General features: G+C 73.6%; 51 protein-coding genes and 3 pseudogenes (1 of these 54 running past the window's edge). 22 read left to right on the forward strand and 32 right to left on the reverse strand.

Annotated elements, in window-relative coordinates; all coding sequences use genetic code 11:
* Positions 1-231 precede the first annotated feature (231 nt).
* Both ABZ117_RS21840 and ABZ117_RS21845 read left to right on the forward strand, forming a co-directional pair.
* The gene (locus tag ABZ117_RS21840; RefSeq protein ID WP_356823138.1) at positions 232-1,341 is read left to right on the forward strand and encodes a pectinesterase family protein; all 1,110 of its coding nucleotides are present in this window, start codon (positions 232-234) and stop codon (positions 1,339-1,341) included.
* 294 nt (positions 1,342-1,635) lie between these two features.
* Entirely contained in the window at positions 1,636-2,586 is a 951-nt protein-coding gene (locus tag ABZ117_RS21845; RefSeq protein WP_356823140.1) for a M28 family metallopeptidase, read from the forward strand.
* Positions 2,587-2,651: 65 nt separating this feature from the next.
* On the opposite strand, the gene ABZ117_RS21850 is transcribed toward ABZ117_RS21845, so the two are convergent.
* The 7 genes from ABZ117_RS21850 to ABZ117_RS21880 are packed head-to-tail and all read right to left on the reverse strand — an operon-like array spanning position 2,652 to position 13,096.
* Positions 2,652-4,991 (reverse strand): amino acid adenylation domain-containing protein, encoded by a 2,340-nt coding sequence (locus ABZ117_RS21850; RefSeq protein WP_356823142.1) that lies wholly within the window; start codon positions 4,989-4,991, stop codon positions 2,652-2,654.
* A gap of 44 nt (positions 4,992-5,035) precedes the next feature.
* Positions 5,036-5,464, reverse strand: a complete 429-nt coding sequence (locus tag ABZ117_RS21855) for a nuclear transport factor 2 family protein (RefSeq protein WP_356823144.1) — start codon at positions 5,462-5,464, stop codon at positions 5,036-5,038.
* A gap of 41 nt (positions 5,465-5,505) precedes the next feature.
* Positions 5,506-6,747 carry a polyketide synthase gene (locus ABZ117_RS21860; RefSeq protein ID WP_356823146.1) on the reverse strand — a complete coding sequence of 414 codons (1,242 nt, stop codon included), beginning with the start codon at positions 6,745-6,747 and terminating at the stop codon, positions 5,506-5,508.
* 11 nt (positions 6,748-6,758) lie between these two features.
* Entirely contained in the window at positions 6,759-7,772 is a 1,014-nt protein-coding gene (locus ABZ117_RS21865; RefSeq protein WP_356823147.1) for a zinc-binding dehydrogenase, read from the reverse strand.
* Positions 7,773-7,794: 22 nt separating this feature from the next.
* Positions 7,795-11,853 carry an amino acid adenylation domain-containing protein gene (locus tag ABZ117_RS21870; protein WP_356823149.1) on the reverse strand — a complete coding sequence of 1,353 codons (4,059 nt, stop codon included), beginning with the start codon at positions 11,851-11,853 and terminating at the stop codon, positions 7,795-7,797.
* A complete protein-coding gene (locus ABZ117_RS21875) occupies positions 11,850-12,158 on the reverse strand; it encodes a phosphopantetheine-binding protein (RefSeq protein ID WP_356823151.1) in 309 nt (102 codons plus the stop codon). Before ABZ117_RS21875 ends, ABZ117_RS21870 begins: the two co-directional genes overlap by 4 nt.
* Positions 12,155-13,096 carry a 2-dehydropantoate 2-reductase N-terminal domain-containing protein gene (locus ABZ117_RS21880; protein ID WP_356823153.1) on the reverse strand — a complete coding sequence of 314 codons (942 nt, stop codon included), beginning with the start codon at positions 13,094-13,096 and terminating at the stop codon, positions 12,155-12,157. Before ABZ117_RS21880 ends, ABZ117_RS21875 begins: the two co-directional genes overlap by 4 nt.
* Before the next feature lie 772 nt (positions 13,097-13,868).
* On the opposite strand from ABZ117_RS21880, the gene ABZ117_RS21885 reads away from it, so the two are divergent.
* The 6 genes from ABZ117_RS21885 (at position 13,869) to ABZ117_RS21910 (ending at position 18,746) form a co-directional block, all read left to right on the forward strand.
* The gene (locus ABZ117_RS21885) at positions 13,869-14,117 is read left to right on the forward strand and encodes an acyl carrier protein (protein WP_356823154.1); all 249 of its coding nucleotides are present in this window, start codon (positions 13,869-13,871) and stop codon (positions 14,115-14,117) included.
* 122 nt (positions 14,118-14,239) lie between these two features.
* Positions 14,240-15,313 carry an SAM-dependent methyltransferase gene (locus ABZ117_RS21890; protein WP_356823156.1) on the forward strand — a complete coding sequence of 358 codons (1,074 nt, stop codon included), beginning with the start codon at positions 14,240-14,242 and terminating at the stop codon, positions 15,311-15,313.
* A complete protein-coding gene (locus ABZ117_RS21895) occupies positions 15,313-15,699 on the forward strand; it encodes a cupin domain-containing protein (protein WP_356823158.1) in 387 nt (128 codons plus the stop codon). Before ABZ117_RS21890 ends, ABZ117_RS21895 begins: the two co-directional genes overlap by 1 nt.
* A complete protein-coding gene (locus tag ABZ117_RS21900) occupies positions 15,696-16,784 on the forward strand; it encodes a histidinol-phosphate transaminase (protein WP_356823160.1) in 1,089 nt (362 codons plus the stop codon). The genes ABZ117_RS21895 and ABZ117_RS21900 overlap by 4 nt, the downstream gene beginning before the upstream one ends.
* Before the next feature lie 67 nt (positions 16,785-16,851).
* Positions 16,852-17,895 carry a methyltransferase gene (locus ABZ117_RS21905; protein ID WP_356823162.1) on the forward strand — a complete coding sequence of 348 codons (1,044 nt, stop codon included), beginning with the start codon at positions 16,852-16,854 and terminating at the stop codon, positions 17,893-17,895.
* Positions 17,892-18,746 carry a hypothetical protein gene (locus ABZ117_RS21910; RefSeq protein ID WP_356823163.1) on the forward strand — a complete coding sequence of 285 codons (855 nt, stop codon included), beginning with the start codon at positions 17,892-17,894 and terminating at the stop codon, positions 18,744-18,746. Before ABZ117_RS21905 ends, ABZ117_RS21910 begins: the two co-directional genes overlap by 4 nt.
* Positions 18,747-18,929: 183 nt before the next feature.
* Here the strand turns inward: ABZ117_RS21910 and ABZ117_RS21915 are convergent, their stop codons facing one another.
* From ABZ117_RS21915 to ABZ117_RS21930, 4 genes are read right to left on the reverse strand one after another with little or no spacing between them, the layout of a single operon-like run.
* Positions 18,930-19,607: an alpha/beta fold hydrolase gene (locus tag ABZ117_RS21915; protein ID WP_356823165.1), complete on the reverse strand. Its 678-nt coding sequence runs from the start codon at positions 19,605-19,607 to the stop codon at positions 18,930-18,932.
* 29 nt (positions 19,608-19,636) lie between these two features.
* Positions 19,637-21,028 carry a class I adenylate-forming enzyme family protein gene (locus tag ABZ117_RS21920; RefSeq protein ID WP_356823167.1) on the reverse strand — a complete coding sequence of 464 codons (1,392 nt, stop codon included), beginning with the start codon at positions 21,026-21,028 and terminating at the stop codon, positions 19,637-19,639.
* Positions 21,025-21,573, reverse strand: coding sequence for a polyketide synthase (locus ABZ117_RS21925; RefSeq protein ID WP_356823169.1), 549 nt, complete (start codon positions 21,571-21,573; stop codon positions 21,025-21,027). Before ABZ117_RS21925 ends, ABZ117_RS21920 begins: the two co-directional genes overlap by 4 nt.
* Positions 21,570-22,724: a beta-ketoacyl synthase N-terminal-like domain-containing protein gene (locus ABZ117_RS21930; RefSeq protein ID WP_356823171.1), complete on the reverse strand. Its 1,155-nt coding sequence runs from the start codon at positions 22,722-22,724 to the stop codon at positions 21,570-21,572. The genes ABZ117_RS21925 and ABZ117_RS21930 overlap by 4 nt, the downstream gene beginning before the upstream one ends.
* A gap of 269 nt (positions 22,725-22,993) precedes the next feature.
* Between ABZ117_RS21930 and ABZ117_RS21935 the strand changes: the two genes are divergently transcribed.
* Entirely contained in the window at positions 22,994-23,791 is a 798-nt protein-coding gene (locus ABZ117_RS21935; RefSeq protein ID WP_356823172.1) for an HAD family acid phosphatase, read from the forward strand.
* A gap of 34 nt (positions 23,792-23,825) precedes the next feature.
* Here ABZ117_RS21935 and ABZ117_RS21940 read toward each other — a convergent pair.
* The 6 genes and pseudogenes from ABZ117_RS21940 to ABZ117_RS21965 all read right to left on the reverse strand — a co-directional run.
* A pseudogene (locus ABZ117_RS21940) lies at positions 23,826-24,851 on the reverse strand (glycoside hydrolase family 43 protein); the annotation flags it as partial.
* Positions 24,852-24,984: 133 nt separating this feature from the next.
* The gene (locus tag ABZ117_RS21945; RefSeq protein WP_356823173.1) at positions 24,985-25,827 is read right to left on the reverse strand and encodes a hypothetical protein; all 843 of its coding nucleotides are present in this window, start codon (positions 25,825-25,827) and stop codon (positions 24,985-24,987) included.
* Positions 25,824-26,393 (reverse strand): SigE family RNA polymerase sigma factor, encoded by a 570-nt coding sequence (locus tag ABZ117_RS21950; protein ID WP_356823175.1) that lies wholly within the window; start codon positions 26,391-26,393, stop codon positions 25,824-25,826. The genes ABZ117_RS21945 and ABZ117_RS21950 overlap by 4 nt, the downstream gene beginning before the upstream one ends.
* Before the next feature lie 206 nt (positions 26,394-26,599).
* Positions 26,600-28,054, reverse strand: a complete 1,455-nt coding sequence (locus ABZ117_RS21955) for a penicillin-binding transpeptidase domain-containing protein (RefSeq protein ID WP_356823177.1) — start codon at positions 28,052-28,054, stop codon at positions 26,600-26,602.
* 119 nt (positions 28,055-28,173) lie between these two features.
* Positions 28,174-28,644 (reverse strand): GNAT family N-acetyltransferase, encoded by a 471-nt coding sequence (locus ABZ117_RS21960; RefSeq protein ID WP_356823178.1) that lies wholly within the window; start codon positions 28,642-28,644, stop codon positions 28,174-28,176.
* 77 nt (positions 28,645-28,721) lie between these two features.
* Positions 28,722-29,492 (reverse strand): IclR family transcriptional regulator, encoded by a 771-nt coding sequence (locus ABZ117_RS21965; protein WP_356823180.1) that lies wholly within the window; start codon positions 29,490-29,492, stop codon positions 28,722-28,724.
* Between the two features lie 131 nt (positions 29,493-29,623).
* Between ABZ117_RS21965 and ABZ117_RS21970 the strand changes: the two genes are divergently transcribed.
* Positions 29,624-31,153 (forward strand): aldehyde dehydrogenase (NADP(+)), encoded by a 1,530-nt coding sequence (locus ABZ117_RS21970; protein ID WP_356823181.1) that lies wholly within the window; start codon positions 29,624-29,626, stop codon positions 31,151-31,153.
* Between the two features lie 42 nt (positions 31,154-31,195).
* Here ABZ117_RS21970 and ABZ117_RS21975 read toward each other — a convergent pair.
* A pseudogene (locus ABZ117_RS21975) lies at positions 31,196-31,402 on the reverse strand (MFS transporter); the annotation flags it as partial.
* Between ABZ117_RS21975 and ABZ117_RS21980 the strand changes: the two are divergent.
* The 6 genes and pseudogenes from ABZ117_RS21980 to ABZ117_RS22005 form a co-directional block, all read left to right on the forward strand.
* Positions 31,395-31,520 (forward strand): annotated as a pseudogene (locus tag ABZ117_RS21980) (AraC family transcriptional regulator); the annotation flags it as partial. The pseudogenes ABZ117_RS21975 and ABZ117_RS21980 overlap by 8 nt on opposite strands.
* The gene (locus ABZ117_RS21985) at positions 31,517-32,023 is read left to right on the forward strand and encodes a GNAT family N-acetyltransferase (protein ID WP_356823183.1); all 507 of its coding nucleotides are present in this window, start codon (positions 31,517-31,519) and stop codon (positions 32,021-32,023) included. The pseudogene ABZ117_RS21980 and the gene ABZ117_RS21985, both read left to right, overlap by 4 nt.
* A 633-nt stretch (positions 32,024-32,656) precedes the next feature.
* Positions 32,657-33,982 (forward strand): cytochrome ubiquinol oxidase subunit I, encoded by a 1,326-nt coding sequence (locus tag ABZ117_RS21990; RefSeq protein ID WP_356823185.1) that lies wholly within the window; start codon positions 32,657-32,659, stop codon positions 33,980-33,982.
* A gap of 53 nt (positions 33,983-34,035) precedes the next feature.
* On the forward strand, positions 34,036-35,055 hold the full coding sequence (locus ABZ117_RS21995) for a cytochrome d ubiquinol oxidase subunit II (protein ID WP_356823186.1): 1,020 nt from the start codon (positions 34,036-34,038) through the stop codon (positions 35,053-35,055).
* 192 nt (positions 35,056-35,247) lie between these two features.
* Entirely contained in the window at positions 35,248-35,967 is a 720-nt protein-coding gene (locus ABZ117_RS22000) for a DsbA family oxidoreductase (protein ID WP_356823188.1), read from the forward strand.
* A 97-nt stretch (positions 35,968-36,064) separates the two neighbouring features.
* On the forward strand, positions 36,065-37,126 hold the full coding sequence (locus tag ABZ117_RS22005; protein WP_356823189.1) for an aminotransferase class V-fold PLP-dependent enzyme: 1,062 nt from the start codon (positions 36,065-36,067) through the stop codon (positions 37,124-37,126).
* 63 nt (positions 37,127-37,189) lie between these two features.
* Here ABZ117_RS22005 and thpD read toward each other — a convergent pair whose 3' ends face one another.
* From thpD to ABZ117_RS22030, 5 genes are all read right to left on the reverse strand, one after another.
* Complete coding sequence (gene thpD, locus ABZ117_RS22010; protein ID WP_356823191.1) at positions 37,190-38,083, reverse strand: ectoine hydroxylase; 894 nt, start codon at positions 38,081-38,083, stop codon at positions 37,190-37,192.
* A 6-nt stretch (positions 38,084-38,089) separates the two neighbouring features.
* A complete protein-coding gene (locus ABZ117_RS22015) occupies positions 38,090-38,524 on the reverse strand; it encodes an ectoine synthase (RefSeq protein ID WP_356823193.1) in 435 nt (144 codons plus the stop codon).
* Between the two features lie 23 nt (positions 38,525-38,547).
* Positions 38,548-39,819: a diaminobutyrate--2-oxoglutarate transaminase gene (gene ectB, locus ABZ117_RS22020; protein ID WP_356823195.1), complete on the reverse strand. Its 1,272-nt coding sequence runs from the start codon at positions 39,817-39,819 to the stop codon at positions 38,548-38,550.
* A gap of 13 nt (positions 39,820-39,832) precedes the next feature.
* Entirely contained in the window at positions 39,833-40,351 is a 519-nt protein-coding gene (gene ectA, locus ABZ117_RS22025) for a diaminobutyrate acetyltransferase (protein ID WP_356823197.1), read from the reverse strand.
* Between the two features lie 308 nt (positions 40,352-40,659).
* Complete coding sequence (locus ABZ117_RS22030; protein ID WP_356823329.1) at positions 40,660-41,760, reverse strand: aminotransferase class V-fold PLP-dependent enzyme; 1,101 nt, start codon at positions 41,758-41,760, stop codon at positions 40,660-40,662.
* 197 nt (positions 41,761-41,957) lie between these two features.
* Here ABZ117_RS22030 and ABZ117_RS22035 point away from each other — a divergent pair, with 197 nt between their 5' ends.
* From ABZ117_RS22035 to ABZ117_RS22055, 5 genes are all read left to right on the forward strand, one after another.
* Positions 41,958-42,809: a transporter substrate-binding domain-containing protein gene (locus tag ABZ117_RS22035; RefSeq protein WP_356823199.1), complete on the forward strand. Its 852-nt coding sequence runs from the start codon at positions 41,958-41,960 to the stop codon at positions 42,807-42,809.
* Entirely contained in the window at positions 42,806-43,639 is an 834-nt protein-coding gene (locus ABZ117_RS22040) for an amino acid ABC transporter permease (protein ID WP_356823201.1), read from the forward strand. Before ABZ117_RS22035 ends, ABZ117_RS22040 begins: the two co-directional genes overlap by 4 nt.
* The gene (locus ABZ117_RS22045) at positions 43,636-44,430 is read left to right on the forward strand and encodes an amino acid ABC transporter ATP-binding protein (protein WP_356823203.1); all 795 of its coding nucleotides are present in this window, start codon (positions 43,636-43,638) and stop codon (positions 44,428-44,430) included. The genes ABZ117_RS22040 and ABZ117_RS22045 overlap by 4 nt, the downstream gene beginning before the upstream one ends.
* Positions 44,431-44,448: 18 nt before the next feature.
* The gene (locus tag ABZ117_RS22050; RefSeq protein ID WP_356823205.1) at positions 44,449-45,540 is read left to right on the forward strand and encodes an amidohydrolase family protein; all 1,092 of its coding nucleotides are present in this window, start codon (positions 44,449-44,451) and stop codon (positions 45,538-45,540) included.
* Between the two features lie 135 nt (positions 45,541-45,675).
* Complete coding sequence (locus ABZ117_RS22055) at positions 45,676-46,608, forward strand: SCO1860 family LAETG-anchored protein (protein ID WP_356823206.1); 933 nt, start codon at positions 45,676-45,678, stop codon at positions 46,606-46,608.
* 755 nt (positions 46,609-47,363) lie between these two features.
* Here ABZ117_RS22055 and cobC read toward each other — a convergent pair.
* Genes cobC through cobM form a run of 6 tightly spaced genes read right to left on the reverse strand, consistent with a single transcriptional unit; the run spans position 47,364 to position 53,687 of the window.
* Positions 47,364-48,434, reverse strand: a complete 1,071-nt coding sequence (cobC, locus tag ABZ117_RS22060; RefSeq protein ID WP_356823208.1) for an Rv2231c family pyridoxal phosphate-dependent protein CobC — start codon at positions 48,432-48,434, stop codon at positions 47,364-47,366.
* Complete coding sequence (locus tag ABZ117_RS22065) at positions 48,424-49,356, reverse strand: sirohydrochlorin chelatase (RefSeq protein WP_356823210.1); 933 nt, start codon at positions 49,354-49,356, stop codon at positions 48,424-48,426. The genes cobC and ABZ117_RS22065 overlap by 11 nt, the downstream gene beginning before the upstream one ends.
* Complete coding sequence (locus ABZ117_RS22070; RefSeq protein WP_356823212.1) at positions 49,353-49,940, reverse strand: precorrin-8X methylmutase; 588 nt, start codon at positions 49,938-49,940, stop codon at positions 49,353-49,355. Before ABZ117_RS22070 ends, ABZ117_RS22065 begins: the two co-directional genes overlap by 4 nt.
* Complete coding sequence (gene cobJ, locus ABZ117_RS22075) at positions 49,937-51,640, reverse strand: precorrin-3B C(17)-methyltransferase (RefSeq protein WP_356823214.1); 1,704 nt, start codon at positions 51,638-51,640, stop codon at positions 49,937-49,939. The genes ABZ117_RS22070 and cobJ overlap by 4 nt, the downstream gene beginning before the upstream one ends.
* Positions 51,637-52,872: a precorrin-6y C5,15-methyltransferase (decarboxylating) subunit CbiE gene (gene cbiE, locus ABZ117_RS22080; protein ID WP_356823215.1), complete on the reverse strand. Its 1,236-nt coding sequence runs from the start codon at positions 52,870-52,872 to the stop codon at positions 51,637-51,639. Before cbiE ends, cobJ begins: the two co-directional genes overlap by 4 nt.
* Positions 52,869-53,687, reverse strand: a complete 819-nt coding sequence (cobM, locus tag ABZ117_RS22085) for a precorrin-4 C(11)-methyltransferase (protein WP_356823216.1) — start codon at positions 53,685-53,687, stop codon at positions 52,869-52,871. Before cobM ends, cbiE begins: the two co-directional genes overlap by 4 nt.
* A 175-nt stretch (positions 53,688-53,862) precedes the next feature.
* On the opposite strand from cobM, the gene ABZ117_RS22090 reads away from it, so the two are divergent.
* Entirely contained in the window at positions 53,863-54,591 is a 729-nt protein-coding gene (locus ABZ117_RS22090; RefSeq protein WP_356823218.1) for a ZIP family metal transporter, read from the forward strand.
* A gap of 14 nt (positions 54,592-54,605) precedes the next feature.
* Here ABZ117_RS22090 and cobI read toward each other — a convergent pair whose 3' ends face one another.
* The 3 genes in view from cobI to cobO are tightly spaced (each overlapping or abutting the next) and all read right to left on the reverse strand, a layout consistent with a single transcriptional unit that may run on beyond the window.
* Complete coding sequence (gene cobI, locus ABZ117_RS22095; protein WP_356823220.1) at positions 54,606-55,337, reverse strand: precorrin-2 C(20)-methyltransferase; 732 nt, start codon at positions 55,335-55,337, stop codon at positions 54,606-54,608.
* Positions 55,334-56,731: a cobyrinate a,c-diamide synthase gene (locus ABZ117_RS22100; RefSeq protein ID WP_356823221.1), complete on the reverse strand. Its 1,398-nt coding sequence runs from the start codon at positions 56,729-56,731 to the stop codon at positions 55,334-55,336. Before ABZ117_RS22100 ends, cobI begins: the two co-directional genes overlap by 4 nt.
* Positions 56,725-57,036: the 3' portion of a cob(I)yrinic acid a,c-diamide adenosyltransferase gene (gene cobO / locus ABZ117_RS22105; protein ID WP_356823223.1), read on the reverse strand. 288 nt of this gene lie beyond the right edge of the window; 312 of the gene's 600 nt are visible here — the last part of the coding sequence; its start codon lies off the right edge, out of view; the stop codon is at positions 56,725-56,727. The genes ABZ117_RS22100 and cobO overlap by 7 nt, the downstream gene beginning before the upstream one ends.

Raw genomic sequence — 57,036 nt, forward strand, 5'->3', positions numbered from 1 at the left:
CCGGCCTTCCGGCTCCGGCCTTCCGGCTCCGGCCTTCCGGCTCCGGCCTTCCGGCTCCGGCCTTCCGGCTCCGGCCTTCCGGCTCCGGCCTTCCGGCTCCGGCCTTCCGGTCTCCCGGTCTCCCGGTCTCCCGGTCTCCCGGTCTCCCGGTCTCCCGGTCTCCCGGTCTCCCGGTCTCCCGGCCTCTCGGCCCCGGCCTCCCGGCCGAGTCGTATCCGAAGGAGCACACCCATGCCTCTGTCCCGACGGGGTTTCCTCGCCGCGGGTGTCGTGGCCGCCGCCGCGCCCCGTCTCACGTCCGCGTCCGCTCGGGCCGCCGTCGCCGCACCGCGCCCGTTCGGCCGGTACGGATCCCCGGCCCGCCGCCTCACCCCGGACACCCTGTACGTCGACCCGCACGGCCGGGGCGACTTCACCGCCGTCCAGGCCGCGGTGACCGCCGCCACGGGCAGCGGACGCACCCTGGTCATCGCGCCCGGCACCTACCGGGAGACGGTCGCCGTCGACGCCGGCCGCACGGAGATGACGTGGATCGGCGCCTCGGAGAACCCCCGTGACGTCGTCATCGTGTACGACAACGCGGCCGGCACCCCCAAGCCGGGCGGCGGCACCTACGGCACCTCCGGCTCCGCGACGACGACCGTCCAGGCCGACGGCTTCACCGCCCGCTGGATCACCTTCGCCAACGACTGGCTGCGCGCCGCCCACCCGGACATCACCGGCACCCAGGCCGTCGCCGCCAAGGTGCTGGGCGACCGCGGCGCCTTCCTGCACTGCCGCTTCCTCGGCCACCAGGACACCCTGTACGCCGACTCCGCCGCCCTCGGCGTCTTCGCCCGCCAGTACTACGCGCACTGCCACATCGAGGGCGACGTCGACTTCGTCTTCGGCCGGGCCACCGCCGTCTACGAGGACTGCCACTTCCGCACCCTGGACCGCACCGACCTCGCGGCAGCCCCGTACGGCTTCGTCCTCGCGCCCTCCACGGCCGCCGCCGACCCGCGCGGCTACCTGGTCCTCGGCGGGCGGATCACCAGCGAGGCCCCGGACGGCTCCTACAAGCTGGCCCGCCCCTGGGTGCCCAGCTCCGACCCGACCGCCCGCCCGATGCTCACCGTCCGCGAGACCTGGCTCGGCCCCGGCATCGACGCGGCCGCCCCCTACACCGACATGTCGGCCGCCCACCCCTGGCAGCGGCAGCGGTTCGCCGAGTACCGCAACCGCGGCCCGGGCGCGGTGATCACGGTCCCGGAGAACCGACCCCAGCTCACCTCGGAGCAGGCCGCGTCGGCGACCAGGGCGGCCTGGCTGGGGGACTGGACGCCCTGGCACAAGCGCTGAGCGGAACCCGCCGCACGGGGGCGGAGAGGGCGGGCGGACCGGGCGTAGGAAACACGCCAGGAATTCCCGCCCTTCTCCGCTGCCCCGTGACCGTCGCGCGTGATTCCTGCGCGCATCCGGGCAAGAATTCGAGGGATATCACCCTGGCGGGAAACGGGCGTCCCGTCGATTCCGCTTGTGAAGGCGGTGAAAAAGGCGGTGACGTCCGGCCGGGCGCCGTGAAATATTCGGGTCGATCACGGGGGATCCCCTGATCGGGAATATCGCGCACCCGCACCGCAGAGGGGAAATCCAGTGTCTCTCACACCCGTGCGTCCTGCCGTCATCGCGGCCTCCACCCTGTCCGCGCTGCTTCTGGCAACGGCCGGCGTGCATGCCGAAGAGCCTGCTCAGGCAGGTGACACGCCCGACATCTCCGTCACCTCGGTGATGCGGCACCTCGACGCGCTCCAGAAGATCTCCGACGCCCATCACGGCAACCGGGCCCACGGCACGGCCGGTTATCAGGCATCCGTGGAATACGTCCGGGGGAGACTGGATGCCGCCGGATATAAAACCTCCCTCCAGCAATTCGAGTTCGGCGGGAAGAAAAGCTGGAACCTGATCGCCGACTGGCCGCACGGCGGACGTTCCGGAAAGGTGCTCGTGGTCGGTGCGCACCTCGATTCGGTGGACACCGGCCCCGGAATCAACGACAACGGCTCCAGCGTCGGCGCCATTCTGGAGACCGCGCTGACGGTCTCCGCGAGGAAGGCCGCCCCCGCCCAGCACCTCCGGTTCGCCTTCTGGGGAACCGAGGAGGAGACCTACATCGGTTCCACGCACTACGTGAACAGCCTGCCGCCCGCCGAAGTGTCCAGGATCAGCGCCTACCTGAACTTCGACATGATCGGCTCACCCAACCCCGGGTACTTCGTCTACGACCAGAGCCCCGGGGTCGCCCGGCACTTCAAGGCCTTCTTCGACGCCAAGGGCATCCCCACCGAGCCCGCCACCGCGCTCAACGGCCGCAGCGACCACGAGCCGTTCCTCGCCAAGGGCGTCCCGGTGGGCGGCATCTTCACCGGGTCCGCCGAGATCAAGACCCCGGAGCAGGCTGCGAAGTGGGGCGGGACCGCCGGCCGGGCCATGGACGCCTGCTACCACCTGGCCTGCGACACCCCCGCCAACATCGACCGGCACGCCCTCGACGTCAACAGCGACGCCGTCGCGGCGATGGTGTGGAAGCTCGGCGTGCGCGGCTAGCCGGGCGGAGAGCAGCCCGCGGCGCCCGGTGGTTGGTCCGGCCCGGCCACCGGGCGCCCGCGCGGTCAGCGCGGCCGGCGTCCGCGGGGGCGCGCCGCCAGCCGGGCCAGCCGGTCGCGGTCCACCTTGCCGGTGGGACCGACCGGCAGGGCCGGCAGGACGAGCACGTGCTCCGGCAGCATGTAGCTCGGCAGGACGCCGGCGAGACGACGGCGGACGAACCCGCCGGACAGCTCCCGCCCCGCCGCCCCGGTGGCCACGGCCGCCACGATCTGCGGGCCGTCCTCACCGCGCAGCGTGGTGACCGCGCAGTCCACCACCCCCGGCACCCGCCGCAGCGCGGCCAGCACCTCGCCCAGCTCGATCCGGTAGCCGCGCACCTTGACCTGGTCGTCCCGGCGGCCCCGGAACTCCAGGTTGCCGTCGGCGCGCCACAGGGCCCGGTCACCGGTGGCGTACATCCGCTCGCCCGCCAGGCCGCCGACCGTGTCGGCCGTGAACTTCGCGGCCGTCAGCTCCGGTTCGCCCACGTACCCGTCGGCCACGGCCACGCCCGCGATGTAGAGGTCGCCCTCCACGCCGACCGGCAGCGGCTTGCGGTCCTCGTCCAGGACGTAGTAGCGGGCGTTCTGGATCGGCTTGCCGTACGGCACGCTGGTCCACTGCGGGTCGATCGCGCCCACGTCAAAGTGGTTGGACCAGATCGTCGCCTCCGTCGCGCCGCCCAGCGCCACGACACGTGCCCCGGGGAAGCGGTCCCGGACCCGGCCGGGGAGAGTCAGGGGTACCCAGTCGCCGCTGAGGAAGACCAGCCGCAGACGCGGCGGCGGGGCGTCCCCCGGGAGGTCATCGGCGAAGGACATCACCATGCTCAGCGCGGCCGGTGCCGAGTCCCAGAAGGTGACCGGCTCCCGCAGCATGATCTCCATGAGCCGCTCGCCGTCGGAGAGTTCGGCCGCCGGGACGACGCGCAGGCAGGCGCCCGCCGCCAGGACGCCGAGCAGGTCGTACACCGACAGGTCGAAGGTGAGCGCGGTCACCCACAGCAGGCAGTCGTCCGGCCCGACCGCGTACGTCTCGTTGACCCACTGGACGACGTTCACGGCGCTGCGGTGGCGCACCGAGACGCCCTTGGGCACCCCGGTGGAGCCCGAGGTGAAGATGACGTACGCGGTGTCGCCGGCGCCGGGCCCGGCCGGCAGCGGCAGGTCACGTGCGGCCGCCACGTCGCTCCACGTGCTGATCACCGGCGCGTACGGCTCCGCGGCCGCCGCCGGTGCCGGGCGCAGGACGACGTCGTAGCGGTCCCGCAGCACCGCCGGCCAGTCGCCGCCCTCGCGGCGGTGGATCTCCGCCCGCACCGGCACACCGAGCCGGGCGGTCAGCGCGCCGAACCAGTCGGCGGGCACCCGCAGATGACCCGGGTCCCCGCCCTCACCCGGTTCCTCCAGGTCGGCGAGGACCACCGCCCCGCCGGGTGCCAGCGCGCCCAGTGCGTCCCGCAGCACGGACCGCAGGTACTCGAACCCCGGGAAGAACTGGGCGACGCTGGCCAGCACCACCACATCGGCGCTCGCCGGGGGCACCACGTCACCGAGCCCGTCGGCGGCGGCCCGCACGAACCGGGCGCCCCCGCCGTACTCCCGGTCCGCCCGCTCGAGCGCCACGGACGACACGTCGACGCCCGTGTAGGCGGCGGCCCGGTCCCGCAGTGCGCAGGCGATCAGGCCGGCACCGCAGCCCACCTCGACCACCCGGGGCCGGTCCGCGACCGACAGCACCAGGTCACGCACCCGCGCGACGTACGTCCCGATCTGCGCGCCGGAGACGTCGTCGGCCGGGTTCCGGTTGAAGCCCGAGGCGCGGGCCTGGTCCTCGTCCTCGGCGACGGTGTCCCACAGCAGGCCCACCGCCTCCGTGTCCAGCGGGTCGGGGGCCGGGGCCCGCAGATCCGTGCAGACCAGCCGGAGCCCGGTGCCCGCGAGGTGTCCGGCCTCCTCCGCGCGGCGCGCCAGGGCGTGTCCGGTGACGATCCAGCCGATGCCGAGCCGGCGCACGGGCGCGGCGATCCGCGCGGCCGGCCAGCGCGCGTCCAGCGGCACGTAGGCGGCGCCGGTGCGCAGCACCCCGAGGACCGCCCGCACACTGTCGTACGAGTTCTCGTGCAGGATGCCGACGAAAGCGCCCGGGCCCGCGCCCCGGCCGCTCAGGAAACGGGCGAGCAGAGCGGAGTCGTCCCACAGCTGCCCGTACGTCCTGACCTCCCCCTCCCCGAGGCGGACGGCCGGGGCGTCCGGGTTCTCCCGTACGCGCCGCTCGATCAGGTCGACCAGGCTCGCCCGGTCCTCGAACGGCCGTGCCGTGTCGTTCCACGCGGCCGGCGGCAGCTCCCAGTCCTCTGCCATCTGCTCTGCCCTCCTTCGTTCAGGCCCGCTCGGGCGGCGGATCGTCAGATGACGCGGCCGTGCTCGGGGTTGTCGCGGTGGATGACCCGCTCCCGGATGCGCAGCTCACCGTCGACGCGCACCATGCGGTCCTCGACGCTGGAGGAGGAGAAGAAGCGCATCGCGTCCTCGGTGTCGGTCTGGGTCACCAGCGAGTAGTAGGTGACGCGCAGGCCGTCGTCCCCGGCCGGCTCGATCAGGAAGTGGTCGAACCAGTGCCGGGTGACCAGCCCCTCGTACATCGGGAGCATGCTCTTCATCTTGGCGCGCATCGCCTCGCGGCCCTCCACCTTCTCCCCGCGGTGCGGGTGGGCGACCGAGCCGTCCTCGGTGAAGGTGGCCGTGAACCGCTCGATGTCCAGGTCGTCCAGGACGCGCATCTGGCGGGCGTAGAAGTCCTTGACCTCGATGTAGAGGTCGGCGTTGACGGACATGGGTACTCCTTGCTGTGACTGGGTGCGGGAACGGGGGACCGTCAGAGCGACGGTGCTTCCTCCAGGACGAGGAAGGCGTTGGTGCCGCCCACGCCGGCCGACATCAGGCCGGCCGTGCGGGGACGGCCGTGCGCGGGCCAGGGACGGCCCTCGGGGAGGATGCCGAAGCGCGCGCCGCGCCCGGTGAACTCCTCGATCGGGTCCTCGGTGTTGGGGGTCGCGGGCAGGAACCCGCGGTCCATCGCGAGGCAGGTCTTGATCAGGGCCGCCATGCCGGCCGCGGTGTCGCAGTGGCCGACGGATGCCTTCACCGAGCCCACCGCCACCGGCTCGCCCTCGGTGCCGAGCCCCTCGATCAGGGCGGTCGCCTCGATCTGGTCGTTCAGCGGGATGCCGACCCCGTGCGTCTCGACGTAGTCGACGTCGGCCCCGGTCAGGCCCGCCGCCTCCAGGGCCCGGCGCACCGCGCGGACCTTGCCGTCGACACCGGGGATGACGAAACCGGGCTTGGCACGGCCGTCGTTGGTGACGGCGCTGCCCCGGATGACGGCGTACACCGGATCGCCGTCGCGCAGCGCGTCGTCGAGGCGGCGCAGCAGGACGGCCCCGGAACCGTCGCCGGGGACCACGCCGTTGTGCCGGCGGTCGAAGGGGCGCACGATGCCCTCGGTGGAGTAGATGCTGCGCGGGGTGCGCAGATAGGTGCCGTCGGCGTCCTCCTGGACGGCCACCGCCCCGGCCAGGGCGTAGTCACAGCTGTGCGCCCGCAGGCTCTGGCACGCCAGATGGACGGCGACGGCCGAGGTGGCGCACGCCGAGTCCAGCATCAGCGACTCGCCCCACAGGTCCCGGAGGTAGGAGAAGTAGGGCCCGGCGAACGTCGGGTCGACGTGCACCACGTCGTCGAAGGCGGCCCGCGGCACGTGCTTGGTGCGGGCGCAGCCGGCGTACACGGCGGTCCGGCCGGCGATCGCCGACAGTCGCACCCCGGCGTCCTCCGCCGCCTGCCACAGCGACTCCTGGAGGATGCCGTGCTGCGGGTCCAGGCCCTCGACGCCGACGAGCGCGCTGTCGTAGCGGTCCCGGTGCGGCGCCAGCCCCCAGGAGTGGACGCGCAGCCGGTCCCCGCCCAGGTCCTCCACGACCGGCACCGGCTCCCGCCGGAAGCAGTCGCGGCCCGCGACGAGGTTGTCCCAGAACGCCTCGACATCGGGCGCCTCGGCGAAGCGCCCGCCCACGCCGATGACGGCCACCGGGTCGGAGCGCTTGGAGAGTTCTGACATGCGAGCCTGCCTCAGTCGAAGGTGAGCGCGACCTTGACGACCCCGTCCCCGCGGTGGTGCGCCAGGTCGAAGGCGTCGGCGATGTTCTTGATGTCGAAGGTGTGGGTGATGTGGTCGTCGACGTGGATCGAGCCGCTCCCGATCAGGTCCAGGGCCGTGCGGAAGGAGGCGAGCCCCGGCTCCAGCTGGGCGCCGCCCACCGCGTGGATCAACTGCGCGTTGCGCACGAAGAGATGGGCGTACGGGATGCGCATGTCGTAGTCCTCGGGCATGCCGAAGAAGCCCAGCCGGCCCCGCTGCCCGACCATCCGCATCGCGTGCTCGCGCGCCCCGTCGGTGCCGGCCGCCTCGATCACCAGGTCGGCGCCCGCGCCGCCGGTCAGCTCCATGACGACCTCCTCGGCGCTCTGCCCGGGCACGTGCGCGGTGGCGTCCGCGCCGAGCGCGCGCGCCACCGCCAGCCGGCCCGGCTCCAGGTCGACCGCGACCACCCGCTCGAAGCCGCGGTGCTTGAGCATCTGGAGGAACAGCAGGCCGGCCGAGCCGACGCCGACGACGGCGGCCGTCCGGCCCTCGGGCACGGGCTCCGGCCAGAACCGCTTCAGCGCGAACACGACGGTGCCGAGCTGCTGCGCCATCAGATGGACGGTCGGCGAGCCGGTGTCCGTCAGCGGCAGCAGGAAGCGGTCGGCGATGGTCTGGTAGCGCGCGAACGACGCCATGTAGGCGTGGTTCGGCACGGTCAGCACGAGGTCGCCCGGCGTGAACCGCGCCGACCGGCTCTCCACGACCTGACCGACGCCCTCGTGCCCCGGATACCCCGCCGGACAGGGGTAAGGGTGGTCCCGCATGTCCCGGAAGAACGGGGACTCGGCGCGCACCCGGTGCACATCGCTGCCGCAGATGGCGGCCACGGTGTTGCGGACCAGCACCTCGTCCTCGGTCAGCTCCCGGAAGGCGACGTCCGCCACCTCCAGACGCCCGGGTTCGACGAGAACGGCGGCTTCGCCACGTACGTGCGGCATGCGGACCTTCCTTCGGGGATGTTCACGAGTGGGTGGCGCGGGCGGCGGGCGCCCAGGACAGGGGGTGGCCGGGCAGCCGCAGCCGGCGGGCCGGACCGTCCGGGGTCAGCCGCGCCCCGACGCCCTGGCACCACAGCGCCGCGAGGGCCCTGAGCAGGGCTTCGTCGTCCAGGTCCGCCGCCGGCAGCTCCAGGACGGCCACCTCGCCGAGCTGGTCGCGGGCGACCTGGAGCAGCTTGGCGGGTTCGGCCTCGGTGGCCAGGTGCGCCTGTCGCGGGACGGGCCCGTCGGGGGTGACCGGGCCGAGCGCGGTGCTCCACAGCACCCCGGGGCTGCCGGGCAGGGGTACGGTCCCGGACTCGCCGGCCGCGTACCGGCGGCCCTCCTCGGCCCCGAGGGCCCCGCTCACCACGGCCGCCGCGATCCGGCCCGCGCCGGCGCCGAGTACCGCCGCCGGGGTCACCCCCCACCGGGCGAACCGGCCGGCGAGGCGCACCTGCCGCGTGAGGGCGTCGGTGGTGCCGTCGCCGGCTTCGGTGAACGCGAACACCACGGCGGGGGCCGGTCCCGGGACGGGCGGTGCGGCCGGGTGGCCGGCACCGTCGCGCAGGGCCCGTACCGCCTGCTCCCGGCCGGCCGCCACCACGGCGAACCGGTGCGCGAACCGCTCCCGGCCCAGGTCCAGGGTGTGCGCGACGTCGGCCAGCGCCACCCGCGGCTCCGCCTCCAGGTACGCGGCCAGCCGCTCCCGGGCGGTGACGAGGGCCTGAGCGGTGACTGCGGACAGGGCGAGGACGTGGTGCCCGGCCCCGTCCGTCCCGGGCCGCCGTTCCGGTGCCGCGTACGCGGGAGGCGTGCGCGGCACGGGCTGCCGCGGTACGGCCGCCTCGGCGGGCGCGGTTGCCGGGGCGGTCGTGGGCCGGTGGGCGGCGGCGATCAGCCGGGCCTGGTCCTGGACGGTGACGTGCCGCAGCAGGTCGATGACCGGGACGTCGGCGCCGGTCGCCAGCCTCAGCTGTTCGCGCAGCCTCACCAGCAGCAGCGAATGGCCGCCCGCGTCGAAGAAGTTGCGGTCGGCACCGAAACCGTCGTGCCCCAGCACCGCCCGCCAGGCCGCCCGTACGCCGTCCAGGAGGGAGGCGGGGCCGGGAGCCGCGGCCGGGGTGGCCGGGGCCGGTGCGGCGGGGGCGGGCTTCAGGGCGTGTCCCCCTCGGCCCACGTCCGGCAGCCGGCGCCGGTCGATCTTGCCGGTCGGGGTGAGCGGCAGCTCGTCCACCAGCACCAGGTGGCTCGGAACGGCGAAGGCGGGCAGCCGCAGCCTGGCGTGCCGGGCGAGCCCGTCGGCGTCCGTGCCGGGCGCGGCGACCGCGTAGGCGACGATCTCCTTCTCGCCGCGCCCGTTGACGCGGGTGGTGACGAAGACCGACTCGACGGCCGGATGGGCGTCCAGCACGGCCTCCACCTCGCCGAGTTCGACGCGCTGACTGCGGATCTTGACCTGGTTGTCGTTGCGGCCGATGAACTCCAGCAGCCCCTCCGGTGTCCACCGCACCCGGTCACCGGTGCGGTACAGCCGGGTGGTGCCGTCGGTGACGAAGCGGCCGGCGGTCAGCTCCGGCGCGTTCAGGTAGCCGTCGGCCAGGCCCGCACCGCCCAGCAGGAGTTCACCGGGCACACCGCGCGGGACCGGCCGGATGCCGCCCTCCTGCACCACCCGCACCTCGGTGCCGGGCACCGGACGGCCGATGGGGACGGTGCGGGCGTCCGCCGCGACATCGGTGATCGCGAACCATGTCGAGGTGAAGGAGTTCTCGGTGGGGCCGTAGCTGTGCAGCAGCACCCCGGGCCGGCTCCAGCGCAGGGCGCGGCGCATGTGCCGCACGGAGATCAGCTCACCGCCGAAGTAGACGCGCCGCAACGACTGGAGCGTGTCCGGGGCGTCCTCGATGATCCGGTTCAGCAGCGGCGTCGTCACCAGCAGGGTCGTCACCCCCCGCGCGCGGACGACCGTACGCATCTCCCGCGGACTGAGCACCAGGTGCTTGTCGAGCACGACCAGTTCGGCGCCGTGCGTCAGCGCGCCCCAGATCTCGTAGCTGGCGCCGTCGAAGTTGAGCGGGCACAGCTGCGCGACCACGTCCGTCTCGTCCAGCGGGATGAAGTCGGGCCGCTGGAGGAGCCGGGCCAGCCCGCGGTGCGGCAGGACGACGCCCTTGGGCCGGCCGGTCGTACCGGAGGTGTAGAGCACGCACAGGGTCGCCGCGTCGTCGTACGCGATCCCGGGCGCGGCCGGGCCGCCCGTCCGCGCCGATAGCTCGTCCAGCCGTACGGCCGTGTCCCGGGGCACGTCGAGGGTGTGCCCGCAGTCCGGGTCGACGACGAGGACGGCCGGGCGGGCGTCGTCCACGATCAGCTGGAGCTGGGCCTCGGGATAGGCCGGGTCGAGCGGCAGGTAGGCGGCCCCGGCCAGGGCGCAGGCCAGCCAGAACACCGGGGTGTCGAGGCCGGGGGGGAGCAGCAGGGCCACGGTGTCGCCGGGCCCGACGCCCCGCTCGTGCAGCCGGCCGGCCAGTTCCCCGGCGCGGGCGCCGAGTTCGCCGTAGGTGAGGACGCGGTCGCCGTGGCGTACGGCGACCGCGTCCGGGCGGTCGGCCGCGTGCCGCAGGACCAGCGCGGGAATGCCGGGCCCCGGCGCGGTGACGGGCGCGCCGTGCGCGGCGACCCGGGACAGGCCCGGGTCGCACTCGGCGAGCAGGTCGCCGCAGGAGGTGTCCGGGGCGGCCACCGCGCGGGCCAGCAGCTCGCGCAGCTCCTCGGCGAACAGCTCGGCGGTGGCGCGGCGGTAGCGGGCGGTGTCGTAGTAGACGCACAGCCGGGTGCCGGCCGAGCCCTCCAGCACGTTGACCGAGAACTCGTACTTCGTCGTCTCGTCCGGATGGTCGAAACGGCGGACGGTGACCTCGCCGGCCTGCCACTCGTCCTCGTAGGCGGGCGTGTACATGAACGCCGTGCGCTCGGTGCCCGGGCCGTCCGACCGCTCGCTGCGGATCTCGCGCAGCCGCCGCACCGGCAGATGGGCGTGCTCCATCGCGTCGAGCATCCGCTCGCGCAGCCGGGCGGTCACGTCCGCGAAGCGGTCCCCGGGATCCAGCCGGTCGCGCAGCGGCAGGACCCGGCTGAACAGGTCGACGCGCTCGGCGTCGGCGTCCCGGCGGCCGGCGAACACCATGCCGAGGACACCCTCGGACTCGCCCGCCCACGCGTGCAGCAGCACCGACCAGGCCGCCAGGACCACCACGGCGGGGGAGCCGCGGCCGGCCGCGGCCAGGGCCTGGACGCCCGAGGCCACCGCGTCCGGCAGCCGCACCTCCACCCGGCCCGAGGGCCCGGGAAAGCCGTCCTCGGGCACCAGGTCGTGCGGCGGCGCGAGGGAGGCGGGGGCGTCGTCCAGGACGGTGGCCCAGTACTCCTCGGCCTCGGCCTCCGCGTCCGCGTCGGCATCCGTGCCGCTGCCGCTGCCGCTGCCGCTGCCGCTGCCGGTCCGGTCGCCGGTCGCCGGGTCGCTCCGTTCCCCGGTGTCCGGCGCGGGGCGCGGTGCGGGACCCGGCTCACCCGCCGCCCGGGACCGGTACGCCGCCACCAGGTCCTCGGCGAGGATCCGGCTGGACCAGCCGTCGGAGACGATGTGATGCATCGTGACGGCCAGCAGGGCGCCGCCGTCCCCGGTCAGCAGGGCGGCCCGCAGCAGGGGCGCCGTGCCGAGGTCGAAGGGCGCGCGGCCGGCGACGACCGCGCGGGCGAGGGCCTCGGCCCGGTCGTAGCGGCCGGGCAGCCGGTCGGTGACGAAGGCCAGGGGCGGCTCCGCCTCGGCTCCGCGCCACAGCTCGCCGCCCTCGGTGAAGAAGGAACCGCGCAGCGCCGGGTGCGCCCGCAGCACGTCACCCAGGGCGGCCCGCAGCGCGGGTACGTCGACGCCCGGGACGAACTCCAGGTCGACCGTGACGTTGTAGCGGTCGGAGTCCGGTTCGCGCTGGCAGGCGAGCCAGACGTCCAGCTGCTCGGAGGAGGCCGGTGTCCTCACTTGGGTACCGCCACGTGCTCGCCGGCCGCGTCCGCCCGCAGGGTGCGCACCAGGCCGGCGACCGTGCGGACGGAGCGGAAGTGGACCGGGGTGAACTCGGCGTCCGAGATCGTCACATCGAAGCGCTGCTCGCACTGGGCGCGCAGCTCCACGAAGCCGAGGGAGTCCAGCCCCAGGACGTCCTGGAGTCCGTCGTCGTCCCCGATGCGCTCCGCGGGCACGTCCAGGAAGAGGTCCTCGACGAGGATCTCCTTCAGCGTCGCTTCCAGGGTTTCGGCCTGCTTCTCGCCCGAACCGACGGTCATGACGTTTCTCCCTTGCTGTAGGTGGATCGGTGCGGCGCGGGGGCCTCGGCGTGCCGTTCCCGCTCCGCGGCCCGGCGCGCCAGCTCGGTGATCGCCGGCAGGGCCAGGTCGTGGTCCCGGGCGCGGCGCAGTACCGGCTCGGTGAGCGCGGCGAGTTCGGTCGGCCGGACACCGGCGGCCACGTCCCGGTGCAGGGAGGTGTCGGTCCGGCCGGGCAGGGTGCCGAGGGTGTGCAGCAGGTCCGGCTCGTCGACGGTGACGGCCTCGGCCGCCGCGACGGCACAGGCCTCGCGCGCCGCACCGCCCAGCAGCGCCGCCAGCTCGGGCTGCCGGCGGACGGCGCCCAGGGGGCCGTCCGCCGCGGTGGTGGCCAGGGCCAGCGGCAGCAGGAGCACCAGCTTGCGCCACAGGACGCCGGCCGGGTCCGGCTCGGTGGTGCAGCCGATGCCCGCGTCCGCGAGGGCCGCGGTGACGCCGCCGAAAACCGTCGGCGCGTCCGCGTCCGCCGCCAGGCTGACCTCGGCGAACAGGGAGTTCCACGTCACCCGGCCCGGCCCCGTCCGCTCCGCCTCGACGCGGATCGCGCCGACGATCTGGCGGGCGCCGAACCGCTCCCGCAGCAGGGCGGGGTGGTCGAGCCCGTTGAGCAACGGCACCACCGCGCCCGGCAGCGGGCCCGGACCGGTCCGGGACAGGGCGGCCTCGAGTGCCGGTGCCTTCACCGTCACCCACAGGACGTCGACCGGCTCGTCGAGCCGGCCCACCGCGCGGACCGGCACGGAATGGTCGCCGCGCAGTCTGCTGTGGACGTCGATCACGCCGGAGTAGCGGGCCCGGGTGGACTCCCGCATCACCAGCGTGACGTCGTGGCCGCCGCGGGCCAGGGCCGCCCCGAGGGCGAGCCCCACTCCGCCGGCGCCCAGAATCGCATGCCTCAACACGTTTCCCGGAGCGTCTCGTGAGAACGCCGGTGTCCCGCGCGGCCCGACCGCGCACGGCGGGCAGCCGAAAAGGACACCGGACGAAGGAAAGTAGAACGTGAAACGAAATGGCCGGCTACAGCCCTGAAAGGTCCGACGGCCGCGGGTCAGACGGCCGAACGCCCTTGATTTTCAACGGAGTTCGGAAGCGACTCCGTCGACGTGTGCACGCGGCCGATCGGCCGGTGCGTACTCCCCCGTAGCGGCGTACATGATTCCCCCTGTCACGCCGGATCCAGATCACCGTCGAACGCGGCGCTGAAATACTGCGTTCACAAACGACTCAGACTGTAAGGGCGTCAACTTTCGGCCGTCAACCAGCTTTTCGGCCAACGGATGGCCGGTGCGCGCACCCGCATGCGGGCTGATGACGCCAGGAGTCGATCATTTGGCCTGAGTCGGTACGACGGAGTGTGGCCGACAAACGACCCTTGACTGGCCCGATGACTGCTGCCTACGCTCCGACAACGGCAATCTGGCCACCACGGCGAGCATTCGGCTCGGGGACCGAACCGGTTCGATCCACCGGTTGTGCGTCTGTTTCCACGGGGGATCAAGAAGAGAAAGCGCATACAGTCACGGCCCTGCGCGCCGCCGTTCCACGGCTGCGCCGTATCCGGGGCGATGAACCGTGAGCCGCGATGACACGGGGGAATTCCTTTTGACCGACGACGGTGTGAGAACACGTCCGGAACCGCATTCCGCGGCACCTTCCGGCACATCCGCCTCCATGCCCGCACCGACGATGACCGACCAGGTCAGAGCCGCTTGGACCGACGTACTCGGGCATGACGACTTCGACGACGACACGCCTTTCCTCGAAGCGGGCGGCCATTCCCTGAAAGCCGCGCAGGTACTGATCCGGCTCCGCCGGCAACTCGGTGTACGCCTGCCCAACCGGCTGTTCTTCGACCATCCCACCGTGCGCGAACTGGCGGCTGCCGTGGAACGTATCGCCACCACGTCGCCCCTCGCGTGATCGGCCGGCACCGAGACCGGAAAGTCACCGGCACCGACCGCATTGTCGCCGGCCCCGACCGGAAAGTCGTCGGCCCCGGCCGGGATGCCATCGGCCCCGACTGAATCAGGAAGGCTCTTCTCGTGACCGCTCCCGTTTCCCGCGACGGCATCCAAGAGGAAAGCGATGGTGTTCTCCTCCCCGCGGACTGGCGGGGAGGCGCGAAGACCCCGCTCGACGCCGACACCGCGTTCAACGGATTCATCTCCACCAACGTCGTTTTCGCCCTGGCACAACTGGGCCTGTTCACCTGGTTCGACGACAACGGCCGGCTCGACATCCCGGAATACTGCCGGGCAGGACAGCTGGACGAAACCGTTCTGCGCCGACTGCTGTCCGCCGCGGAGACTTTCGGATATCTCGTCCTGACCGGCGACACGGTCGCACCCACCCCCGCCTGGGACGAACTCCGCCGGAAGATAGGGTTCTTCACCTGGGGGGTCGGCGGATACCACGACGTGTTCGCGAACGCCGCGTCCCTCGCGCGCGGAGAACGCGTCTTCGGCACCGACGTCCTGCGCGACGAGGGCATGGTGGCGCTCGGCTCGGCCCAGGCCGACCTGGCACTCATGCGGCACATCCTCGACGAGCAGATCGCGGCACTCGACTTCTCCGTCCTCGCCGACCTCGGCAGCGGCATCAGCGAGCGCGTCTCCCGCCTGGTGAAGTCCCGCCCCGGCGCCCGCGGACTGGGCCTGGACATCAGCGCGTCGGCCACACGGCTGGCCGCCGGCACCGTCGCACGCCACGGCCTGACCGACCGCGTCCAGCCGATCTGCGCCGACGTCCTCGACGTCCTCTTCCGGGGCCGCCGCATCGAGGGCGCCGACGAGGTCGACGTCGCCATGAGCTTCATGTTCCTGCACGACCTGCTGGTCGACCCCGGCACGCGCGGGGACGTCATCCCGGCCCTGCGCAAGGCGTTCCCGAACGCGCACACCTTCCTGCTCGGCGACACCACCGTCCGCCCGCGCGGCGAGGGCGACACCCTGCCGGTGTTCTCCAGCGGCTTCGAGCTGGCGCACGCCCTGATGGGCGTCCCGATCTACACGCGCGAGGAGTACGAGAACCTCTTCCGCGAAGGCGGCCTGCACCTGCGCCGGACCATCCCCTTCGGCGCCCCGCACACCTACCTCTTCGTTCTGGAGGCCCAGTGATGAGCGACCGACGTCCGGGCGAGGCCGAGATCATCGGGGACCTGCCCATCCCGCTCGCCGTGGCCGGCCACCACCAGCCCGCGCCCTTCTACCTCACCGCCGACATGTTCGGCGGCCTGCCCGTGCAGCTCGCCGGCGGGGAACTGACCGGGCTGATCGGCAAGCCAGTCGCCGCGCCGCACACCCACCCGGTGGACGAGCTGTACCTGCTGGTGTCCCCCAACAAGGGCGGTGCCCGCATCGAGGTCCAGCTCGACGGCGTACGGCACGAACTGCTCTCACCCGCCGTGATGCGCATCCCGGCCGGCAGCGAGCACTGCTTCCTGACCCTGGAGGCCGAGGTCGGCAGCTACTGCTTCGGTGTCCTGCTGGGTGACCATCGGTGACCCGGCCCCCCGCCGCCGACGGCAACGCGGCACCCGCCGGCCCCGGACAGCCGTTCAACACACGGGTCGCCGGGGCCGACGACCTGATCCGCCTGCACCTCAGCGAAAGCCCCTACGGCGCGGGCAAGGCGGCCCTGCGGGCGGCCGAGCGCGAGCTGGCCCGGGTGAACGTCTACCCGGACCCCGAGCGCCACGACCTGGTCCACGCCCTCGCCGCGCACTGGGACGTCACCCCGGACCACATCGCCGTCGCCAACGGCAGTGACGAACTCGTCCTGGCCACCGCCCTCACCCTCGGCGACCGCACCCGCCCCGGCCTCGTCACCGACGGCACGTTCCCCGGCTACCGCACCTGCCTGGACCTGACCGGACGCGGCTGCACCGCCGTACCGCCGGCCGGTACGGACGTCGACGTGGAGGCGTTCGCCGCGCGGCTGCCCGGGCACGGGATCGGCTATCTCTGCAACCCGCACAACCCCAGCGGCGCGTCCCACACCCGCGAGGAACTGACCGCGCTGGCCGACGCCGCCGCGCGCAGCGGGGTGCCGCTGGTGTTCGACGAGGCGTACATGGAGTTCGCCGGCCCCGACGCCCCGCAGACCCGCGACCTGCTGGACGGGGACGCGCCGCTGCTCGCGCTGCGCACCTTCTCCAAGGCCTACGGACTCGCCGCGCTGCGCGTCGGCTACGCCGTCGGCCGGCCCGCGCTGATCGCCGTACTGCGGCAGACGCTGCGCGCCCTGCCGTTCAGCGTGAACCGGCTCGCCCAGGCGGCGGCCGTCGGCGCCCTCGGCGAGCAGGACTTCCTGGCCGGGGTACGCCGGTCCACCGCCGAGCGGCGCCGCTGGTTCACCGCGGAACTGGACCGCCGCGGGCGCGCCCACCTGCCCTCCGTCACCAACTTCGTCGCGGTCGCCGCCCGGGACTGCGCGCTCGCGCAGGACCGGCTCGCCACCGACCACGGCATTCTCGTTCGCAATGCCGGCCTGTTCGGATTCCCCGGATACCTGCGCACGTCGCTCGGCACCCAGGAAGACCTCGTCCGGTTCCTCGACGCCCTCGACGACATCGAGAAAAACCCCTGAAATCCCTCTCGGATTACTCGGGGACGCCCGGCGAAAACGCTGAACGAGAACGACAAGGAGCAATTGCGTGTTCCGTCAAGACCCGTTGAACACCATCCTGGCGCTGGGCTCCGGTTTCACGCCCACCGCGGTGCGCGTGACCGCGACCCTGCGCCTGCCCGACCTGGTGGAGCAGGGGCACCGGACCGTGTCCGCCCTGGCCGCAGAGACCGGCACCGACGAGCAGTCCCTGGGCCGCGTCCTGCACTACGTCAGCCTGCTGGGCCTGTTCACGCGGACCGAGGCCCCGAAGGGCGGGGAGACGGCCTACGAGCTGACCGACGTCGGCCGGGTGCTGCTCGGCGACCACCCGAGCAACCTGCGCCGCTGGCTGGACTACGAGGATGCCGGCCGGGCGATGGAGGCCCGCTTCGAGCCGGCCATCGGGCTGCTCATGGAGGCCGTACGCACCGGCGCGCCGGTGTACGAGCAGGCGCACGGCCGGCCCTTCTGGGCGGACCTGGAGGCCCACCCGGACATCGAGAAGTCGTTCAACGCGGGCATCGCCCGCATCGCCGGCCGGCTCGTCCCCGAACTGGCCCGCATCTACGACTGGTCCACCGTCCGGCACGTGGTCGACGTCGGCGGCGGCAACGGCTCCCTGCTGCTGAAGCTGCTCACCGAGCACCCGGCGCTGCGGGGCACCCTGCTGGAGCTGGAGAGCGTGGTCGAGGAGGCCAGGGGGACGGTGTCCCCGGTGGCCGCCCGCTGCGAGCTGGTCGCGGGCAGCTTCTTCGACCCGATGCCGGCCGGCGGCGACGTCTACCTGATCGCCAACACCCTCCACAACTGGAGCGACCGCGACGCCGGCCGCATCCTCGGCCGCTGCGCCGAGGCCCTGGAACCCGGCGGCCGGGTCGTCGTCGTGGAGCGGCTGCTGGACAGCGGCAAGGACCCGGTGATGGCGAGCTACGCCGACCTGCTGATGCTGGTGCTGCTCGGCGGGCGCGAGCGCAGCCAGGACGACCTGCGCGCCCTCGGCGGCGCGGTGGGCCTCACCCTCACTCACGCGCGGAAGTTCGAGCTGCCCGGTCACTGGCTGATCGAGTTCACCAAGGGAGGGACACGGTGAAGCGCTCGCTGAACCCCGACGAGCCCAACGCGCTGCTGTCGTACGACTTCGACCGGGGCAGCAACTACGAGAGCGTCCTGCACCTCACCGAGGCCCTCGGCGCGCTGGTCCCGGAGAGCGAGACCGACCACCCCGACCAGCGCTTCTTCCAGGTGGCGCACCTCATCACCGAGTACGCCTGGGCGCAGATCCACTACGAGCTGCGCCGCGCCCTCACCCACCTGGACCACGACCGCCACGCGCAGGCGGTACGGCTGTTCGACCGGGCCACCGCGCTGAGCGAGATCACCGTGCAGGCGGTGCGGCTGATCACCGACCATCTGCCGCAGCACGGCCTGCTGATGATGCGCAACGCCCTGCCCGAGGACGCCACCGGACTGGACTCGCCCGGCTACCGCAACCTGCGGCGCGTGGCCCGGCCGGTGTGGAAGGCGTACGAGCAGGCGGTGGAACGCGCCGGGCTCTCCCTCCAGGACGTGATCGCCCAGCAGGACGACGGCTACAGCGGCCCCGGTTCGCCGCGGGCGCAGGCGCTGGCCCTGGTCCGCGAGGCGATGCTGCGGCTGGACGGCAGTGTCCTCGGCTGGAAGCAGCACCACCTGATCATGGTGTGGTCCCAGCTGGGCGGCCAGCCCGGTCTGCGCAAGGAGAGCGCCGAGACGGACGCGGCCGGGCTGCCGCAGAGCCTGGGCGGCCGGTCGCTGGCCACGCTGGAGGCCCGCTCCCAGCTGACGCTGTTCCCGGAGCTGTGGCGGGCGGCGGAGGAGGCCTACTGGCTGCTCGGCACCCGGCACGACACCGACGCCCCGGTGCGCGGCGGCGGCGGGAACGGCTGCCCGGTGCAGCACTGACCCGGCCGTACGGACGAGCGGGCCGCCGCCCCACCCGGGGCGGCGGCCCGCTCGCTGCCGTGGTTCCCCGGTCCGCCGGTCGCCCTTGCAGGGCGCTTCCGGGGCCGCCGGTGGTCCTTCCGGCGCGGCGCCCGGCCGGGCGGTGGCCCGCCCGTCGTCCCGGGTCCCGGGCCGCTGGTCCGCTCACCCGTGGGCGAGGTCCAGGAGGCGGGCCGTGATCTCCTCGAAGCGCTCGTGCGGGAAGAAGTGGCCGCCCCCGAAGCCCTCCACGCGGTGTCCGCCGCGCGTGTACTGCCGCCAGCCGGCCATCACCTCGGCAGGGGTGTCCGGGTCGCCGGTGCCGTACCAGCTGACGAGGTCGCTCTCCAGCGGCTCGGGCACGGGGTCGGGGCGGTGCGCGGCGACCAGCGCGAGGTCACCGCGGATGACCGGCACGAACTGGTGCCGCATCGGGGACCGGCGTACCTCCGGCGGGATCCGGCCGTGCTCGGCGAGCGCGTCCAGGAGGGCGTCGTCACCGCCCAGGGTGAGCAACGGGCCGTAGGGGGAGTCGCCGAGGAGATGCGGCGGGCGGGTCGCGGCGACGACGACGAACGCGGGGGCGGGCCGGCCGAGCGCGCGCAGGGCGCGGGCGGTCTCGTAGGCCAGCAGGCCGCCCATGCTGTGGCCGAACAACGCGTACCGGCCCGGCGGGTCGACGCGGTGGGCGAGGTCGGCGGCGGCCTCCCGCAGCGTCGCCGGCCGGGGCTCCCGGGAGCGCAGGCCCTTGCCCGCGGTCTCCAGCGGCAGCGCCCGCACCGCCGGCGGCAGCTCGCGCCGCCAGCGCACGAAGCTGCGGGCGGAGCCGCCGGCGTGCGGCACGCAGTACAGGGTGAGTGGCCGTGGCGCCGTCACTTGTGGTGCTCGCCGGCGCGCAGGTGCCGGACGCGGACCGTCAGCGGCAGTTCGCCGCGGGTCAGCAGGGACCGCAGGTGCCGCCGCAGTTCCGCCTCCGTGGGGGGTACGGCGGCGTCCACGTAGACGTCGAGTTCCACCGCCGCGGCGTCGTCGTCGCCCGCGATCCTGGTCGCCGCGCGGACCACGCCGGGCAGCGACTCGGCGGCCCGGCGCACGGTCGCGGTGGACACCTTCTCGCCGCGCACCACCGCGAAGTCCGACGAGCGGCCGTGGACGTACACGTACCCGTCGTCGTCCACGTGCCCCATGTCGCCGGTGGCCAGCAGGTGCGGCTCGATCAGGTCACCGCGCTTGGACGGCGCCGGTTCGCCGACCCGGCGCCGGTAGACGGTGTCGGAGCGCACCAGCAGCTCTTGCTCCCCGGTGCCGGAGGGGCGGGTGAGGACCTCGACGCCGGCCAGGGGCAGCCCGACCGAGCCGTGCCGGTGCGGTGGTTCGCGGTGCGCGGCGAGCGTGGACACGCGAGGTCCGGCCTCGGTGAGCCCGTAGGTCACGTACAGGCCCAGCTCCGGGTTTTGCTTGAGCAGCCGGGAGACGTACGACGGGTCGAGGGCCTGGCCGCCGACGGTGAGCGTGCGCAGCGGCGGGGGCAGTTCACCGCCCGCGGCGACGACGGACTTCACCAGGCTCGGGGTGAGGGAGGACAGGGTGACGCCCCGGGCGGTGACCGTCTCCAGGTGGTCGGCCACCGAGAACGGCGGTCCCGCCATGACCAGGCGGGAGCCGCTGACCAGCCCGCCGAGGACCTGGGCCACCAGCGCGAAGGAGTAGTAGACGGGCAGGCTGACCAGCGCGGTGTCGGCCGGCCGCTGGCCGATGGAACGGCTGTGGCGGCGGGCGTTGCGCAGCAGGGCGTCCATCCGGTGCAGACAGCCGGTGGCCATGCCGGAGGTGCCGGAACTCATCAGGACGACATGGCCCGGCCCGTGGTGCCGGTACGTCCAGTCGGTGAAGACGCCGATGTCGGCGCCGCCGGCGCGGGTGACGCCCGTGACGCCCTCGGTCCTGACCGCCGCCCGCACCAGCGCGCAGGCGCCCAGCTCGCGGGCCACCTCACGGACCCGGGTGGCCGGGGTCGAGGGGGACAGCAGTACGGGGGTGTGCCCGGCGAGGGAGACGGCGAAGAAGAACCGCAGGGCGCGCAGGCCGTTGGGCAGGGCGATGACGACGACCGCGCCGGGCGGGGCGGGCAGGGCGGCGAACCGGTCCACCAGCGCGGACAGTTCCGGCGGGTCCTGGGTCGGCGTCACCTCTTCGGTACGGGTGAGGAAGTCGGCGACCACGGTGGGGTCGAGGTGCTGTTCCGTCAGGTTCTGGGCGGTCATGTTCTCCGGGGCCTCCGCGTGGGCGCCGGCCCACTGACGACCAGGCAGTGCGCCCGGTGCTTGCCTTCGTCGGTCGTGGTGTGGGTGACGACCAGGACGTGTGCCGCGCCGGGCGGGTCGCCGAACAGCCAGTCGCCGCACAGGGCCCGGGCCGGCGCCACGGCCGCCGCGAGCGGCATGGGCAGCATCGACACCGGGCCGTGGAAGCCGAACGCCGAACAGACCGTGCCGGCCAGGGAGCCCGGCCCGGCGCCGGCGAACCGCATGGGGGAGAGCCGGCCGCGCGGGACGGCGTCGGCGAGCGCGCGCAGGGTGTGCCGCGTGGCGTACTCGCTCACCGCGATCAGGCCCACCTCGGCGGGCCGGTCCGGCGCGGCGTCCCCGCACTCCGCCAGGGCGGCCGCCACCGCCTCGGCCAGCAGCCAGGCCACGGGGTCGGCGTAGACCCCGGCGATCCGGCGCCGGACCGTACCCGGGTCGTCGGCCTCGACGCCGGCCGCGCCGGTGACCACGGCGCCCTCGGGGCACCACTGGGTGTGTTTCACGCGGTGCTCCCTTCCGGGGCCGACAGGACGAGGCAGGTGTTGAAACCGCCGAAGCCCAGGGTGAGGCTGATGCCCAGGGAGCCGGTGACCTCGCGGCCGGCACCGGCCGCCAGCGGCACGGTCAGCTCCGGCATGACGGCCCGGGTGTTCAGGACCGGGGGCACGCTGCCGTGGCGCAGCGCGAGGAGCAGGGCGATGGCCTCCAGGGCGCCGGTGGCGCCGAGGGTGTGGCCGAGGGCGGGCTTGGTGGCGAAGACGACCGGGTGCGGGGCGGTGCCGAAGACGGTGCGGTAACAGGCCGCCTCCGCCGTGTCGTTGGCGCGGGTCCCGGTGCCGTGGGCGTTGATCACGGCGATGTCGCCGGGGCGGGCCCCGGCCCGGGCCAGTGCGTGCCGGACGGCGAGGACCGCTCCGGCTCCGGTCTCGTCGGGTGCGGTCGGCCCGGTGCCGTCGTTGGAGGCGCCCCAGCCGGCCAGTTCGCCCAGGACGCGGGCGCCGCGGGCCGCGGCGGCGGCCGGGGTCTCCAGCAGCAGGAAGCCGGCGCCCTCGCCGAAGAGCGTGCCGTCGCGGCCGGTGTCGAAGGGGCGGACGGTGCCGGAGGCGGAGAGGGTGCCGAGCGCCCGGTGGCCGAGGAGCTTGCCCGCGGTCAGCAGGTCGATGCCGCCGCACAGGCAGCGTTCGGCCTCGCCGCGGGTGAGCAGGGCGGCCCCGGTCAGCACCGCGTCGGCGCCGGAGGAGCAGGCGGTGCTCACCGACACGGACCGGGCCACGCCGAGCTGCCGGGCGACGGCGGCGGTCAGGGCGTGCGGCGGGGTCTCGGCGGCGTCGTCCAGGTGGGGGCCGAGGCTGCTGCCGAGGACGAGGGTGTCGACGTCCCCGGCCGGGCACCCGGCGTCGCGCAGGGCGGCGGACGCGGTGGTCACGGCGAGCCGGACCTGACGCCGGGACGGGGCGCCGTCCTCAGCGCCGTCCGTCAGCAGGGCGGCGGCGGGCGCGGGCAGCGGGCCGTCGCCCGGGAGGGGCCGTATCCCGGCGCGGCCGTCCCTCAGACGCTGCCAGACCTCGTCGAGGCCGTCACCGAGCGCCGTCGTCCAGCCCATTCCGGTGATGCGTACGGCCCGGTCGTGGTCGGTGACGCGGAAACCCCCCAATTAATCCCCCAAGTGCAGTGAGAAAAGCGCCGGTCCGAGCACGGTATGACCACGATCTGCCGATCGGGATTTTATTTGCAATACGAAATCATATGTTAAACGACGGGGTTATGGGGTGGCAAGGGAGGAGAGCTGCGAGAGCTTGACGGCCCGTCAGGCGGCCGTGCTGCGCGTATCGATCGGGTAAAAATGCTCGCCGTCCGCGTGTGATGCGCGTAGACAGTGCGTGACCTGGTACATCACTCTTATCCACCGGATCCGGAGAATTCATGAGGAAGTCCCTCAAGGCGGCTGCCGCCGGCGCCGCCTGTGTCGTCGCCGGCGCGGCCCTCTACGGCGCGGGCGCGGCCACCGCCGGCCAGTCGACGGCGAACTCCACCCACGAGCCCTACAACATAGGCCTCTTGGTGAAGGACATCGACACGTACTACGGCACCACCGCGGACAGTCACGGCGTCTACCAGGCGTCCCCCGACAGCCCGTACGCCAAGGACCTGGCGCGCATCGACGCCGACGCCAGGACCGCCATCGACAAGGCCGCCCGCAAGGCGCACCACCGGGGCGAGAAGCCGGCCGTCGTCTTCGACATCGACGACACGCTGCTGCTCAGCCTCGACTACGAGAAGCGCTACAACTACACGTACAACGGCACCACCTGGGCCGACTACGTGAACCGCGCCGACCGCCCGGCCGTCTTCGGCAGCCCTGAGCTGGTGCGCTACGCCGCGTCCCGGGGCGTCGAGGTGTTCTACAACTCCGGTCTCAGCGAGGCCCAGCGCACCGCGGCCGTGGCGAACCTGAGGAAGGTCGGCGCCGATGTGAACCTCGACGCCGACCACATGTTCCTCAAGGACAAGGCCGCTCCGCCGGCCTATCTGAAGGACTGCGCCACCCCGGGCACCTGGACCTGCACGACCGTCCAGTACAAGGCGGGCACCCGCAGGCACATCGAGAAGGACCTCGGGTACGACATCATCGCCGACTTCGGCGACCAGTACTCGGACCTGGACGGCGGTTACACGGACCGCACGTACAAGCTGCCGAACCCGACGTACTTCGTCTCCTGAGGGTCCGTCCCCCGTCCGCTCAGCCGTACGTCCTGAGCAGGCGCTCGTACTCGGCTCCCGTCACCGGCAGCACCGTGCCGTGGCGGGGGCTGGCGGGCAGCTCGTACCCGGTGGACGGGGTCCACTTCCCCGAGGCCAGGTCGGTGGTCTCGAAGGGCACATAGCCGCGCAGGCCGTACTCGTCGACGAACAGGTACCACTTCTTCCCCGTGTTGGACCGGAACACGGTCGGTCCCTCGCCGCGCTCCACCGACCCGCTGCCGATGCAGTCGGCGACGAGGCGGTACGACGTGCTGGTCAGGTCGCGCGACTTCTCGCCGGTGATGAACTTCGAGCAGGGCGAGCCGGAGGACGGGTCGCGCTCGTCCTTGGTGAAGCGGTAGTACGTGCCCCGGTCCTTGATGACGGTCGAGTCGATCACCGAGTAGCCGGGGTCGTCCCAGATCCGGGGCGCGCTGAAGGCGCGGAAGTCCCGGGTGGTCGCGTACAGCATGCGGTTGTACGTCGACCCGGTGTGGCCGGGGTCGTCGTCCGCGTACAGCTTCGACGCCCAGAAGACGACGTACTCGTGCAGCCGGTCGTCCCAGTAGGCCTCCGGCGCCCAGGTGTTGCCCGCGTTCTCGGGCGCGACCCTCGCGAGCCGGCCGTCCGTCCAGTGCACCAGGTCGGTGGACTCCCAGATCATGACGGACCTGCTGCCGTGCCGCTGCACCTCGTCCCAGCTGCCGCTGCTGTTCTGATACATCCGCAGGTCGGTGGCGATGAGATAGAACCGGTCGCCCTCGGGGGAGCGGATGACGAACGGGTCGCGCAGGCCCTTCTCGCCGACGGCCGACGTCAGCACCGGCTTCCCGCCGTTCAGCTCCCGCCAGTGCAGCGGGTCGTCGCCCCGGCTGAGGGCGTAGCGGATCTGTTCGCCGTCGGCCGTGCCCTCGCCGGTGAAGTAGACGAAGAGATAGCCGGAGTACCGGGCGTGCGCGGTGTGCGCCACGCCGGGCGGGGCTGCCGCCAGGGTGAGCAGGAGGGCGAGCAGCGGGACCAGCAGTGTTCTGAGACGCATGACAGTCCTGTGGGAGCGTGGGGGATTCTGTTCGGTGCTGTGCGCTCCCGGAGTGTCGTCGGCGGGGAAACGCGGCGTCAACCGGTGTGCGGCCCCCCAGGGTGGCCGAAAGTTTCGATTCCGGCCGCCCGGCTCAGGAGCCGCCGCCCCCGGCGCCGTGCGGGGCGAAGTCGCCGGCCACGGACCGGTCGTGGCCGTCCGCCGTGCCCGTCATGGTGTACGAGTCGTCCTTCGCGTCCCGGCCGCCGCGCGCGTGGTCGTACTGCCCCGCGAACACCCACCGGCCCGCCGGCACCGTACGGCCCTCCTTCAGGGTCCAGGTGTAGACGAGGAAGCCGTTCCGTTCCTCGACGCTCTGGCTGAAGTCCGCCTCGGGGAGGGAGCGCCAGGCACCCGCCGAGGCCACCCCGCCGGTCTGGGCGATCCTCAGCCGGACGGTGAGCGCGGTGAGCGGCTCCGTCGTCTTCAGGGTCACATTGCTCTGGGCCCAGAAGTCGTTGCTGTGCGGGTCCACGGAACCGTCCGACCACAGCGGGCCGTCCTGCTCGGCGCGCGCCGCCGGCGGCCGGGCCGGCGCGGTGGCACCCGGAGTGCGGGAAGCGGACGGTGCCGGCGTGCGGGACGGCCCGGTGCCGTGCCCGCCGGGCGTCGGCCGCGCCGGGGCGGCCGGGGACCGTGCGGGCGCCGGCGTCGAGGACGGTGACGCGGCCGCGGTCCGCCGCGCCGGCGGTTCGTCCTTCACCGCGGACGCCACCGCGTACCCGCCGACCGCGAGCGCCCCGGCCACCGCCGCGGTGGCGGTGGCCACCCGGAACCAGCCGGACACCGGGGGCCGTCCGGCCCGGTGGCCGGACCGGGACGGCGCGGCCATGCCCCGCTCCACGCGCGCCAGGATGCGCGCGCGGTCGGGTTCGTGGGCGCCGGCCGCCGCGTGCAGCCGGGCGCGCAGCTCGTCGTGCACGTCCTGCTGCCTCATCGGTCCCTTCCTCCGCTCTCGCCGCCCCGGGCCGCCATCGCCGCCTGCACCCGCCGCGGATCGTGCCGCGGGCCGAGCAGCCGCTGGAGTTCGGCCATGCCCTTGGACGTCTGGCTCTTCACCGTACCCACCGAGACCCCGAGCGCCAGCGCGGTGTCCTTCTCCGACAGGTCGAAGGCGTGCCGCAGCACCACGCACGCCCGCTTCCGGAACGGCAGCCTGCGCAGCGCCTCCTGCACGTCCACCACACCGGCGACGTCCGGGCCGTCGGTCCGCTCCTCGCCCCGCGACCAGAAGAGCGCGATCCGCCGCCGTTCACGCACCGCGCTGCGGATCCGGCTGCGGGCCAGGTTGGCGACCACACCCCGGGCGTACGCGGCCGGATGGTCGGCCGCGCGCACCCGGTCCCAGCGGTGCCACAGCGCCAGCAGCGCGTCCGCCGCGAGGTCGTCGGCCGCGTCCGCCTCACCGGTCAACAGGTGGGCGAGCCGGGCGAGTTCGGCGTAGTGCCGTTCGAAGAAGGCATGGAACTCCACGGAGGCGGCGTCGTCCACGACTGTGCCCACGGGTGACCTCTTCTCGGTGCGGCGTCGTGAGTGTCATGTGAATGACATGCGAGGGTCCGGAGGAGCCCCCGGACGGAGATCCGGAAGCGTAGCAGTGATCGTTTCGTGTCTTTGTGCGGGGGGCCGGACACCGTGTGGCAGGCCGAACCCGACTGTGGCACACCACGGCCCCCCGCACGAGAGGGCGAACGCACCGGGCGGACCGCCTACTTCAGCGCCGCCCGCATCATCGCCCTGGCGACCGGCGCCGCCAGGCCGTTGCCGCTGACCTCCGAGCGCGCCGCGTCCGACTGCTCGACCATCACCGCGACCGCGACCTGCTTGCCGCCGCTGTCGGACCTGCCGTACGAGGTGAACCAGGCGTACGGCGTCTTGCTGTTGTGCTCGCCGTGCTGGGCGGTACCGGTCTTGCCGCCGACGGTCACCCCGTCGATCAGCGCGTTCGTGCCGGTGCCGTCCTTCACCACCGTCTCCATCGCCGACCGGAGCTGCTCGGCGGTGGCGGAGCTGAGGACCTGCTCGGTGCCGGCGGCGTCGTCGTAGTTCTTCACCACATCACCGCCGCTGTCGGTGGTCCGCGACACCATGTGCGGCGAGACCAGCTTGCCGCCGTTGGCGATGGTCGCGGACACCATGGCCATCTGGAGAGGGGTGGCCGTGACGTCGAACTGGCCGATGCCGGACAGCGCCGTCTGCGCCTTGTCCATGCCGGCGGGGTAGACGCTGGCGTAGGCCCGCACCGGCACGTCCTGCTGGTCGTCGTCGAAGCCGAACCTCTCGGCCATGGCCCGCACCTTGTCCTGCCCGAGCTGGACGGCCATGTGACCGAAGACGTTGTTGCAGGAGTACTGGAGGGCGACCCGGATCGAGGCGTTCCGGCAGGGAGCCGACCTGTTCTCGTTCGCCAGCACCTGCACCGTGCCCGGCAGCGTGTAGGGGTCGGGGCTGTCGGTGTGCTCGTCCACGTTCCGGTACAGCCCGTCCTCCAGCGCGGCGGCCGCCACGACCAGCTTGAACGTCGAGCCCGGCGGCAGCGGCTGGCGCAGCGCGCGGTTGGTGAGCGGCTTCTCCTTGTCCGCCGTGAGCCGCTTCCAGGCGGCGCCGGCGGTGTTGGCGTCGGTGAGGGCGGAGGGGTCGTACGACGGCGTCGAGACCACGGCGAGGATCCTGCCGGTCCGCGGGTCGAGCGCGACGGCCGCGCCCTTGTTGTCGCCGAGCGCGCGGTAGGCGGCCTTCTGCACGGCCGGGTCGATCGTCGTGATGACGTCGCCCGGCTCGGCGCGCTCCCCGGTGACCGTGTCCAGCACGGTCTTCAGCCGGGTGTCCGTGCCGTTGAGCAGGTCGTGGTAGATGCCCTCCAGCTGGGTGGGGGCGTAGGCCTGCGAGGCGTAGCCCGTCACCGCCGCGTAGAGCCTGCCGTCCGTGTACGTCCGTTTGTACGCGAGGTCGCTCCCCTTCGTCCGGGCCGAACCGGTGATCGCGTTCCCGGCCACGATGATGTTCCCCAGGGGCCGCGAGTACGTCTCGATCGCGTTCCGCCGGTTGTCGTTGTCGTCCGCGAGGGCCTTGCCGTCGTAGAACTGCACCCAGGTCGCCCTGACCAGCAGAGCGAGCACGAGCAGCAGCGCGAAGACGGACGCCCGCCTGATCGTCTTGTTCATCCCGCCCGGAAGACGAGCGGGGCGGGGCAGTCGTTCCCGTACGCCCCCTTTTCTCATGCCCCGTTCATCCCCGCGCGTCCTCGCGCGGCCCTCCGCCGGAGCCCTCGCCCAGCTCTCGCTCAGCTCTCCAGAATGAGGACGATCTCCTCGATCTCCCGGCCCCGCGCGTTCGCGAACCCCCGGGCCCGGGCCGTCTCCCGGAAGCCGCACTTCGCCAGCACCCGCAGCGAGCCGGCGTTGTCGGCCGCGGCCCGCGCGTACAACGGCCGTTCGGGAACCTCGGCGAGCAGCGCCCGCAGGGCCGCCGTCGCCAGGCCCCGGCCCCAGTCGGCGCGGTCGATCCAGTACGTCACCTCGCGCGCGCCCGGCTCGCCGTAGACGACCGCGCTGCCGGCCACCCGCCCGTCGGTGAGCACCGTGCGGGACACGGCGTCGGACGCCCGGAGCCGCTGCCACCAGGCGTCGAAGGCGGCCCGGTCGCCCCGGTTCTCGAGGCCGAAGGCGGCCATCCTGAGGGACTCGGGGTCGGTCATCTGCCGGAAGAACACCGGCAGGTCGTCGTCCTCGACAGCGCGCAGCACGATCTTCATGGGGCCCGAGCCTACGGCCCCGCGGGCGGGCGGGGCCGGCGGACGCGGCGCGGGCCCGCGGTTCCCGGCGCCGGGGCTCAGAGCCTGCGGGTCGCCAGCGTCAGCCGGTCCCGCGCGTCGAACAGCGCGTCCTTGATCAGCTGTTCGTGGGCGGGCGTCAGCCGGGCCACCGGCACCGAGCAGCTGATGGCGTCCCGCGCCGGGGTGCGGTACGGGACCGCCACGCCGAAGCAGCGCAGGCCCAGCGTGTTCTCCTCGCGGTCGACCGCGAAGCCCTGCTCCCGGACCTGGTGCAGTTCCTCGATGAGCTGCTCCCGGTCGGTGATGGTGTGTTCGGTGAGCGCGGGCAGCGTTTGCGGCAGCAGCGCGCGGACCTGCTCGTCGGTGCAGGTGGCGAGGATGGCCTTGCCCAGGGAGGTGGAGTGGGCGGGCAGCCGGCGGCCGACGCGGGTGAAGGGGCGCAGGTAGTGCTGGGACTGGCGGGTGGCGAGGTAGACGACGTTGGTGCCGTCGAGCCGGGCCAGGTGGATGGTCTCCGTGGTGTCGTCGGAGAGCCGGTCCAGCGTGGGGCGGGCGGCGGCCACCACCTCGTCGCCGTCGATGTACGACGTGCCGACCAGCAGCGCGCGCACCCCGATGCCGTACCGCGTGCCCGTCGCGTCGGTCTCCACCCAGCCCAGCTCCACGAGCGTGCGCAGCAGCATGTACAGGCTGGACTTGGGGTACCCCACCGCCTCCTGGACGGCCGCGAGGGAGTGCATGCCGGGCTTGCCGGCGAAGTACTGCAGCAGTTCGACCGTCCGTACCGCGGACTTGACCTGCGCCCCGCCTGTCTCGCCAGCCGACATCGCGCTTGACCCCTTCAATCGCCGGGAAATAGTCTCCGAGCAGCGTATTCATCATCAGAGACAGCGTTCAGTATATCGAACGCGGCTGATGGTTGACCCCCGTAATGCGGCCATAACTGGAGGGACCCGCGGTGGCAGCAGCACCAGTCTGGAGTGTCGACCCGCGCACCGGGAAGCAGCGTGAACAGGTCGCGGTGGAGGCGACGGCCCAGGAGGTGGACGCGGCGGTCCGGGCGGCAGGCGCCGCGCGCGGCGCCCTCGCCGACCGCGTCGTCCGCGCCGCCTTCCTGCGCTCGGCCGCCGAGGGCCTGGAGGCGGCCCGGGACGCCCTGGTGGAGACCGCCGACGCCGAGACCGCGCTCGGTCCGGCCCGGCTCACCGGCGAACTCGCCCGCACCGCCTACCAGCTGCGGGCCTTCGCCGACATCGTCGACGAGGGCGCCTTCCTCGACGTCATCATCAACCACCCCGACGACACCGCGACCCCGCCCGTCCCGGACCTGCGGCGCTACAAGGTCCCGCTCGGCGTCGTCGCCGTCTACTCCGCGTCCAACTTCCCCTTCGCCTTCTCCGTCGCCGGCGGGGACACCGCGAGCGCGCTGGCCGCGGGCTGCCCGGTCGTCGTCAAGGCGCACCCCGACCACCCGGCCCTGTCCGAACTGGTCGCCGGGGTGCTGCGCCGGGCCGCCGCCGGGCACGGCATCCCCGAGGGCGTCGTCGGCCTCGTGCACGGCTTCGAGGCGGGCATCGAGCTGATCCGGCACCCGCTGGTCGCCGCGGCCGGCTTCACCGGTTCGGTACGGGGCGGCCGGGCCCTCTTCGACGCCGCCGCCGCGCGTCCCGTGCCCATCCCCTTCCACGGCGAACTCGGCTCGCTCAACCCGGTCCTGGTCACCGAGGCCGCCGCGGCCGAGCGGGCCGAGGAGATCGGCGGCGGGCTCGCCGGGTCGATGACCCTCGGCACCGGCCAGTTCTGCGTCAAGCCCGGCCTGGTGCTGGTGCCGTCCGGCACGGGCGGTGACCGGCTGGTGAAGTCCCTGGCCGACGCCGTCGGCGACAGCGAGCCCGGGGTGCTGCTCGACCACCGCATGCGGGACAACTTCGTCGCCGGGGTGCGCGAACGGGCCGGCCTGGAGGGCGTGGAGTCCCCGGTGACGCCGGGCCCGGGCGGCGAGCACACGGTCAGTCCCGGGTTCCTCACCGTGCCGGCGAGCCGGCTCACCGAGGAGGGGGCGTACGACCTGCTGCTGGAGGAGTGCTTCGGTCCGGTCACCGTGGTGGTCCGGTACGAGGACGACGGCGAGGCGACGGCGGTGCTGTCGCGGCTGCCGGGCAACCTGACGGCGACCGTACAGGTGTCCTCCGAGGAGGCCGCCGGCCACGGCCGGGGGCCGGAACTGCTCGCCGAACTGACCCCGCTGGCCGGGCGGGTGCTGGTCAACGGGTGGCCGACGGGCGTGGCCGTGGCACCGGCCCAGCACCATGGCGGCCCCTACCCGGCGACCACCTCCACCTCCACCTCGGTGGGGGGCACGGCCGTCGAACGCTGGCTGCGTCCGGTCGCCTACCAGAACGCGCCGGAGGCGCTGCTGCCCCCGGAACTCCGGGACGACAACCCCCTGGGACTTCCCCGGCGGTTCAACGGGGTCCTGGAGCGTTAGCAGCGCGGGCCGCGGGACCCCGCCGGCGGGGTCCCGCGCCCCTCAGGAACCGGCCGGGCCGCGCCCCAGGCGGCAGCTGAGGACGAAGGTGAGGGCGAACAGGGCCGCGGAACCGGCCAGGCTCGCCCGCATCCCCGCCACGAAACCCCCCGACACCAGCGCCCCGAAGACCGCGATCCCCGGACCGCCGCCGACCTGCCGGGCCGCGTTGAGCACCCCGGCCCCCAGCCCGGCCGCGAACGGCACCGCCGACTCGCTCCGCGCCCACCTGGTCCGCCGCACCGGCCTCACCCCGAGCGCCTACCGGGCCCGGTTCGGCCGGCCCGGCGGAACCGGGCCCAGGCCGGCCGCGTCCTCCGTTGCATGATCAGTGACCGTGTGACAGGCGGCCGGGTGATCCGCACCGCCCTGACCGCCGAGGCCGGGACGATCGCCGCGCTGCACCACCGGGCCCGCTCGACGTACTACCCCGACGGCCTCCCGGACGACGGCACCGACTGGACCGCCGCCTGGCGCGGTGCCGTCGAGCGTCCCGACGGCCAGGTGCTGTGTGTCGTGGACCGGGGCGCGATCACCGCCGTCGCCTCCTTCCGGCCCCCGCAGGACGGCCCGGCGGACACGGTGAGGCTGTTCCAGTTCCACGTCGACCCCGGCCACTGGCGCACCGGCATCGGTACGGCGCTGCACGCGGCCTGCGTCGAGCAGTGGCGCGCCGACGGCCGGCGCCGGGCCGTCCTCGACGTCCACGTGGACAACCACCGCGCCCAGGCCTTCTACGCCCGCCACGGCTGGGCCCCGGACCCCGCCGCTCCGCCCGCCCCCGGTGACCACCACCTCTCCCTGCACCTGTCCGTTCCGGCCCGGGGATGAGACCGGCTCGGGGCAGGGTTACGGCTCGGTGGCGCGTGCGATGGGGGTTCCGATGTGGCCGGGGGTGGGAGCAGCGAGGATCCGCACGTCAGGTTCCGTGAATCCGGCTCCGGACAGCAGGCCGGTCCACCTGCGAGGCGTATGGCCGCCGGCAGGCGAAGCTCCGGCGCGACCCCGGAGGACTGCTCGGGACCATCTGCCCCACGCCCAGCGAGAGGAGTGGCGCGCCTGCCGGCGCCGCGAGGCCCGGGCAGACTTGGACTAGGCCGTCAGGCGGCCGCCGGGCCGCTGCCGAGCCGGGAAGCCCACGGACGGTGACAGCGCGGGGGACCGTGGCGCGCAGCGCAACGCCGCCTTCGGGCCCGGCCGGCGCGAAGATCCGGGCAGCGGCCCGCTGACCGTTCTCGCCGATCAGGAACCGGACCGGATACGCGCGATCTGCTCCTGGTGGTTTGCCGGTGCCGCCCGGGGGTTACCTCGGCAGGGATCGCGCGCCACCTTCACGCGGCGTAGGTGTGGTTCGTCAGATGCGGGAGCGTGCTTGTGCCTGGGTTCAGCGCAGTCCTCGGTTCCTTCGCCCTGGTCACCGCGGGGGCTGCCAGCCAGGGGGATCTGTCCGCCGCCCGCGCTCAGATGGGCTTTTCTCTGGCGTGGCACATCATCGTCGCCTGCCTGGGTGTGGGTCTGCCGGCCCTCACTCTTCTCGCGGAGTGGCTGGGCATCCGTCGTAACGACCCGGCGCTGAAGTTGCTGGCGCGGCGCTGGGCGCGGGCCATGGGTGTGCTGTTCGCCGTGGGTGCGGTGTCCGGCACCATTCTCAGCTTCGAGATGGGCTTGCTGTGGCCCGGTCTGATGGGGCGGTTCGGGCAGGTCATCGGGCTGCCCTTCGCACTGGAGGGCATCGCGTTCTTCATCGAGGCGATCTTCCTCGGCATCTACCTCTACGCCTGGGATCGGCTCCCGCCGCGCCGGCACCTGCTCACCGGCATCCCGATCGTGGTCGCCGGCACCGCGTCCGCGTTCTTCGTCGTCTGCGCGAACGCCTGGATGAACCAACCGCGGGGTTTCACCCTGCGTGACGGGAAGGTCGTACGCGTCGACCCCTGGGCGGCGATGCTCAACCCGGCGAGCCCGCCGCAGACCGTGCACATGATCCTGGCTGCCTTCATGGTGACGTCGTTCCTCACCGCCTCCGTCTACGCGGTCGCCCTGCTGCGGGGACGCCGGGACGCCTATCACCGAGCCGGATTCGTCATCCCCTTCGTTCTGGGCGCGGTGGCGGCCCCCTTCCAGATCGTGGTGGGCGACTGGGCGGCCCGCTTTCTGTCCGACTACCAGCCCGTCAAGCTCGCCGCCATCGAGGGCGTGTACCGCACCGGCTCGCACATTCCCCTGACCATCGGCGGCGTCGCGGGCGACAACGGCCTGGAGTACGGGCTACGGGTGCCCGACGGGCTCTCTCTGCTGGTCGGCTATCGGACGGACACGGTGGTCGAGGGACTCGACCAGGTGCCCCGCAGTCAGTGGCCCGCCGTCACCGGGGTGCACTGGGCGTTCGACCTCATGGTCGGCATCGGCTTCTTCCTGCTCGCACTCGGCGTCTGGCTGTTCCTCGCCTGGTGGCGGACCCGGCGCAGCGGCGGTGGCCTGCTCGACCGGCGCGGCACCCGGCTGCTGCTCGCCCTGGTCGCGCTTGCCGGTCCGGCGTCCGTGGTGGCACTGGAGAGCGGGTGGAGCGTGACCGAGCTGGGCCGGCAGCCGTGGATCGTGTACGGGGTGATGAGTGTGCGGGACGCGGTGAACCCGGCCCCCGGACTGATGACCGGCCTGTGGCTGGTCCTCGTGGTGTATGCGGCGATGACCGTGGCGACCGTGTACGTCCTGCGCCGCCTCGCCCGCGGCACGGCCGTCCCGGTCGCGCCCCAGGAGGCGGATGTACGGGACTATCCCGTGGTCTGACCCGGCCCGCTCCTGATCTGCTCCGACCCTCCCCGACGCACTCTGGAGGTCCTGTGCTCACCGACACCGCCTTGGCCGTCATGTGGCTCGGGCTGACCTGTTACGCCCTGTTCGCGGGCGCCGACTTCGGCGCCGGGGTGTGGGACCTGCTCGCCGGGAGTGCCGGCCGGGGCGCGCGGCAGCGGCAGGTCATCGAGCACACGATCGGGCCGGTCTGGGAGGCGAACCACGTCTGGCTCATCTTCGTGATCGTGATGCTGTGGGCCTGTTTCTCACCGGTCTTCGCAGCCGTGATGTCCACCCTCTACCTGCCGCTGACCCTCGCCGCGCTGGGCATCATCGCCCGCGGTGCCGCCTTCGCCTTCCGCAAGGTCAGCACCGAGCTGTGGCAGCAGCGGCTGTTCGGCGCGTTCTTCGCCACCTCCTCACTGGTCACACCGTTCTTCCTGGGAGCCGTCGCCGGCGGGGTGGCGTCGGGACGGGTACCGGCCGGTCTCGCCGAGGGCGACCTGATCACCAGCTGGGTCAACCCGACCTCCGCGCTCGGTGGCGTCCTCGCCGTGCTCACCTGTTCGCATCTCGCCGCCGTCTACCTGTGCGCGGACGTGGCCCGCGAGGACGACACGGAGTTGGCCCGGACCTTCGCCCGGCGCGCCGTCGTCACCGGTCTCGCGAGCGGCGCCGTGGCGCTGGCCGGAACAGCCGTGCTGCACGCGGACGCCCCGGAGCTGTTCCACGGCCTCACGCACCGGGCGCTTCCGCTGGTGGTGCTCAGCGCGATCAGCGGTGTGGCGGGCCTGGGGCTGCTGGCGACCCGGCACTATCTCGCGGCACGCGCGGCAGCCGGGCTGGCGGTAGCCGCGATCCTGTGGTCGTGGGGCGCCGCACAGTACCCGGCCATGCTCGTCGGCAGCCTCACGGTCACCCGATCCGCCTCCCAGCCGGCCGTGCTCTCCGCCTGTCTGATCGCCCTGGCCTGCGGCGCCCTACTGCTGATCCCTGCTCTGTGGCTGCTCTACGGAACCTTTCAGCGCGCACAGGCTCCGCAGCCCGGCCACCGGCGGCCGCGCTGAGCGGCGCGACCCGGCGCCGGTTCCCACCCGCGTGGCACCGGTGCCCGAGCCGTCTGCCCCGAGACACGACTCGATCACCGCTTCTTCCTGCGGCTGCGTGTACCGGCCCGGGAATGGAACCACCTGCTTGAACGTTCACGTACCGACCGGGGAGCGCCCCCGCGTCCGTACGAACCGGAGAGAGCGGAACACATGCGCGTCGAGATCTGGAGCGACATCGCCTGCCCGTGGTGCTACGTGGGCAAGGCCCGCTTCGAGAAGGCGCTGGCCGCCTTCCCGCACCGCGACCAGGTCGAGGTGGTGCACCGCTCCTTCGAGCTGGACCCGGACCGGGCCAAGGGCGATGCGCAGCCCGTGATCACGATGCTCACCCGGAAGTACGGCATGAGCGAGGCACAGGCCGAGGCGGGGGAGGACAACCTGGGCGCCCAGGCCGCCGCCGAGGGCCTGCCCTACCGCACCCGGGGCCGTGACCACGGCAACACCTTCGACCTGCACCGCCTGCTGCACCTCGCCAGGGAGCAGGGCCGGCACGACGAACTCCTCGCGATCCTCTACCGGGCCAACTTCGCCGAGGAGCGGTCCGTCTTCACCGAGGGCGACGAACGCCTGGTGGAGCTGGCCGCCGAGGCCGGGCTGGACGCCGGGCGGGTCCGCGCGGTGCTCGCCGACCCGGACGCGTACGCCGACGACGTCCGCGCGGACGAGCGCGAGGCCGCCCGGCTCGGCGCGACCGGCGTCCCCTTCTTCGTCCTCGACCGCACCTACGGCCTCTCCGGTGCCCAGAGCCCCGAGGTGTTCACCCGGGCCCTGACCCAGGCCTGGGGCGAGCGCGCCCCGCTGGAGCCGGCCGGCGGGAAGGACGCGGGGGCCTGCGGCCCGGACGGGTGCGCGCTGCCGCCGCACAGCTGAGAAGCCGCAGGTCGGGGCGCAGGTATAAGGACAGCTAGGCGGATCCACGCGGAAAATCGCCATGGACGGGCACCCCGGACGGCCGCACAGTGGAGCCATGGAGACCACGGAGACGTTCGAGCGCCTCGTCCGCGCCGAGTTCAGCCCGAAGAGCATCTACCTCAACACCGCGAGCAGCGGCCTGCTGCCCGCCCGCACCGTCGCCGCCCTCCGGGACGCGGCGCTGCTGCGTGCCGAGGGCCGGCCCCTGCTCTCGCTGTACGACGACGTGGAGGGTGCCCGGGCCGCCTACGCCCGGCTCGTCGGCGTCCCGGAGAGCCGGGTCGCCGCCGGTGCCACCGTCGCCGCGCACACCGGCGTGATCGCCGCCTCGCTGCCCGCCGGCGCCGAGGTCCTCACCGCCGAGAGCGACTTCACGTCCGTGCTGAACCCCTTCCACGTCCGCGGCGACCTCAAGGTCCGTACCGTCCCGCTGGAGCGGATCGCCGAATCCGTGCGGCCGGGCACCGCGCTCGTCGCGGTCAGCGCCGTCCAGTCCACCGACGGCCGGTTCGCCGACCTGCCCGCCCTGCGCGAGGCCGCCCGCGCGCACGGCGCCCGCACCTACGTCGACTTCTCCCAGGCCGCCGGCTGGCTGCCGGTGGACGCCGGCGCCCACGACTTCACCGCCTCCGTCGCCTACAAGTGGCTCCTCGGCCCGCACGGCGCGGCCTTCCTCACGGTCCCCGAGGACTTCGGGGGACTCGTCCCCGTCCTCGCCGGCTGGGCCGCGGCCGAGGAGCCGTGGGAGAGCTGCTACGGCCCGGTGGGTGAACTCGCCCGCTCCGCGCGCCGGTTCGACCTGAGCCACGCCCTGTTCAGCTACGCCGGGCTGCGCCCCTCCCTCGAACTGATCGAGGAACTGGGGCTGTCCGCCGTCCACGCGCACGCGGTGCGGCTCGCCGACCGGTTCCGGGCCGGACTCGCGGAACTGGGCCACGAGCCCCTGCCGGCGCCCGGTTCGGCGGTCGTCTCCGTCCCCGGACTGGGCCCCCGGCAGCAGGGGCTGAGCGAGGAGGGCATCGAGGTCTCCGACCGCGCCGGCAACCTGCGCGCGTCCTTCCACCTCTACAACACCGCCGAGGACGTGGACCGCCTGCTTCAGGCACTGGCCGGCTGACACGGCCGGGCCGGGGCCTCCCCGTCCCACCGGGAGGAGACCCCGGCCCGGTGGGACGGGACGTCACCGCACGGGGGTGAAGTCCCGCGCTCCGATGAACTCCGGCCTGCGCACCGGCGCCGCGAACGGCTCCACCGCCGTGTTCTCCACGCTGTTGAACACGATGAAGACGTTGCTGCGCGGGAACGGCGTGATGTTGTCGCCGGAGCCGTGCATGCAGTTGCAGTCGAACCAGGTCGCCGACCCGGCCGCGCCGGTGAACAGCCGGATGCCGTGCTCGCCCGCCAGCGCGGTCAGCGCCTCGTCCGACGGGGTGCCCGCGTCCTGCATCTGCAACGACTGCTTGTAGTTGTCCTCGGGCGTGGCGCCGGCACAGCCCAGGAAGGTCCGGTGCGAACCGGGCATGATCATCAGGCCGCCGTTGGTGTCGTGGTTCTCGGTCAGCGCGATCGAGACGGACACCGTGCGCATGTTCGGCAGCCCGTCCTCGGCGTGCCAGGTCTCGAAGTCGGAGTGCCAGTAGAAACCGCTCGCGCCGAAGCCCGGCTTGACGTTGATCCGGGACTGGTGGACGTACACGTCCGAGCCGAGGATCTGCCGGGCCCGGCCGACCACCCGCGGATCGCGCACCAGGTCCGCGAACACCTCGCTGATCCGGTGCACCTCGAAGACGGAGCGGATCTCCTTGGTCCCCGGCTCCACGACGGAGCGCTCGTCGGCGCGGACCGCCGGGTCGGCGACCAGCCGGTCCAGCTCACGTCGGTAGAGGCCGACCTCGTCCGGGGTGATCAGCCGGTCGACGGTGAGGAAGCCGTCCCGTTCGTACGCCTGGAGGTCGGCCTGCGGGATCGGCCCCGGGGTGTCCGGGGAGCCCCACAGGACGGGGTCCTGGCGGGGAACCGTGACCTCGCCGGTGCCACGGGTGGGGTACAGGTCGGTGACGGTCGCGGTGGTCATCGGGTGTCACACCTCCTCGGGCTCGGTGTGCCGGGGGTCCCCCCAGGCATTCGGCTCCGGGGGAGGGTAGACGCCGTTCTCGTCGTGGTCCTCCCGCCCGGTCACCGGCGGGTTGAACACGCAGATGCAGTGGAAGTCCTCCTTGACGCGCAGCGTGTGCCGCTCGTGCCCGTCGAGGAGGTACATGGTGCCGGGGGTGATCGTGTACGTCTTCCCGGTCTCCCGGTCGGTCAGTTCGGCCTCGCCCCGGGTGCAGACGACGGCCTCGACGTGGTTGGCGTACCACATCGACGTCTCGGTCCCGGCGTACAGGATCGTCTGGTGCAGGGAGAAGCCGACCCGCTCCTTGGCGAGGACGATCCGCTTGCTCTCCCAGGTGCCGGACTCCGCCCTGACGTGCCGGTCGGTGCCCTCGATGTCCTCGAACGATCGGACGATCACGGTGAAAGTCTCCTCCTCGCGGGTCAGGCGGTTTCGCGGACGGCGCGGGCGAGGACGCTCAGGCCCTCGTCCAGCTCCTCCGGGGTGACGGTCAGCGCGGGCAGCAGCTTGACGACCTCACTCTCGGGCCCGGACGTCTCGATGAGCAGGCCGAGTTCGAAGGCGCGCCGGGCCACCCGGCCGGCCCGCTCCTTGTCGCGGAACTCCAGGCCCCACACCAGACCGCGCCCGCGGTACTCGCGCACATCGGCGAGGTTCTCCTCGGTGATGGCGATCAGTGCCTGCTCGACCTGTTCGCCACGGGTCCGCGTCTGCTTCTCCATGGCCGCGCCGTCGGCCCAGTACGCCTCCAGCGCGGCGGTGGCGGTGACGAAGGCGGGGTTGTTGCCGCGGAAGGTGCCGTTGTGCTCGCCGGGCTCCCAGACGTCCAGCTCGGGCCGGAACAGGCACAGCGACATCGGCAGCCCGTACCCGCTGATCGACTTGGAGACGGTGACGATGTCCGGCGTGATACCGGCCTCCTCGAAGGAGAAGAAGGCGCCGGTACGGCCGCAGCCCATCTGGATGTCGTCCACGATCAGCAGCATGTCCTGGCGCTCGCACAACTCCTTGAGCGCGCGCAGCCATTCGGGCCGGGCGACGTTGATGCCGCCCTCGCCCTGGACGGTCTCCACGATCACCGCGGCAGGCTTGTCGAGGCCGGAGCCCTGGTCCTCCAGCAGCCGCTCGAACCACAGGAAGTCCGGGACCGTGCCGTCGAAGTAGTTGTCGAACGGCATCGGGGTGCCGTGCACCAGGGGGACACCGGCGCCGGCCCGCTTGAAGGCGTTGCCGGTGACGGCGAGGGAGCCCAGCGACATGCCGTGGAAGGCGTTGGTGAACGACACGATCGCCTCGCGCCCCTTCACCTTGCGGGCCAGCTTCAGCGCGGACTCCACTGCGTTGGTGCCCGTCGGGCCCGGGAACATCACCTTGTACGGCAGGTCGCGCGGGCGCAGCACCAGATCCTGGAAGGTCTGGAGGAACGACCGCTTGGCCGTGGTCGACATGTCCAGGCCGTGGGTGACACCGTCCCGCGCCAGGTAGTCGATCAGCGCCCGTTTCAGCACCGGGTTGTTGTGCCCGTAGTTGAGCGAACCGGCACCGGCGAAGAAGTCGAGGTACGCATGACCGTCCTCGTCGTACATCCGGCTGCCCTGCGCGCGGTCGAAGACGGTGGGCCAGCCGCGGCAGTAGCTGCGCACCTCGGACTCGAGGGTCTCGAAGACGCTGAGGTCGGGCTGGGTGATGGTCACGGTGAATCGCTCCTCAGAGGGCGGTGGACGCGGACAGCGGGCCGATGCGGTACAGGACTTCGGGGTCGTGCGGGCCGTCGGGGAACAGTTCGGCCCGGAACAGCACCTCGCGGCTGACCCGCGCGCCGTGCCGTCCGGCGAACGAGGTGAACAGGCGCTCGGAGGCGGTGTTGCCGGGGGTGATGGTGGTCTCCAGCCCGGTGATGCCCCGCTCGGCGACCAGCCGGGCGGTCAGGCCGTCCAGCAGGGCGGCGGCGATGCCGCGGCCCTGGTGGGCGGCGTCGACGGCCACCTGCCAGACGAGCAGGGTGTGCGGGCGGTCCGGCCGCACGTATCCGGTGACGAAACCGACCGGCTCCCCGTCCGCACCGCGCGCCACCGCCGAGGTGCCGGCGAAGTCCCGGCACCACAGCAGATAGCTGTACGGGGAGTTGAGGTCGAGGGTTTCCGAGTCCTTGGCGAGACGCCAGAGCGCGGCTCCGTCCGTCGTCGCCGGCCGTTCGATGAGCAGGTCTGCGGGTGCGGCAGTCATGCGTCACGAATTTAGCGAGGCGAATTGCAAAACGCACCCGCGTGACGGCGGTGACGGAGGGTCACATCGGCAAAATGCCCGCCATGTCCTATGGTAAAAGGGCGCAAAAAGGTGCGTCTGTGGGTTGCGTCACAGCCCGGAAACGCCCGGAAAATCCGTTCGCGAAGTTTCCTGTTTAGCTCTGCAAAAATCGGGCAGGAGAAGACCGGAAGCTATCTCCCGCAGAATTCGCGGGAATTGTGAAGGGGAATTGAATTCGGTATTCGGTGCCCCCGGGGGCGAAGCCCCCGGGTACACGCGAGCGGCGGCTAGCGCCAGGTGTGGGCCACGGCCCGGCGGGCGCCCTCGGGGTCCACGGCCAGGCCCCGGCCGGCCATGGCCCCGCCCAGTGCCGACAGCGACCCGGCGACGGCGTCCGGGGTCGCGTCGGGCCCGTAGTGGTTGACGCGGATCATCTCCCCGGCGAGCGCCCCTCCGCCGGCGGCCAGCGGCAGGGCCGGGTCCGACCGCAGCGCGTCGGCCACCAGCTCCGAGGCCACCGTGCCCGCCGGCACCCGCAGCGTCGTCGCGACCGGAGCCGCGTCCCTCTCCTCGTACACGTACGGCTCCAGGCCCCCGCCCAGCGCCACCGCCCCGGCCCGCGTGGCCAGCGCGGCGGCCCGGTGCCGGGCCATCACCGTCTGAGGGCCCGCCGCCTCGATCCGCTCCAGGCACGCCTCCAGTGCCAGCATCTCCAGCTGGGCCGGCGCGTGCGGCAGCGCCGTGCGGCCGGCGTCGGTCCAGCGCTCCTTCCAGTCCAGCAGGGACAGGTAGGAGCGGCGCGGGGCGCGCGGGTTGGCGGCCATGCGGGCCCACGCCCGCTCGCTCACCGAGATCGCCGACACGCCCGCCGGGCCGCCCATCGCCTTCTGCGCCCCGATCACGCACAGGTCCACGCCCCACGCGTCCGGCAGCACCGGCTCCGCGCCCACGGAGGCCACTGCGTCCAGGTAGAACAGCGCGCCCTGCTCCCGTACCGCCTCGCCGATCTCCGCGACCGGGTTGGTGTTGCCCGTCGCCGCCTCCGCGTGCACCAGGGACACGAAGTCGATCTCCGGGTGCCGCGCGAACGCCTCCCGGACCTGGGCGGCGGTCACCGCAGTGTGGAAGGGGACGGACAGGTCGTGCACGGTGGCCCCGGCGTCCCGCAGCCAGTCGCCGAAGGTCTGCCCGTACGGGCCCGTGATCACGTTCAGGGCCACCGTGCCCGGGCCGGCCGCCGCGCGGATCGCGCCCTCCAGCGGCAGCAGCGCCTCGCCCTGGGTGACCAGGACGGTCTGCCGGGTGTCCAGCAGCCGGGCCACCCGGTCCTCGATGGCGGCGAAGCGCTCGGCACTCAGCGGGGGCAGGTCGAGGAAGGGGTGGGTCACAGCGGTGCTCTCTTCGCTCACGAGGTCCACGGGGGCCGCCGGAGGACGGCCGGGACGAGCGTAACTCTGCGCTCCCGTCCCCCTCCCGACCGGTGACTTCCTAGGCCGGACGGCCCCGAAGTCATCGGTTTGGTTTGAGAGACCCCAACATTTCCTTATAATCGAAACCCTTCGTTCCCGCATAGGAGAATCCCCCCATGACAACGCTCCTCGGGCGCCGGACCCGCCTCCTGGCTGCCACCACCGCGACCGCCGGGCTCGTGCTCGTGGCCGCCGGCTGCTCCTCGGACAACGGCGGGGGGAGCGGCAGGACCACCGTCAAGGGCGTCCACCTCGCCAAGGCCGGCGCGCTGACCACCTGCACCCACCTGCCCTACCCGCCGTTCCAGTCGGAGGTCGACGGCAAGGTGCAGGGCTTCGACGTCTCCTTGATCGACCTCGTCGCCAAGAACCTCGGCGTCCCGCAGAAGATCCTCGACACGCCGTTCGAGAACTTCAAGACGGGCGCCTTCCTCAACTCGGGCGAGTGCGACCTGGCCGCCGCCGGCATGACCATCACCGCCGAGCGCAAGAAGAACGTCGACTTCTCCGACCCCTACTTCGAGGCCACCCAGGCCGTCCTCGTCGACAGGAAGAGCGGCGTCACCTCGCTCGCCGACGTCAAGGCCAAGGGCAAGAAGCTGGGCGCCCAGGCGCAGACCACCGGTGAGGACTACGTCCGCAACAAGGGCTACGACCCGATCTCCTTCGAGTCCTCCGACGCGGTCCTCAACGGTCTGCGCACCGGCCAGGTCCAGGCCGTCGTCATCGACTACCCGGTCGTCCAGGGCTGGCTGAAGGACAAGGCCAACGCGGACAGGTTCAAGGTCGTCGACAACCTCAAGACGGGTGAGCAGTACGGCTTCACCGTCAAGAAGGGCAACAAGGCGCTGCTCGACGCCATCGACAAGGCCCTCAAGGACGCCAAGGCCGACGGCACCTACAAGAAGATCTACGAGAAGTGGATCGGCCCGTACAACGCCTCCGTCGCCTCTCCCGCGGCCTCATGAGCGACGCGGACGTACCGCTCGGGCCGAAGAGGAAGGGACTGACCCGGCGGCAGAAGCGGACGCTGTCCCGCGGCGCGCAGTACGCCGTCTTCGCCGCCGCCGTGATCGCCTTCGCGGTCACGGCCGACTGGGGCCGGCTGCGCAACCAGTTCGCCCAGGCCGGCATCGCACGGCAGATGTTCCCGGACGTCATCACCCTGGCGCTGAAGAACACCGTGCTCTACACGCTGTCCGGCTTCGTCGTCGGACTCGTCCTCGGCATGGTCATCGCGCTGATGCGGCTGTCCTCCGTGGGCCCCTACCGCTGGCTGGCGGGCATCTACATCGAGATCTTCCGCGGACTGCCCGCCCTGCTGATCTTCATCTTCGTCGGCGTGGCCGTGCCGCTCGCGTTCCCGGGCACCGAGATCCCGGGCGGCACCTACGGCAAGGTCGCCCTCGCGCTCGGCCTGGTCTCGGCCGCCTACATGGCGGAGACCATCCGAGCCGGCATCCAGGCCGTGCCCAAGGGGCAGACGGAGGCGGCCCGTTCGCTCGGCTTCTCGCCCGCGAAGGCCATGATCTCGATCATCGTCCCGCAGGCCTTCCGGATCATCCTGCCGCCGCTCACCAACGAACTCGTCCTGCTCTTCAAGGACTCCTCGCTGGTGCTGTTCCTCGGCGTCACCCTGGAGGAGCGGGAACTGTCCAAGTTCGGCCGCGACCTGGCGAGCACGACCGCCAACTCCACGCCGATCCTGGTCGCCGGCCTGTGCTACCTGCTGGTCACCATCCCGCTCAGCTTCGTCGTCCGCCGTATGGAGTCCAAGGCACAGGAGGCGATCCGGTGACCCGCCCCGAGATCGAGGTACGGGGACTGCACAAGTCCTTCGGCGACAACGAGGTGCTGCGCGGCATCGACCTGGAGATCGGCCAGGGCGAGGTCGTCTGCGTCATCGGCCCCTCCGGCTCCGGCAAGTCGACGCTGCTGCGCTGCGTGAACCTGCTGGAGGAGCCCACCAAGGGCCAGGTCTTCGTCGGTGGCACCGAGATCACCGACCCCGACGTCGACATCGACGCCGTACGCCGCCGCATCGGCATGGTCTTCCAGCAGTTCAACCTCTTCCCGCACCTGGACGTCACCGCGAACCTGACGCTGCCGCAGCGCCGGGTCCTCGGCCGGGACAAGGCCACCGCCGCGCGGGTCGCCGCCGCGAACCTGGAGCGGGTCGGCCTCGCCGAGAAGGCGGACGCCTACCCGTCCTCCCTCTCCGGCGGCCAGCAGCAGCGCGTGGCCATCGCCCGCGCGCTGGCGATGGGCCCCGAGGTGATGCTCTTCGACGAGCCGACCTCCGCGCTCGACCCCGAACTCGTCGGGGACGTCCTCGCCGTCATGCGCCGGCTCGCGCGCGAGGGCATGACGATGATGGTCGTCACCCACGAGATGACCTTCGCCCGCGAGGTCGCCGACCGGGTCGTCTTCATGGACGGCGGGGTCATCGTCGAGGACGGCAGCCCCGAGCGGGTCATCGGCGACCCGCAGCACGAACGCACCCGGCACTTCCTGTCCCGGCTGCTCGACCCGGCGATGGCCGAGGTCGAGGAGGAGACCTCCGACCAGGTCGGGAAGGACGAGCCGTAGGCCGTTAGGGTGCGGTGCATGAGCGATGGCGCGGTGCTGCACGTGAAGGGGCGGGTCCTGGCCGGCCCCGAGGACGTCCGGGACGAGCTGTGGGTGGTCGGGGGGCGGATCTCCTACGACCGCCCCGCCGGCGCCCGTGACGTCACCACCGTCGAGGGCTGGGCGCTGCCCGGCCTGGTCGACGCCCACTGCCACGTCGGGCTGGGCGCCGAGGGCCCGGTCGACGCGGACACCGCCGAGAAGCAGGCGCTCACCGACCGGGGGACCGGCACCCTGCTGATCCGGGACGCGGGCTCTCCCTCCGACACCCGCTGGATCGACGACCGCGACGACCTCCCGAAGATCATCCGCGCGGGCCGGCACATCGCCCGCACCGGCCGCTACATCCGCAACTACGCCTGGGAGATCGAACCGGAGGACCTCGTCGCCCACGTCGCCCGGGAGGCCCGGCGCGGCGACGGCTGGGTCAAGCTCGTCGGCGACTGGATCGACCGCGGCGCCGGCGACCTGGCCCCCTGCTGGCCCCGCGAGGCCGTCGAGGCGGGCATCGCCGAGGCCCACCGGCTCGGCGCCCGCGTCACCGCGCACTGCTTCGCCGAGAACTCCCTGCGTGACCTGGTCGAGGCGGGCATCGACTGCATCGAGCACGCCACCGGCCTCACCGAGGACCTGATCCCGCTGTTCGCCGAGCGGGGCGTCGCGATCGTCCCCACCCTCGTCAACATCGCCACCTTCCCCCGGCTCGCGGCGGGCGGCGACGCCAAGTACCCGCGCTGGTCCGCCCACATGCGCCGGCTGCACGAGCGGCGCTACGACACCGTCCGCGGTGCCTACGACGCCGGGATCCCGGTCTACGTCGGCACGGACGCCGGCGGCTCGCTGGCCCACGGCCTGGTCGCCGAGGAGGTCGCCGAGCTGGTCACCGCCGGCATCCCGCCGGTCCGGGCCCTCGCCGCCACGACCTGGGCCGCCCGGACGTGGCTCGGCCGGCCCGGCCTGGAGGAGGGCGCGCCGGCCGACCTGGTCGTCTACGAGGCCGATCCCCGGGCGGACGTACGGGTGCTGGCGGCGCCGCGGCGGGTCGTGCTCGACGGGCGTGTCGTCGAGTAGGCGTGCCCCCGCGTTCGAATCCGCGTGCGGGATATCCACGTACGAGTGAAGTGGCCCCGGATCGCTGACCGTTCACCCACACCGCGTACAAGGTTGACGGGTCCCGAACATGTTCCCTCTGGGGGTCCCACCACCTTGAACAGCAACGACTTCCGCATGCCCGCACGCCGTCTCGCCGCCCTCGCGACGGTCACCGCCCTCACCGCGGCGCCCGCGGTCCTGGGCGCGGGCGCCGCGCACGCGACCGGCGCACGCGTGACCGGCGCGCACGCGACCGGCGCTCACGGTCGCGCCTCCGCCGTCGTCCTGCGCACCGGGCTCGACGTGGCCCTGCTCGACCACACCGTGCACCTCCCGCTCGCCCTCGCCCTCAACGAGGTCCGGGCGCCGCGGAGCGCGGACCGCACCGCGCTGTCCGCCCGCCTCGACGGCGTGAACGGCGGCCGGCCGTTCACCGTCCTCGGCGCGGACGTCGCCCGGGCGGAGGCGACGGCCACCGCCCGGCGCGCCGAGGGCTCCGTCCGGGTCGCCCACGCCCGGCTGCACGTCCCCGGCCTGCCCCTGCTGTCCGTGATCGAGGCCGACGCGGTCACCGCCAGGGCCACCTGCGAGGCCGGCAAGGCACCCACCGCCTCCGCGGACGTCCTCGGCGCCGTCACCGTCCTCGGCAGGCGGGTCACCCTGACCGCCGGCGGCCCGGTCCAGGTGAAGGTGCCCGGCGTCGGCGAGGTCCGCCTCGACCTCGCCGAGCGGCGCACCACGACCCGCACGGCCGCAGCGACCGCCCTGCGGCTCAAGGTCTCCGTCAACCCCCTGAAGCTCAACGTGGCCGACGTCGAGGGCACCGTCACCCTGGCCGAGGCCACCTGCGAGTCTCCGGCGGCCCCGCCCGCCCGGCACCCGGTACCGCCCCACGACCCGGCCGCCGACGTCCGCCCCCAGGGCGCCGAGGCCGGCCTCGCCGAGACCGGCGGCAGCCCGGCGACCCCGTACATCGCCGGCGGCGCGCTGGCGCTGCTGCTGGCGGGCGGCGGAGCGGTGGCCCTGACCAGACGCCGCAAGAACTGACACCGTCCCCGCCCGCCTCCCCGGAGAGGCTGCGGGGACGCGCCCGCGGTTCGGGGTGGTGCGGGAGGCCCGGGCGGCCTTTCGGCTCGGGCCGGCTCCGGTGTCGCGTGCTGCTCGCTCCGGCGGGTGATGCTCCGGTCCGACGGGCTCGGCCCTGGGGCCTGGGTGGCTCGGGGGGCCGGGTGTCCCGGCGGCGCCCGGCAGTCCGTGGTTCCCGGCCGGCCGTGAGCCTCGGGGGCGGGATGTCCCGGTCGTGCCCGGCGGCCAGTGGTTCCCGGCCGGTCGGTGACCGGAGCGTGACGGTGCCGGAGAGGCTGCGGGGGCGCGCCCGCGGTTCGGGGTGGTGCGGGAGGCCCGGGCGGCCTTTCGGCTCGGGCCGGCTCCGGCGTCGCGTGCTGCTCGCTCCGGCGGGCGCGGCTCTGGGGCTGGGTGCCTCGGGGGCCGGGTGTCCCGGCGGCGCCCGGCAGTCCGTGGTTCCCGGCCGGTCGGTGACCGGAGCGTGACGGTGCCGGAGAGGCTGCGGGGGCGCGCCCGCAGCTCGGGGTGGTGCTGGAGGGCCTGGCGGGATTTTGGCTTGGCGGACGGGGGTCCGGGGCGGCCCGGGGCTCGGCCGGTCACCGTGGGGAGCCGGGCGGGGGCCCCGGGCGGACCCCCCTTCGGCCGGCCGGCGCCCCGGGGCCGTGCGGGGTTCGGCGGCCGGCCCAGGGCCGCCCGGGGTGGCCCGGGGTCTTCGGGAGGCGTGACGGGTGGGGGTTTCAGTCCTGCGGGAGGGCCGTGGACAGGGCTGTCAGGAACGTGTTCGTCGTGGTGCGGTCGCGTACCGCCACCCGTATCCAGTCCGGGCCGAGGCCGGGGAACGTGTCCCCCCGGCGCACGGCGTGGCCGAGGTCGCGCAGCCGGCGCCGTACCGCCGCGGCGCCCGGCATGCGGACCAGTACGAAGGGGCCCTCCGCCGGCTGCACCACCCGTACGCCCCGGCCGGCGAGCGCGGACAGTCCCGCGACGAGGTGGGCCCGGTCCCCGGCGACGCGATGCGCCGCGTGCCCCGCCTCGGCCAGCGCCCGGGGCGCCACGCACGCCCGCGCCGCGGCCAGCGCCGGTGTGGACACGGGCCACAGCGGCTGGGCCCGCTCCAGCCGGGTGATCACCTCGGGCGCGGCCAGCGCGTAGCCGATGCGCAGCCCCGCCAGCCCCCAGGTCTTGGTGAGGCTGCGCAGCACGACGAGTCCCGGCACGTCCGTCCGGCCGGCCAGGGCCTCGCGCTCACCGGGCACCGCGTCCATGAACGCCTCGTCGACCACCAGTGTCCGCCCCGGACGGGCCAGCCGGGCGACCGTCTCCGCCGGGTGCAGGACGGACGTCGGGTTGGTGGGGTTGCCGATCACCACCAGGTCGGCGTCCTCCGGGACGGCCGCCGGGTCCAGCCGGAACCCGTCCTCCTCCCGCAGCAGCACCCGGCCCACCGGGTGCCCGGCGTCGCGCAGCGCCGCCTCCGGCTCGGTGAACTGCGGGTGCACGACGACCGGCCGGCGGACCTCCAGGGCGCGGGCGAGGAGGACGAACGCCTCCGCGGCCCCCGCCGTCAGCAGCACCCGTTCCACCGGCAGTCCGTGCCGCGCGGCCACCGCCGCCCGGGCGGCCCGCCCGTCGGGGTAGGCCGCGAGGGACGACAGCGAACCGGCGATCTCCTCCCGCAGCCACCGCGGGGGCGTGTCCGCGCGGACGTTGACGGCGAGGTCGACCAACGCGGCCCCGTCGTCCCGCACTTCGGAGTCCCCGTGGTGGCGCAGATCGTGCCCGGACCCGCCGGTGTCCTCAGTGCGCATGGCTGTGCGAGTGCCCCCCGTGATGGTGGTGCCCGTGTCCGTGGTGGTGTCCTTCGTCGTCCGGGTGGAAGTGGGGCTGCTGCGGCAGTCCCACCTTGTCCTCGAAGCCCGGCAGCGCGATCCGGTACACGCAGGAGTCGCAGTTCATGCGCAGGTCACCCTCGACGGCCTCCTGGTACCGCTCCATCACCAGGTCCAGCAGCTCCGGCTCGGGCCCGATGACGTCGGCCGACCGGACCTCGGTCTCCGGGTGGGCCGCGGCCCAGCCCTCGGTCTGCTGCCGCACCCGGTCCGGCAGGATCCCGGTGAACAGGAAGTACGGCAGGACGACGATCTTCTTCGCGCCCAGCGCGACGCACCGGTCCAGGCCGCTCGGCACGTCCGGCGCCGCCAGCGACACGAACGCCGTCTCGACACCGGCGTACCCGCGGCCCTCCCACAGCAGCCGCGCCGCCTTGAACACCTCGGCGTTGGCGTCGGGGTCGGTGGAGCCGCGCCCGACGAGCAGCACGGTGACGTCCGCCCGGTCCCCGGGCGTGCGGGCGGCGCCGCCGAGCGCCTCGTCCAGCCGCCGCTCCAGCACGTTCAGCAGCGCGGGGTGCGGGCCCAGCGGACGGCCGTACGTGTACGTGATGCCCGGGTGCCGTTCCTTCTCGCGGGCGAGCGCGGCCGGGATGTCACCCTTGGCGTGCCCGGCGGACACCAGCATCAGCGGTACGGCGGCGAACCGGCGCACACCTCGCTCGACCAGCTCGGTGACGGCCTCGCCCAGCGGCGGCGGTGACAGTTCGATGAAGCCGCCCGCGACAGGCAGTTCGGGGTGGCGGTGCCCCAGTTGCCGGACGAAGTCACGGAACGCCTCGGCTCCGGCGTCGTCACGGGTGCCGTGGCCGGCGATGAGCAGGGCGGGCGGGGTGGTCACGGGGTCTCCTCAGACGGAACGGGATGGTAGAGCAGGGCGTTGAGCGCGGCGGCGGCGACCGCCGAACCGCCCTTCTCGGACACGTTGCTGACGGCGGGCAGCCCGCTCGTCCGCAACGCGGCCTTGGACTCGGCCGCGCCGACGAAGCCGACGGGCAGGCCGATGACGAGCGCGGGGGAGGCGTCGAGGGTCAGCAGCTCCTCCAGGGCGGTCGGCGCGCAGCCGATCACCCAGACGGCGCCGGGCCCGACCTCCTCGTACGCGAGCCGTACGGCGTGTGCCGAACGGGTCAGTCCGGGCCCGGCGACGGCGTCCCGCAGCCGGCAGACGGTCCCGCGCCGGGTGATGCCGGCCGCGACCATCTCCACGTCGACGACGACGGGTGCCCCGGCGTGCAGCGCGGCGTGCGCCGTCACCAGGTCGGCCTCGTCCATGACGAGGTCGCTCGCGTACTCCAGGTCGGCGGCGGAGTGGATGACCCGCTCCACCACCGCCCGGGTCAGCGGCGGGAAGTGCGAGGTGTCCAGGCGGGCGCGCAGCCGCCGGAAGGACTCCTGTTCGATGGGGTGGACCACGCGGTTCACCGGGCTTCCTCCTGTGTGTCGTTCTGCCAGCGGTAGCCGCGCGGGGTCACCATGCGCCCCGCGATGTTCCGGGTGGCGGTGTTGCCCACGGTCACGACCGTCATCATGTCGACCGTCGCCGGGTCCAGCGCGCCCAGCGTGGTCACGCGGCTGGACTCGTCGGGGCGGGAGGCGTTGCGGACGACGCCGACGGGTGTCGTCGCCTCACGGTGTCCGGAGAGGATCGCGAGCGCCTCGGGCAGCTGCCAGTCCCGGCCGCGTGAACGCGGGTTGTAGAAGGTGACCACGAGGTCCGCCTCGGCCGCCGCGCGCACCCGGCGCTCGATGACCTCCCAGGGGGTGTGCAGGTCCGACAGGCTGATGGACACGTGGTCGTGGCCCAGCGGCGCGCCCAGGACGGCCCCGGCGGCCAGCGCGGCCGTCACCCCGGGCACCCCGACCACGTCGATGTCGTCGGACGCCTCGGCGAGCGCCGGGGAGGCCATCGCGTACACGCCGGCGTCACCGCTGCCGATCAGCGCGACCGCGTGCCCCGCGCGGGCCTCGGCGACCGCGGTACGGGCCCGCTCCTCCTCCGCGCCGAGCCCGGACTCCAGCACCCGGGTACCGGGCCGCAGCAGGTCGCGGATCTGGTCGACGTACTGGTCGAGGCCGACCAGTACCGACGCCCGCCGCAGCTCTGCCGCCGCGCGCGGGGTGAGCAGGTCCCGGGCGCCCGGCCCGAGCCCGACCACCGCGAGCCGTCCGCGCCCCGGCCGCCGTACGACGGCGCAGGTCGCCATCGCGGGCCGGCCGTCGGCCCGTACGGACTTCCGCTTGGGCACGAGGAGTTCACCGCCGCGCGCCAGGGCGGCGGCCTCGGCGACCGACGGGGTGCCGACGGCCGTGAGCGGCGCCGCGGACGGGTTGGGCACCTCCACCGCGGCCAGTTCCCCGGCGGTGTACGTCACCACGGGCACCCCGAGCCGCTCGGCGGCGGCCACGATCCCGGGCTCGTCCGCCTTGGCGTCCACCGTGGCCAGTTCGGCGACCGACCGCGGCGACAGACCCGCCTCCCGCAGCGCCTCCCCGACCAGCGCGAGGACCTCCTCGGCCGGCGCGCCCTTCGACGCGCCCACGCCGACCACCAGCGACGGGGGCCGCAACAGCACCTCCCGCTCGCCCGGTTCGACGGCCCGGTCGGTGAGCCGGACCGTGTACGCCCCCTGCGCCGCGAGCGGCAGCGGTGGCAGCGGCCACGCGACCTCCGCCGCCAGCGCGACCGGTTCGCCGTCCAGCAGGGCCCGGGAGACCGCGGCGACCGCGCCCTCGCAGGGCAGCCCGAGCGTGTCCAGGCCCGCCAGTCCCACGGCGTCGGTCGCGGTGGTCACCACGGGTTCGGCGCCGAGCAGCTCACCGGCCTCCCGGGCGAGCGCGTTGGCCCCGCCGCCGTGCCCGCCGACCAGCGCCACCGCGAACCGGCCGCCCTCGTCGACGCACACCACACCCGGGTCGGCACTCTTGTCGCCGAGCAGCGGCGCGAGCAGCCGTACGGTCGCCCCCGTCGCCAGGAAGCACACCAGCTGCTCGCACTCCGCGAACGCGGCGCGTACGGCCTCCCCGACGGGACCGTCGTACACCCGGGTACGGTCCGGCCAGGCCGCGGCCAGCCGGTCCCGCGCCGCCGCTCCCGCCGCGGTGGCGGAAATGAGGCCGATCACTGGACAACTCCTTCACTAGACGCCGCGGCGCGCTCGCCCCACAGCAGGAACACAGGATTAATGGCCGCCAGCCGGGTCACGTCCCCGGGCAGCGGCGCGAGGCGCGACGACTGCAACAGCACGCCGTCGCAGCGGAACCCGGCGGCCGTCAGCGCCGCGCGCGCCGCCGGCACCCGGTCCAGCGCGGCCATGGCGACGACGACGGTGCGCCGGGCCCGCCGCGCGCACGCGGTAACGACGGCGGGCAGCTCACGGCCCCCGCCGCCGACGAACACCGCGTCCGGGTCGCCGGGCAGCGCGGACAGCACCTCCGGCGCCGAGCCGTGCACCACGTCCACGCCGACGCCGTGCGCCTCCGCGTTGGCGCGAACCCGCTCCACCCCGTCCGCGGTCTTCTCCACGGCGACGACGGCCGCGCCGAGCCGCGCGCACTCCACCGCCACCGAACCCGACCCGGCGCCCACGTCCCACACCAGGTCGCCGAGGCGCGGACCGAGGCGTGCCAGGGCCAGCGCCCGGACCTCGAACTTGGTGATCATGGAGTCCCGGTGGGTGAACTCGCCCTCGTCCAGGGCCCACCGGCCCGGCCCGCCGGGCGCCCCGGCGACCGTGCGCACCCCGCCGAGCGCCCGCGTCCCGTCCAGGCACAGCACCACGCTCACCGCGGTGCCCCAGTCCCGGGCCGCCGCCTCGGCGGGCGTCACCCGCTCCACACGCTCCCGCTCCGGATCCCCGAGCGCGCTCGCCACGACGAGGACCCGGTCGGCCGGCACCGCGGCCCCCAGCTCGGCGGGCCCGGCCCCCGGGCCGGTCAGCACGGCCACCTTGGGGTGGGCCCGGCACACGTTGACGGCCGTCCGCGGGTCCCGGCCGTGCGCGCTGACCACCACCGCGTCGTCCCAGGGCAGCCCGATCCGCGCGAACGCGGTGGCCACCGAGGACACCCCCGGCCGTACGTCCAGCGCTTCCGCGCCGAACCGCTCGGCCAGCGCCCGCACGATCCCGAAGAACCCCGGGTCCCCGGAGGCCAGCACGACGACCGGCAGCCGCGCTGCGGCGTACTTCGCGACGCTGTCCAGGGCGGGCGCCAGCGGCCCGAGCACCACCCGCTCCGCCCCGTCCGGCAGCGCTGCGGCGTCCAGGTGCCGCTGCCCGCCGACCACGAGCGCGGCCCCGGCGAGGACGTCCGCGGGGACCGGCGCGCCCGTCCCCGTCCCGACGACCGTGATCAACTCTTCGCCCGCTGCTCGCGCAGGGCCCGCCGGGCCTGCGGGTCGGCCTTGCGGTAGCCGTGGAAGTGACCGGGGTGGTACAGGTGCGAACGGGTGCCGCTGGCGTCCAGGGCCGGGCCGACGAGGAACAGCGTGTGCTTCCAGAGCTTGTGCTCCTTGACCGTCTCCTCCAGCGTGCCGATCGTGCACCGCACGACCAGCTCCTCCGGCCAGGTCGCCTGGTAGGCGACGACCACCGGCGTGTCCGTGGGGTAGCCGCCCTCCAGCAGCTCCCGCACCAGCTGCCCGCTGCGCGCCGCCGACAGGAAGACGGCCATCGTGGTGCCGTGCCGGGCGAACTCGCGGACCTCCTCCCCGGGCGGCATCGGCGTCTTGCCGCCGCCCAGCCGGGTGAGCACCACGGACTGGGCGACCTCCGGGATCGTCAGCTCGCGCTGCGCGATCGCGGCCACCGCGGAGAACGACGACACGCCCGGGACGATCTCGGTCGCGATGCCGATCTCCCGGCAGCGGTCGACCTGCTCCTGCGTGCCGCCCCACAGGGCCGGGTCGCCGGAGTGGATGCGGGCGACCCGCAGCCCCTCCTCGCCGGCCCGCCGGTACACGGCGACGACGTCCTCCAGCGACATGGTCGCCGAGTCCAGCACCTCCGCGTCCTCGCGGGCGTGTTCGAGGACCTCCGCCTGGACCAGGCTCGCGGCCCAGATCACGACGTCGGCCTCGGCGATGGCACGCGCGGCACGGAACGTCAGCAGATCGGCGGCGCCGGGGCCGGCACCGACGAAGGTCACCTTGCCGGTGGGGGCATCGGCCATGGGAATCGGTCCTCTCCTACAGAACTACGGGACTACGGGACTACGGGACTACGGGACTACGGGACTACGGGCGGTTCGGTGCGTGCGGCCGGTGGGGGCGGTTCGGTGCGGGCGGTCAGCGCGCGCACGGCCGCCGGACATGCGTGAAGGCCCGTCCATCGGATACGAAGGGCCCATGGCGGTCCTCGTCGCGCTCGGCGCGTTCCTGATGACGCTGGCCGGCGGCTGGACGGCACAGCGCGTGACCGACCGCCGTCATCTGGTGCTGGGCCTGGCCGGCGGCCTGATGCTCGGCGTGGTCGGCCTGGACCTGCTGCCGGAGGCGCTGCACGCGGCCGGCCACGAGGTCCTCGGCGTACCCGCCGCCCTGCTGCTGTTCGTGGCCGGGTTCCTGCTGGCCCATCTGGTGGAACGCACACTCGCCGCGCGCCGGGCGGCGCACGGGGGCGGCGAACACAGCCACCGGGCGCCCGAGGTGGGCCTGACGGCGGCCGGCGCGATGGTGGGGCACAGCGCCATGGACGGCGTGGCGATCGGCGCGGCCTTCCAGGTGGGCGGCGGCATGGGCGCGTCCGTCGCGCTCGCCGTGATCGCCCACGACTTCGCCGACGGCTTCAACACCTTCACCCTGACCAGCCTGTACGGCAACGCGCGCCGCCGGGCCGTCGGGATGCTGGTGGCGGACGCCTGCGCACCCGTGCTGGGCGCGCTGTCGACCGCGTTCGTCCACATCCCCGCGCCGGTGCTCGGCGGCTATCTCGGTCTCTTCGGCGGCGTACTGCTCTATCTCGCCGCCGCCGAGATCCTCCCCGAGGCCCACCACGAGCACCCGGCCCGCTCCACCCTGCTGTGCACGGTGGCCGGCGTCCTGTTCGTCTGGCTGGTGGTCGGCCTGTCCGGCTGACCGCACGGGCGGTGTCACAGCTTCCCGCCCCGGCCGCCGTCCCGCCGCGGGGGCGCGATCAGCGTCGACAGGTACGGCAGCGGGGCCCCGTCCAGCTCGGCGGCCGGCCGCACCGACTCCTCCGGCAGCCCCAGCGCCGACCCCCACACGGCGTTCCCGAGCCGGCCGGTCTCCGCCAGCGCCTCGGCGACCTCGGCGGCCTGCCGCCCGAACTTGTACGCCACCACCGTCCCCGGCCCGGCCAGCGCCTCCTTCAGCACGGCGGACCCGGCGGTGACCGGTACGAGGGTGAGCGGTTCGGTGCCCTCCGTCAGCACGGCACCGGACCGCGCCGCGAGATCCTGCATGGCGGTGATCCCGGGCACGGTCTCCACGACGAGCCCCGGGACCAGCTCCGCGACGGTCTGCGCGAGATAGGTGAACGTCGAGTACACGTTCGGGTCCCCGATGGTCGCGAACGCCACCGACCCGTGCCGCCGCAGCAGCTCGGCGACCCGGGCACCGGCCGCGTCCCAGGCCGCCTCCCGGCGCGCCCGGTCGCTCCGCTCGTTCAGCGCGAACACCACCCGGACGACCTTGTCCCCGGGCACGTAGTGCAGCACGGTCGCCTCCGCCCGCCCCCGCTCGCCGGAGTCCATCACCGGTACGACGACGACCTCGGCCGCCCGCAGGGCGTTGACCCCCTTGACGGTCACCAGCTCCGGATCACCGGGACCCACCCCGACTCCGACCAGCCTGCTGCTCATGACGTCCGGCACCTCTCCACGAACCGACGGGCGACACCGGGCTCGGACGCCCAGTGCGTGTGCAGATAACTCGCGTGCACCCCCTGCTGTACAAATCCCTCGACCCGCCGGGCCGGGGCGCGCACCCCCCAGGCGGGGGCGGCACCGGCGCCCGGCTCGACGACGGTGCGGTGGAACTCGTGGCCCCGCATCCGCGTCCCCGCCACCGCCAGCACACTGTCGCCGACGGCCACGGCGTCCCGGTAGCCGAGAGTCAGCCGCTCACTCATCCGCGCGGCGGCGTCCAGCACCCCGCACATCGGCTGCCCGTCCAGCTCCCGGCACAGATAGAGCAGCCCGGCGCACTCGGCGGCCACGGGCGCGCCGGAGCGCGCCAGGTCCGCGACGGCCGCCCGCAGCGGCTCGTTGGCGGACAGCTCGGCGGCGTACACCTCGGGGAACCCGCCCCCGACGACCAGCCCGGCCGTCCCCTCGGGCAGCCTCTCGTCCCGCAGCGGGTCGAAGACGGCGACCTCCGCCCCGGCGGCGCTGAGCAGCTCGGTGTGCTCGGCGTAGGAGAACGTGAACGCGGAACCCCCGGCGACGGCGACCACGGGCCGTCGCTCCCCGGCCGGCCGAGCCGTCCCCGGCCGGGTCGGGTGGTGGGCGGGCGAAGGATCCGGGGTCCAGGGGCCGGAGCCGTCCGGCAGGGGGCCCGCCGAGCGTGCCAGCGCCTCCAGGGCGGCCAGGTCGCAGCCCCGGGTCACCTGCGCCGCCATGGCGTCCACGGCATCGACCGCGGCCGAGGTCCGCTCGGCCACCGGCACCAGCCCCAGATGCCGCGACGGCGTCTCCACCCGGGCCGCCCGCCGCAGCGCACCGAGGACCGGCACCCCCGCCGAATCCAGTGCCTCCCGCAGGAGCGACTCGTGCCGGTCGGAGCCCACCTTGTTCAGGATCACGCCCCCGATCCGCACCTGCGGGTCCCAGGACGCGAAGCCGTGCACCAGCGCCGCCACCGACCGCGACTGCGACGACGCGTCCACGACGAGCACGACCGGCGCGCGCAGCAGCTTGGCCACCTGCGCGGTGGAGGCCAGTTCACCCTCCCCGGCGGCCCCGTCGTACAGCCCCATCACGCCCTCCACGACCGCGAGGTCGCAGCCCCGCGCCCCGTGCAGGAACAGCGGAGCGACCAGTTCCGGCCCGCACAGGTACGCGTCCAGGTTGCGCCCCGCCCGCCCGGTGGCGAGCGCGTGGTAGCCGGGGTCGATGTAGTCCGGTCCGACCTTGTGCGGGGACACGGCGAGCCCCCGCGCGGCGAACGCGGCCATCAGCCCCGTGGCGACGGTGGTCTTGCCGCTGCCCGAGGAGGGCGCGGCGATGACCAGCCGGGGCACGGGCGCACTCACCACTCGATGCCCTTCTGGCCCTTCTGACCGGCGTCCATGGGGTGCTTGACCTTGGACATGTCGGTGACGAGGTCGGCGAGGTCCACCAGCCTCTGTGGCGCGTTGCGCCCCGTGATCACGACGTGCTGGGTGCCCGGCCGGGCGCGCAGCACCTCCACGACCTCGTCCGTGTCGACCCAGCCCCAGTGCATCGGGTACGCGAACTCGTCCAGCACGTACAGCCGGTACGTCTCGGCGGCCAGGTCCCGCTTGACCTGCTCCCAGCCCTCGCGGGCCTTCTCCTCGTTGTCCATCTGGGCATCGCGCTG

It is taken from the genome of Streptomyces sp. NPDC006309 (assembly GCF_040613095.1).
Lineage (GTDB): Bacteria > Actinomycetota > Actinomycetes > Streptomycetales > Streptomycetaceae > Streptomyces.

Coding starts and splice junctions, on each gene's coding strand:
- ABZ117_RS21865 (WP_356823147.1), bottom strand. CDS start 7,772: ATGCCGCACGTACGTGGCGAAGCCGCCGTTCTCGTCGAACCCGGGCGT.
- ABZ117_RS21990 (WP_356823185.1), top strand. CDS start 32,657: ATGGGCTTTTCTCTGGCGTGGCACATCATCGTCGCCTGCCTGGGTGTG.
- ABZ117_RS21945 (WP_356823173.1), bottom strand. CDS start 25,827: ATGAGGCAGCAGGACGTGCACGACGAGCTGCGCGCCCGGCTGCACGCG.
- thpD (WP_356823191.1), bottom strand. CDS start 38,083: ATGACCACCGCGACCGTCACCGACCTGTACCCCACCCGTGGCACCGGC.
- ABZ117_RS21885 (WP_356823154.1), top strand. CDS start 13,869: ATGCCCGCACCGACGATGACCGACCAGGTCAGAGCCGCTTGGACCGAC.
- ABZ117_RS21985 (WP_356823183.1), top strand. CDS start 31,517: ATGATCAGTGACCGTGTGACAGGCGGCCGGGTGATCCGCACCGCCCTG.
- ABZ117_RS22050 (WP_356823205.1), top strand. CDS start 44,449: ATGAGCGATGGCGCGGTGCTGCACGTGAAGGGGCGGGTCCTGGCCGGC.
- ABZ117_RS22000 (WP_356823188.1), top strand. CDS start 35,248: ATGCGCGTCGAGATCTGGAGCGACATCGCCTGCCCGTGGTGCTACGTG.
- cobI (WP_356823220.1), bottom strand. CDS start 55,337: ATGAGCAGCAGGCTGGTCGGAGTCGGGGTGGGTCCCGGTGATCCGGAG.
- ABZ117_RS21895 (WP_356823158.1), top strand. CDS start 15,313: ATGAGCGACCGACGTCCGGGCGAGGCCGAGATCATCGGGGACCTGCCC.
- ABZ117_RS21860 (WP_356823146.1), bottom strand. CDS start 6,747: ATGTCAGAACTCTCCAAGCGCTCCGACCCGGTGGCCGTCATCGGCGTG.
- ABZ117_RS21875 (WP_356823151.1), bottom strand. CDS start 12,158: ATGACCGTCGGTTCGGGCGAGAAGCAGGCCGAAACCCTGGAAGCGACG.
- ABZ117_RS21855 (WP_356823144.1), bottom strand. CDS start 5,464: ATGTCCGTCAACGCCGACCTCTACATCGAGGTCAAGGACTTCTACGCC.
- ABZ117_RS21960 (WP_356823178.1), bottom strand. CDS start 28,644: ATGAAGATCGTGCTGCGCGCTGTCGAGGACGACGACCTGCCGGTGTTC.
- cobC (WP_356823208.1), bottom strand. CDS start 48,434: ATGCGCACTGAGGACACCGGCGGGTCCGGGCACGATCTGCGCCACCAC.
- ABZ117_RS21955 (WP_356823177.1), bottom strand. CDS start 28,054: ATGAACAAGACGATCAGGCGGGCGTCCGTCTTCGCGCTGCTGCTCGTG.
- ABZ117_RS21965 (WP_356823180.1), bottom strand. CDS start 29,492: ATGTCGGCTGGCGAGACAGGCGGGGCGCAGGTCAAGTCCGCGGTACGG.
- ABZ117_RS21935 (WP_356823172.1), top strand. CDS start 22,994: ATGAGGAAGTCCCTCAAGGCGGCTGCCGCCGGCGCCGCCTGTGTCGTC.
- ABZ117_RS22005 (WP_356823189.1), top strand. CDS start 36,065: ATGGAGACCACGGAGACGTTCGAGCGCCTCGTCCGCGCCGAGTTCAGC.
- cobM (WP_356823216.1), bottom strand. CDS start 53,687: ATGGCCGATGCCCCCACCGGCAAGGTGACCTTCGTCGGTGCCGGCCCC.
- ABZ117_RS21920 (WP_356823167.1), bottom strand. CDS start 21,028: ATGACCGCCCAGAACCTGACGGAACAGCACCTCGACCCCACCGTGGTC.
- ABZ117_RS21840 (WP_356823138.1), top strand. CDS start 232: ATGCCTCTGTCCCGACGGGGTTTCCTCGCCGCGGGTGTCGTGGCCGCC.
- ABZ117_RS22035 (WP_356823199.1), top strand. CDS start 41,958: ATGACAACGCTCCTCGGGCGCCGGACCCGCCTCCTGGCTGCCACCACC.
- ABZ117_RS21850 (WP_356823142.1), bottom strand. CDS start 4,991: ATGGCAGAGGACTGGGAGCTGCCGCCGGCCGCGTGGAACGACACGGCA.
- ABZ117_RS22090 (WP_356823218.1), top strand. CDS start 53,863: ATGGCGGTCCTCGTCGCGCTCGGCGCGTTCCTGATGACGCTGGCCGGC.
- ectA (WP_356823197.1), bottom strand. CDS start 40,351: ATGACTGCCGCACCCGCAGACCTGCTCATCGAACGGCCGGCGACGACG.
- ABZ117_RS22040 (WP_356823201.1), top strand. CDS start 42,806: ATGAGCGACGCGGACGTACCGCTCGGGCCGAAGAGGAAGGGACTGACC.